This window comes from Clostridium liquoris, assembly GCF_002995785.1.
Classification (GTDB): domain Bacteria; phylum Bacillota; class Clostridia; order Clostridiales; family Clostridiaceae; genus Clostridium_AO; species Clostridium_AO liquoris.
In genome coordinates, this window is record NZ_PVXO01000036.1 from 1 (window position 1) to 57,671 (window position 57,671).

65 protein-coding genes (1 of these 65 running past the window's edge) are annotated in these 57,671 nt (G+C 31.0%); 59 read left to right on the forward strand and 6 right to left on the reverse strand.

The window, feature by feature from the left end; translation table 11 throughout:
• Positions 1 to 190: 190 nt before the first annotated feature.
• From flhA to CLLI_RS06525, 9 genes are read left to right on the forward strand one after another with little or no spacing between them, the layout of a single operon-like run.
• Positions 191 to 2,218: a flagellar biosynthesis protein FlhA gene (gene flhA / locus CLLI_RS06485; RefSeq protein ID WP_423236796.1), complete on the forward strand. Its 2,028-nt coding sequence runs from the start codon at positions 191 to 193 to the stop codon at positions 2,216 to 2,218.
• 1 nt (position 2,219) lies between these two features.
• A complete protein-coding gene (gene flhF, locus CLLI_RS06490) occupies positions 2,220 to 3,380 on the forward strand; it encodes a flagellar biosynthesis GTPase FlhF (RefSeq protein WP_106063409.1) in 1,161 nt (386 codons plus the stop codon).
• Positions 3,374 to 4,255, forward strand: a complete 882-nt coding sequence (locus CLLI_RS06495; protein WP_106063410.1) for a MinD/ParA family protein — start codon at positions 3,374 to 3,376, stop codon at positions 4,253 to 4,255. The genes flhF and CLLI_RS06495 overlap by 7 nt, the downstream gene beginning before the upstream one ends.
• A gap of 12 nt (positions 4,256 to 4,267) precedes the next feature.
• Entirely contained in the window at positions 4,268 to 4,924 is a 657-nt protein-coding gene (locus CLLI_RS06500; RefSeq protein WP_106063411.1) for a flagellar brake protein, read from the forward strand.
• 14 nt (positions 4,925 to 4,938) lie between these two features.
• Positions 4,939 to 5,661 carry a FliA/WhiG family RNA polymerase sigma factor gene (locus tag CLLI_RS06505; RefSeq protein ID WP_106063534.1) on the forward strand — a complete coding sequence of 241 codons (723 nt, stop codon included), beginning with the start codon at positions 4,939 to 4,941 and terminating at the stop codon, positions 5,659 to 5,661.
• Positions 5,662 to 5,697: 36 nt separating this feature from the next.
• Complete coding sequence (locus CLLI_RS06510; protein WP_106063412.1) at positions 5,698 to 6,219, forward strand: DUF6115 domain-containing protein; 522 nt, start codon at positions 5,698 to 5,700, stop codon at positions 6,217 to 6,219.
• Between the two features lie 44 nt (positions 6,220 to 6,263).
• Entirely contained in the window at positions 6,264 to 6,419 is a 156-nt protein-coding gene (locus tag CLLI_RS06515; protein WP_242975543.1) for a hypothetical protein, read from the forward strand.
• Positions 6,416 to 7,210 (forward strand): flagellar hook-basal body complex protein, encoded by a 795-nt coding sequence (locus tag CLLI_RS06520; RefSeq protein WP_106063414.1) that lies wholly within the window; start codon positions 6,416 to 6,418, stop codon positions 7,208 to 7,210. Before CLLI_RS06515 ends, CLLI_RS06520 begins: the two co-directional genes overlap by 4 nt.
• Positions 7,211 to 7,233: 23 nt before the next feature.
• On the forward strand, positions 7,234 to 8,013 hold the full coding sequence (locus CLLI_RS06525; protein WP_106063415.1) for a flagellar hook-basal body complex protein: 780 nt from the start codon (positions 7,234 to 7,236) through the stop codon (positions 8,011 to 8,013).
• A gap of 56 nt (positions 8,014 to 8,069) precedes the next feature.
• Here the strand turns inward: CLLI_RS06525 and CLLI_RS06530 are convergent, their stop codons facing one another.
• The 3 genes from CLLI_RS06530 to CLLI_RS06540 all read right to left on the reverse strand — a co-directional run bounded on the left by CLLI_RS06530 (position 8,070) and on the right by CLLI_RS06540 (position 10,912).
• The gene (locus CLLI_RS06530; protein ID WP_106063416.1) at positions 8,070 to 8,837 is read right to left on the reverse strand and encodes a hypothetical protein; all 768 of its coding nucleotides are present in this window, start codon (positions 8,835 to 8,837) and stop codon (positions 8,070 to 8,072) included.
• A 55-nt stretch (positions 8,838 to 8,892) separates the two neighbouring features.
• Positions 8,893 to 9,135 carry a hypothetical protein gene (locus CLLI_RS06535; RefSeq protein WP_106063417.1) on the reverse strand — a complete coding sequence of 81 codons (243 nt, stop codon included), beginning with the start codon at positions 9,133 to 9,135 and terminating at the stop codon, positions 8,893 to 8,895.
• 133 nt (positions 9,136 to 9,268) lie between these two features.
• The gene (locus CLLI_RS06540) at positions 9,269 to 10,912 is read right to left on the reverse strand and encodes a putative manganese-dependent inorganic diphosphatase (RefSeq protein WP_106063418.1); all 1,644 of its coding nucleotides are present in this window, start codon (positions 10,910 to 10,912) and stop codon (positions 9,269 to 9,271) included.
• Between the two features lie 286 nt (positions 10,913 to 11,198).
• On the opposite strand from CLLI_RS06540, the gene CLLI_RS06545 reads away from it, so the two are divergent.
• Positions 11,199 to 13,751, forward strand: coding sequence for a calcium-translocating P-type ATPase, PMCA-type (locus CLLI_RS06545; RefSeq protein ID WP_106063419.1), 2,553 nt, complete (start codon positions 11,199 to 11,201; stop codon positions 13,749 to 13,751).
• 318 nt (positions 13,752 to 14,069) lie between these two features.
• Here the strand turns inward: CLLI_RS06545 and CLLI_RS06550 are convergent, their stop codons facing one another.
• Positions 14,070 to 14,477 carry a hypothetical protein gene (locus tag CLLI_RS06550; protein ID WP_106063420.1) on the reverse strand — a complete coding sequence of 136 codons (408 nt, stop codon included), beginning with the start codon at positions 14,475 to 14,477 and terminating at the stop codon, positions 14,070 to 14,072.
• A 270-nt stretch (positions 14,478 to 14,747) separates the two neighbouring features.
• Between CLLI_RS06550 and CLLI_RS06555 the strand changes: the two genes are divergently transcribed.
• From CLLI_RS06555 to CLLI_RS06645, 19 genes are all read left to right on the forward strand, one after another.
• Entirely contained in the window at positions 14,748 to 14,966 is a 219-nt protein-coding gene (locus CLLI_RS06555; RefSeq protein WP_106063421.1) for a HypC/HybG/HupF family hydrogenase formation chaperone, read from the forward strand.
• 50 nt (positions 14,967 to 15,016) lie between these two features.
• Positions 15,017 to 16,084: a hydrogenase formation protein HypD gene (gene hypD, locus CLLI_RS06560; RefSeq protein ID WP_278335571.1), complete on the forward strand. Its 1,068-nt coding sequence runs from the start codon at positions 15,017 to 15,019 to the stop codon at positions 16,082 to 16,084.
• Between the two features lie 19 nt (positions 16,085 to 16,103).
• Complete coding sequence (gene hypE, locus CLLI_RS06565) at positions 16,104 to 17,102, forward strand: hydrogenase expression/formation protein HypE (RefSeq protein WP_106063423.1); 999 nt, start codon at positions 16,104 to 16,106, stop codon at positions 17,100 to 17,102.
• Positions 17,103 to 17,116: 14 nt separating this feature from the next.
• Complete coding sequence (locus tag CLLI_RS06570) at positions 17,117 to 17,518, forward strand: NADH-quinone oxidoreductase subunit C (RefSeq protein ID WP_170063655.1); 402 nt, start codon at positions 17,117 to 17,119, stop codon at positions 17,516 to 17,518.
• A 20-nt stretch (positions 17,519 to 17,538) separates the two neighbouring features.
• On the forward strand, positions 17,539 to 18,621 hold the full coding sequence (locus CLLI_RS06575; RefSeq protein ID WP_106063425.1) for a hydrogenase large subunit: 1,083 nt from the start codon (positions 17,539 to 17,541) through the stop codon (positions 18,619 to 18,621).
• A 1-nt stretch (position 18,622) separates the two neighbouring features.
• Positions 18,623 to 18,964 carry a hydrogenase maturation nickel metallochaperone HypA gene (gene hypA / locus CLLI_RS06580; protein ID WP_106063426.1) on the forward strand — a complete coding sequence of 114 codons (342 nt, stop codon included), beginning with the start codon at positions 18,623 to 18,625 and terminating at the stop codon, positions 18,962 to 18,964.
• 3 nt (positions 18,965 to 18,967) lie between these two features.
• Positions 18,968 to 19,639 (forward strand): hydrogenase nickel incorporation protein HypB, encoded by a 672-nt coding sequence (hypB, locus tag CLLI_RS06585; protein WP_106063427.1) that lies wholly within the window; start codon positions 18,968 to 18,970, stop codon positions 19,637 to 19,639.
• 1 nt (position 19,640) lies between these two features.
• Positions 19,641 to 20,162 (forward strand): Na+/H+ antiporter subunit E, encoded by a 522-nt coding sequence (locus tag CLLI_RS06590; protein WP_106063428.1) that lies wholly within the window; start codon positions 19,641 to 19,643, stop codon positions 20,160 to 20,162.
• Positions 20,159 to 20,425, forward strand: coding sequence for an MrpF/PhaF family protein (locus tag CLLI_RS06595; RefSeq protein WP_242975545.1), 267 nt, complete (start codon positions 20,159 to 20,161; stop codon positions 20,423 to 20,425). Before CLLI_RS06590 ends, CLLI_RS06595 begins: the two co-directional genes overlap by 4 nt.
• The gene (gene mnhG / locus CLLI_RS06600; protein WP_106063429.1) at positions 20,422 to 20,757 is read left to right on the forward strand and encodes a monovalent cation/H(+) antiporter subunit G; all 336 of its coding nucleotides are present in this window, start codon (positions 20,422 to 20,424) and stop codon (positions 20,755 to 20,757) included. The genes CLLI_RS06595 and mnhG overlap by 4 nt, the downstream gene beginning before the upstream one ends.
• On the forward strand, positions 20,757 to 21,020 hold the full coding sequence (locus CLLI_RS06605) for a hydrogenase subunit MbhD domain-containing protein (protein WP_106063430.1): 264 nt from the start codon (positions 20,757 to 20,759) through the stop codon (positions 21,018 to 21,020). Before mnhG ends, CLLI_RS06605 begins: the two co-directional genes overlap by 1 nt.
• Positions 21,020 to 21,817 (forward strand): hydrogen gas-evolving membrane-bound hydrogenase subunit E, encoded by a 798-nt coding sequence (mbhE, locus tag CLLI_RS06610; protein ID WP_106063431.1) that lies wholly within the window; start codon positions 21,020 to 21,022, stop codon positions 21,815 to 21,817. The genes CLLI_RS06605 and mbhE overlap by 1 nt, the downstream gene beginning before the upstream one ends.
• Positions 21,818 to 21,827: 10 nt before the next feature.
• A complete protein-coding gene (locus tag CLLI_RS06615; RefSeq protein WP_106063432.1) occupies positions 21,828 to 22,172 on the forward strand; it encodes a sodium:proton antiporter in 345 nt (114 codons plus the stop codon).
• Complete coding sequence (locus CLLI_RS06620; protein WP_106063433.1) at positions 22,169 to 24,100, forward strand: proton-conducting transporter transmembrane domain-containing protein; 1,932 nt, start codon at positions 22,169 to 22,171, stop codon at positions 24,098 to 24,100. The genes CLLI_RS06615 and CLLI_RS06620 overlap by 4 nt, the downstream gene beginning before the upstream one ends.
• Before the next feature lie 16 nt (positions 24,101 to 24,116).
• The gene (locus tag CLLI_RS06625) at positions 24,117 to 25,073 is read left to right on the forward strand and encodes a respiratory chain complex I subunit 1 family protein (protein WP_106063434.1); all 957 of its coding nucleotides are present in this window, start codon (positions 24,117 to 24,119) and stop codon (positions 25,071 to 25,073) included.
• Positions 25,074 to 25,201: 128 nt separating this feature from the next.
• Positions 25,202 to 25,648, forward strand: a complete 447-nt coding sequence (locus CLLI_RS06630; protein WP_106063435.1) for an NADH-quinone oxidoreductase subunit B family protein — start codon at positions 25,202 to 25,204, stop codon at positions 25,646 to 25,648.
• Positions 25,641 to 26,063: a 4Fe-4S binding protein gene (locus CLLI_RS06635; protein WP_106063436.1), complete on the forward strand. Its 423-nt coding sequence runs from the start codon at positions 25,641 to 25,643 to the stop codon at positions 26,061 to 26,063. The genes CLLI_RS06630 and CLLI_RS06635 overlap by 8 nt, the downstream gene beginning before the upstream one ends.
• A 115-nt stretch (positions 26,064 to 26,178) precedes the next feature.
• Positions 26,179 to 26,847: a deoxyribose-phosphate aldolase gene (gene deoC, locus CLLI_RS06640; RefSeq protein ID WP_106063437.1), complete on the forward strand. Its 669-nt coding sequence runs from the start codon at positions 26,179 to 26,181 to the stop codon at positions 26,845 to 26,847.
• Positions 26,848 to 27,012: 165 nt separating this feature from the next.
• Positions 27,013 to 29,313, forward strand: coding sequence for an AAA family ATPase (locus tag CLLI_RS06645; RefSeq protein WP_106063438.1), 2,301 nt, complete (start codon positions 27,013 to 27,015; stop codon positions 29,311 to 29,313).
• Between the two features lie 42 nt (positions 29,314 to 29,355).
• Here CLLI_RS06645 and CLLI_RS14335 read toward each other — a convergent pair whose 3' ends face one another.
• Both CLLI_RS14335 and CLLI_RS06650 read right to left on the reverse strand, forming a co-directional pair.
• A complete protein-coding gene (locus CLLI_RS14335; protein ID WP_146127078.1) occupies positions 29,356 to 29,622 on the reverse strand; it encodes a hypothetical protein in 267 nt (88 codons plus the stop codon).
• Positions 29,623 to 29,631: 9 nt separating this feature from the next.
• Positions 29,632 to 31,500, reverse strand: a complete 1,869-nt coding sequence (locus CLLI_RS06650; protein ID WP_106063439.1) for an LTA synthase family protein — start codon at positions 31,498 to 31,500, stop codon at positions 29,632 to 29,634.
• A gap of 162 nt (positions 31,501 to 31,662) precedes the next feature.
• Between CLLI_RS06650 and ychF the strand changes: the two genes are divergently transcribed.
• The 30 genes from ychF to uraA form a co-directional block, all read left to right on the forward strand.
• Positions 31,663 to 32,760, forward strand: a complete 1,098-nt coding sequence (gene ychF, locus CLLI_RS06655; protein WP_106063440.1) for a redox-regulated ATPase YchF — start codon at positions 31,663 to 31,665, stop codon at positions 32,758 to 32,760.
• Between the two features lie 85 nt (positions 32,761 to 32,845).
• Positions 32,846 to 32,980 carry a hypothetical protein gene (locus CLLI_RS14995; RefSeq protein ID WP_278335570.1) on the forward strand — a complete coding sequence of 45 codons (135 nt, stop codon included), beginning with the start codon at positions 32,846 to 32,848 and terminating at the stop codon, positions 32,978 to 32,980.
• Between the two features lie 196 nt (positions 32,981 to 33,176).
• Positions 33,177 to 34,388 carry a MerR family transcriptional regulator gene (locus CLLI_RS06660; protein ID WP_106063441.1) on the forward strand — a complete coding sequence of 404 codons (1,212 nt, stop codon included), beginning with the start codon at positions 33,177 to 33,179 and terminating at the stop codon, positions 34,386 to 34,388.
• A 58-nt stretch (positions 34,389 to 34,446) separates the two neighbouring features.
• Positions 34,447 to 35,628 (forward strand): DegT/DnrJ/EryC1/StrS family aminotransferase, encoded by a 1,182-nt coding sequence (locus CLLI_RS06665; RefSeq protein ID WP_106063442.1) that lies wholly within the window; start codon positions 34,447 to 34,449, stop codon positions 35,626 to 35,628.
• 141 nt (positions 35,629 to 35,769) lie between these two features.
• On the forward strand, positions 35,770 to 36,891 hold the full coding sequence (locus CLLI_RS06670) for a DegT/DnrJ/EryC1/StrS family aminotransferase (RefSeq protein WP_106063443.1): 1,122 nt from the start codon (positions 35,770 to 35,772) through the stop codon (positions 36,889 to 36,891).
• Between the two features lie 213 nt (positions 36,892 to 37,104).
• Positions 37,105 to 37,533, forward strand: a complete 429-nt coding sequence (mraZ, locus tag CLLI_RS06675; RefSeq protein ID WP_106063444.1) for a division/cell wall cluster transcriptional repressor MraZ — start codon at positions 37,105 to 37,107, stop codon at positions 37,531 to 37,533.
• Positions 37,534 to 37,556: 23 nt separating this feature from the next.
• Positions 37,557 to 38,489 (forward strand): 16S rRNA (cytosine(1402)-N(4))-methyltransferase RsmH, encoded by a 933-nt coding sequence (gene rsmH, locus CLLI_RS06680; RefSeq protein ID WP_106063445.1) that lies wholly within the window; start codon positions 37,557 to 37,559, stop codon positions 38,487 to 38,489.
• 34 nt (positions 38,490 to 38,523) lie between these two features.
• Positions 38,524 to 39,012 carry a septum formation initiator family protein gene (locus tag CLLI_RS06685; protein ID WP_170063657.1) on the forward strand — a complete coding sequence of 163 codons (489 nt, stop codon included), beginning with the start codon at positions 38,524 to 38,526 and terminating at the stop codon, positions 39,010 to 39,012.
• A 14-nt stretch (positions 39,013 to 39,026) separates the two neighbouring features.
• Positions 39,027 to 41,213, forward strand: a complete 2,187-nt coding sequence (locus tag CLLI_RS06690; protein WP_106063447.1) for a stage V sporulation protein D — start codon at positions 39,027 to 39,029, stop codon at positions 41,211 to 41,213.
• Positions 41,214 to 41,311: 98 nt separating this feature from the next.
• Positions 41,312 to 42,760 (forward strand): UDP-N-acetylmuramoyl-L-alanyl-D-glutamate--2,6-diaminopimelate ligase, encoded by a 1,449-nt coding sequence (locus CLLI_RS06695; protein WP_106063448.1) that lies wholly within the window; start codon positions 41,312 to 41,314, stop codon positions 42,758 to 42,760.
• Positions 42,761 to 42,775: 15 nt separating this feature from the next.
• Positions 42,776 to 44,182, forward strand: a complete 1,407-nt coding sequence (locus tag CLLI_RS06700; protein WP_106063449.1) for a UDP-N-acetylmuramoyl-tripeptide--D-alanyl-D-alanine ligase — start codon at positions 42,776 to 42,778, stop codon at positions 44,180 to 44,182.
• A gap of 36 nt (positions 44,183 to 44,218) precedes the next feature.
• On the forward strand, positions 44,219 to 45,178 hold the full coding sequence (mraY, locus tag CLLI_RS06705) for a phospho-N-acetylmuramoyl-pentapeptide-transferase (protein WP_106063450.1): 960 nt from the start codon (positions 44,219 to 44,221) through the stop codon (positions 45,176 to 45,178).
• A 19-nt stretch (positions 45,179 to 45,197) separates the two neighbouring features.
• Positions 45,198 to 46,301: a stage V sporulation protein E gene (spoVE, locus tag CLLI_RS06710; protein ID WP_106063451.1), complete on the forward strand. Its 1,104-nt coding sequence runs from the start codon at positions 45,198 to 45,200 to the stop codon at positions 46,299 to 46,301.
• Positions 46,302 to 46,460: 159 nt separating this feature from the next.
• A complete protein-coding gene (locus CLLI_RS06715; protein WP_106063452.1) occupies positions 46,461 to 47,246 on the forward strand; it encodes a cell division protein FtsQ/DivIB in 786 nt (261 codons plus the stop codon).
• 14 nt (positions 47,247 to 47,260) lie between these two features.
• Complete coding sequence (locus CLLI_RS06720; RefSeq protein ID WP_106063453.1) at positions 47,261 to 47,977, forward strand: DUF881 domain-containing protein; 717 nt, start codon at positions 47,261 to 47,263, stop codon at positions 47,975 to 47,977.
• A gap of 22 nt (positions 47,978 to 47,999) precedes the next feature.
• Complete coding sequence (locus tag CLLI_RS06725; protein ID WP_106063454.1) at positions 48,000 to 48,341, forward strand: small basic family protein; 342 nt, start codon at positions 48,000 to 48,002, stop codon at positions 48,339 to 48,341.
• Positions 48,342 to 48,351: 10 nt separating this feature from the next.
• The gene (locus CLLI_RS06730) at positions 48,352 to 49,074 is read left to right on the forward strand and encodes a DUF881 domain-containing protein (protein WP_106063455.1); all 723 of its coding nucleotides are present in this window, start codon (positions 48,352 to 48,354) and stop codon (positions 49,072 to 49,074) included.
• Positions 49,075 to 49,148: 74 nt separating this feature from the next.
• On the forward strand, positions 49,149 to 49,814 hold the full coding sequence (locus CLLI_RS06735) for a YggS family pyridoxal phosphate-dependent enzyme (protein ID WP_106063456.1): 666 nt from the start codon (positions 49,149 to 49,151) through the stop codon (positions 49,812 to 49,814).
• Between the two features lie 11 nt (positions 49,815 to 49,825).
• Positions 49,826 to 50,284 (forward strand): cell division protein SepF, encoded by a 459-nt coding sequence (locus CLLI_RS06740; protein WP_106063457.1) that lies wholly within the window; start codon positions 49,826 to 49,828, stop codon positions 50,282 to 50,284.
• A 15-nt stretch (positions 50,285 to 50,299) separates the two neighbouring features.
• Positions 50,300 to 50,566 (forward strand): YggT family protein, encoded by a 267-nt coding sequence (locus CLLI_RS06745; RefSeq protein WP_106063458.1) that lies wholly within the window; start codon positions 50,300 to 50,302, stop codon positions 50,564 to 50,566.
• Positions 50,563 to 51,336 carry a YlmH family RNA-binding protein gene (locus CLLI_RS06750; protein WP_106063459.1) on the forward strand — a complete coding sequence of 258 codons (774 nt, stop codon included), beginning with the start codon at positions 50,563 to 50,565 and terminating at the stop codon, positions 51,334 to 51,336. Before CLLI_RS06745 ends, CLLI_RS06750 begins: the two co-directional genes overlap by 4 nt.
• A 15-nt stretch (positions 51,337 to 51,351) precedes the next feature.
• Entirely contained in the window at positions 51,352 to 51,999 is a 648-nt protein-coding gene (locus CLLI_RS06755; protein ID WP_106063460.1) for a DivIVA domain-containing protein, read from the forward strand.
• 115 nt (positions 52,000 to 52,114) lie between these two features.
• Positions 52,115 to 53,197, forward strand: coding sequence for a 3-dehydroquinate synthase (gene aroB / locus CLLI_RS06760; RefSeq protein ID WP_106063461.1), 1,083 nt, complete (start codon positions 52,115 to 52,117; stop codon positions 53,195 to 53,197).
• Between the two features lie 2 nt (positions 53,198 to 53,199).
• Positions 53,200 to 53,892: a 5'-methylthioadenosine/adenosylhomocysteine nucleosidase gene (locus CLLI_RS06765; RefSeq protein ID WP_106063462.1), complete on the forward strand. Its 693-nt coding sequence runs from the start codon at positions 53,200 to 53,202 to the stop codon at positions 53,890 to 53,892.
• Between the two features lie 10 nt (positions 53,893 to 53,902).
• Positions 53,903 to 54,700: a 3-deoxy-7-phosphoheptulonate synthase gene (gene aroF, locus CLLI_RS06770; RefSeq protein WP_106063463.1), complete on the forward strand. Its 798-nt coding sequence runs from the start codon at positions 53,903 to 53,905 to the stop codon at positions 54,698 to 54,700.
• A 105-nt stretch (positions 54,701 to 54,805) separates the two neighbouring features.
• Complete coding sequence (locus tag CLLI_RS06775) at positions 54,806 to 55,444, forward strand: TraR/DksA C4-type zinc finger protein (RefSeq protein ID WP_106063464.1); 639 nt, start codon at positions 54,806 to 54,808, stop codon at positions 55,442 to 55,444.
• A 52-nt stretch (positions 55,445 to 55,496) separates the two neighbouring features.
• Positions 55,497 to 55,952, forward strand: a complete 456-nt coding sequence (gene lspA, locus CLLI_RS06780; protein ID WP_106063465.1) for a signal peptidase II — start codon at positions 55,497 to 55,499, stop codon at positions 55,950 to 55,952.
• Positions 55,942 to 56,862: an RluA family pseudouridine synthase gene (locus CLLI_RS06785; protein WP_106063466.1), complete on the forward strand. Its 921-nt coding sequence runs from the start codon at positions 55,942 to 55,944 to the stop codon at positions 56,860 to 56,862. The genes lspA and CLLI_RS06785 overlap by 11 nt, the downstream gene beginning before the upstream one ends.
• Positions 56,863 to 57,010: 148 nt before the next feature.
• Positions 57,011 to 57,547, forward strand: a complete 537-nt coding sequence (gene pyrR, locus CLLI_RS06790; RefSeq protein ID WP_106063467.1) for a bifunctional pyr operon transcriptional regulator/uracil phosphoribosyltransferase PyrR — start codon at positions 57,011 to 57,013, stop codon at positions 57,545 to 57,547.
• Positions 57,548 to 57,591: 44 nt separating this feature from the next.
• Positions 57,592 to 57,671 carry the start of a uracil permease gene (gene uraA / locus CLLI_RS06795; protein ID WP_106063468.1) on the forward strand. 1,252 nt of this gene lie beyond the right edge of the window, so only the first 80 of its 1,332 coding nucleotides appear in the window; its start codon is at positions 57,592 to 57,594; its stop codon lies beyond the right edge, outside the window.

Below are 57,671 nucleotides of genomic sequence, written 5' to 3' on the forward strand. Positions count from 1 at the left end.
ACGAATATCTTAAATTATATAAGCTATTCGTACAATATAAAACTTGAAAAAACTCTGGGGTGAAGCTGATTTCTATAGAAAAATTAATGTAGAAACTTCAGTACCTTGGGAGTTTTCGAGAATACTAATCAAAGAATATGGGGTGTTTGTCTTGGAAGGTACGAAAAAAAAGATAAGTATAAAAAATAATATGGATGTAATAGTAGCCTTTGGAGTTATTGCTATTGTAATGATGATGATAATTCCTGTTCCTCCAGGACTTTTAGATGTACTTTTGGCACTTAATATTACTCTGTCTGTGGTAATACTACTTTTAACTATGTTTACAACCAGTGTATTACAATTTTCATCCTTTCCAACCCTTTTATTGATAACCACATTATTTGGATTGGCATTAAATATTTCATCTACAAGACTTATTTTAACACAAGCAAATGCAGGAAAAATAATAGAAGCTTTTGGTTCCTTTGTAGTAGGGGGAAACTATGTAGTAGGAATTATAATATTTTTAATTATAGTGATAATTCAATTTGTAGTTATAACTAGTGGTGCCACAAGAGTTGCAGAAGTTTCAGCAAGATTTGCCTTAGATGCTATGCCTGGTAAGCAGATGAGTATAGATGCGGATTTAAACTCTGGTCTTATTGATGAAAATGGTGCTAGAGACAAGAGGAAAAAACTTCAGGAGGAAGTCGATTTTTATGGTGCTATGGATGGTGCTTCTAAGTTCGTAAAGGGGAATGCAGTAGCAGGACTTATTATAACAGGAATAAATATTTTAGGTGGAATAATAGTTGGTACTTTAATGCTTAATATGGATATTAAAGAAGCTGCTCAAGTATATACAAGACTTACCATAGGAGATGGATTAGTTGGACAAATCCCAGGTCTTTTAATATCCACAGCTTCTGGTATATTAGTTACTCGTTCAGGGTCAGATGATAACTTTGGTGATGTGGTAGGAAAACAATTAACTGGATTTCCAAAGGTAATAGCTATGGCTTCAGTAGTATTGTTCTTCCTATTTTTAGTACCAGGACTTCCAAAGCCGCCTTTTCTTATACTTTCAGTGACATCAGGTATAGGAGCATACTTCTTATATAAGGATGAAAAAGAAAGAACTGTAGATCAAATTTATCAGGAGCAGCAGCAAGTAACGGAAATAGAAAGTAAAGAACCTGAAAATGTAATGAGCCTTATTAATGTAGAGCCTATGGAAGTAGAAATAGGATATGGGCTTATACCTTTAGCTGATGAAGGTTCTGGCGGTGATTTACTACAGAGAATAACTTCTGTGAGAAGACAGTGTGCTATAGAAATGGGCATAGTAGTTCAGCCCATAAGGATAAGGGATAATTTACAGTTAAAGACAAATGAATATGTTATTAAAATAAGAGGTACCGTAATAGCTAAGGGAGAACTTATGCCTAATATGTTATTATGTATGGATCCTACCAATGGGGAATATGAAATACAGGGTATCAAAACCACAGAGCCTGCCTTTGGTTTACCAGCTAAATGGATAAACAAGGATGAAAGAGAAGATGCAGAAATTAAAGGACTTACAGTAGTAGATCCAACAACTGTAATGGTAACTCATTTAACTGAGACTATAAAGAGTCATTCCTATGAGTTACTTGGCAGACAAGAAGTTAAACTTATAATTGATTCTGTAAAGGAAAAATATAGTGCTGTAGTAGAGGAACTTATACCAGATTTAATGACTATTGGGGAGGTACAAAAGGTATTACAAAATCTATTAAGGGAAAGGGTCCCAATAAAGGATATGGTTACAATTTTAGAATCTCTTGCAGATAACTCAAGAAGTACTAAGGATATAGAACTGCTTACAGAATATGTTAGGTTTGCTTTAGGAAGAAGTATTTGTAATCCATTGGTGGATGAAAACAATGCTATGACCGTAATAACACTATCCCAAGAAATTGAGGATGTTATAGGAAATAACATTCAAAAATCCATGCAGGGTTCTTTTCCAGCTATAGATCCAGATACCACGGAAAAAATATTGAATTCTCTTAGAAATACTCTGGAAACCACTTTCTTTTATGAAAGTCAGCCTGTATTATTAGTTTCTCCAAAAATAAGGCCAGCTTTTAAAAAACTTACAGAAATGGTTTTCCCAAATTTATGTGTATTGTCTATAAATGAGATTCCTAATGATATTGAAATAAAAACTGAAGGAGTTGTGACAATATAAAATGGTTATTAAGAGATATATGGTAAAAAATATGAATGAAGCTATGACTAGGATTAGAGGCGAGTTAGGAAAGGATGCAGTAATAATTAGCCAGAGAAAAGTTAGAAAGCCAGGTTTCTCCGGGCTTTTCCAAAAAAAGATCATAGAAGTCACAGCTGCTATAGATAACTCAAAAAAGGAAAAGGAAAGTTCTATAGATAGCAATGAGGAACTTATAAAAAAGCTTATAGAAAATAGAGAAATAAAAAAGGATGAAGTAAAAAGGGATAATGAGAGATTATCAGATAGCAATTTAAGTAATATAGAGACAAAAGAGGATAAAAATAAAGAATCTATTTTAAAAGAAATACAGGAAATGAAAGTAATGATGAATGAAATCATAAGTACCTCAACAAGCTCTGGTAAAGAGAAGAGTAAACTAGAAATTCTTCTTGAAAACAATGATATCAATGAAAAAACTCTTAACAATATTTTAAATAAGGTCAACAGCATGGATAATGAACTTGATAATATGGAAAAAGGTAAAATAGCTATAGAGGAAATGATACCCGTATCAAAGGTTCCACTAGATGGAGTAATAGCATTTGTAGGACCTACTGGAGTGGGAAAGACCACTACTATTGCAAAGCTTGCGGGAAATTTGGCATTAGTAAAAAAAAGAAAAGTTGGACTTATAACTATTGATACTTATAGGATAGGAGCAGTAGAACAATTAAAAACCTATGCAGATATTATGAATCTTAATTTCAAGGTGGTTCTCTCTGCAAAAGATATGGAAGAAGCAATAAATTCCATGAGTGATTGTGATACAATATTGGTAGATACTACCGGAAGAAGTTCCAAAAATCCTATGCAAATTTCGGAGCTTAGGGCCTTTATAGATAAGATACATACGGAAAATATCCATTTGGTAATTAGTTCTACTACTAAAGACAGGGATATAGACACTATAGTTGAGGGATATAAAATTTTAGGATATAACAATGTAATAATAACAAAGCTAGATGAAACTACAACCTATGGTTCTGTGCTTAATATACTTCAAAGTGCAGGAAAACCAATAAGTTTTGTAACCACAGGACAGAATGTGCCTGATGATATTAAAACAATTACAGGAGAAGAGGTTGCTAATCTAATATTGGGAGAGGATAGCATATGTTAGATCAGGCAGAAGCATTAAGACAGTTGGCTAAAGATGCAGATGAAAAAGATAGAGCTGCGGGGGAAAAGAAAAAAGGCCCTAAAATAATTACTGTTACCTCTGGTAAGGGAGGAGTGGGGAAAAGCAATTTTGTGGTTAACTTAGCCATAGCCCTTCAAATAAAGGGACAAAAGGTAATGATATTTGATGCAGATGTTGGTATGGGTAATGATGATGTACTTATGGGCTTTTTACCTAAATACAATGTATATGACATTATATTTAATAATATGAAGATAAAAGATGTAGTAATAGAGGGCCCTTATGGAGTAAAACTTTTGCCTGGAGGCTCTGGACTTACTAGAATAGAAGAAATAGATGAGGATAAAAGAGAAAATTTTATAAAAAAGATACAGGATTTAGAGGATTTGGATTATATACTTATGGATACAGGAGCTGGTATAAGCAAGAGTGTTTTAGGATTTATAGCCTGTTCAGAAGAATTAATCGTAATAACTACTCCAGAACCTACATCACTTACAGATGCCTATAGCCTTTTAAAGGCAGTAAATTATTTTAAAATAAAGTCATCTGCAAAAATGATAATAAATAGAACTTTAAGCAGTAAAGAGGGTATAGAAACTTATAACAAATTCAACAATACAGTGAATAATTTTTTAAAAATGAAACTAGAGCACTTGGGAAGTATTTCTGAAGATAGAAAGCTTGTGGAAGCGGTAAGAAAACAAGAACCTTTTATAATTAGTTTTCCTAATTCCAATATATCTAAAGAGATAATAGACATAGGAAATAAAATATTAGGATTGAAAGAAGAAACTGCTGGAATGGGTGCCCAGGGATTATTTAGAAAAATATTTAGTATTTTTTCAGTATAGGAGTTGATTGCCATGGCGGAAACAATAAAGTTTTTACTTAATCATAGGGTAGAGATAATGATGGATGACACCACATATTTAAGCAATATCCAGGATGTGGAGGAAGAGTATGCGGGTATTAGCATACCAGTAAGAGATGGAACATATCTGCCATTAAAAAAAGGTGAAAAAGTTGAAGGAATATATTATGCCAAAAGAGGCTTATATAAATTTAATACAGTAGTGGTGGGAAGAAAGATAGACAGAATAATGATGATTTTATTAGCTCATCCAAAAAAGTTTATAAAATTTCAAAGGAGAAATTATGTAAGGGTTCCAGTATCCGCAAATACATGCTGTGCATTAGTAGATAAAAAATCTTCCTTGAAAAACATAACAGACAATCAATTTGAATTTTTCAATGCTGTTTCTTTAGATATTAGTGCAGGTGGAATGAGAATCTCAACGGATAAAGATGTAAATGTAGGAGATGTAATAGTAGCAACATTGCCTATTAAAGATGAAGTAATTAATGTGAAGGGTAAAATAATTAGGGTTGAGAGAGTAGAAAATAGAAATATATGTGGAATAAATTTTATTGATATGGATAAGAAGACTGTTGAAAAAATTATAAGTTTATTATTTCGAATTATGAGGGATCAAAGGAAAAACACACCAAGGGAGGGTTAGCTGTGGCAGTGGTTATGGATTTTGATGTGAGGGAACAAGTTATAAAAAAATATATACCCCTTGTAAAATATATTGCTTCGAGGGTGATAATGGGTAAAACAAAATATATTGAGTATGAGGATTTAGTTAGCTATGGTATGCTTGGACTTATGGACGCAATAAACAAATTTGATGAGGAAAGGGGAATGAAATTTTCTACTTATGCATCTATAAGAATCAAGGGATCTATGATAGACGAATTAAGAAAGATAAGTCCAATTTCAAAGGGTGCTATGGACAAGCTCAATAGATACAATGATGCCATAGAAAAATTTCAAAAGGAAAACTTTAGAGAACCAGATATCATAGAAATATCAAAAGAGCTTAATATTTCTTTAGAAGAGGTATCTCGAATTGAGAATTATATTAACTATATTTCAGTAATATCCCTAGAAGACTTAATATTTTCAGAAGAGGACGATATACCTTTAATTGGAACAGTGGTAGATGAAAAAAGTCCAAGCCCTGAAAAGTCTTTGGAGGAAAAGGAGCTGCTAGAATTTCTAGCAAAGGCTTTAGATAACTTAAAAGAGAAGGATAAAACAGTTTTGTCACTTTACTATTATGAAAGATTGACTTTAAAGGAAATAGGGAAAATTTTAAATGTTTCTGAATCTAGAGTATGCCAGCTTCACAGCAGAGCATTGATCCACTTAAGACAGGAATTAAAAAAATTAAAGTACGAAATAGATAATTAAAATAAATTTTTATAAAAAATTAAGGAGCTAATTATTATGACAGTATTATTATTAACCATTGGAGTAATTCTAATTGCATTAAATATTGTAGCAATAAAAAAAGAAAAGGGCTCATTTAAATACACCTTAGACAATACTGAAAATGATATGCAGGATTTTCAAGTTGAAATTGGAAAATTAAGAAAAGAAATTGGAGAAACTGTACTAGATTTGCAAAAGGAAATAGAAGATATTAAAAATTCATTACAAATAATTCAGAATAGTGATTCACATGAAGAGGGAAAGAAAGAAAAAGAAGTAGTTGAAGATACAATAAAAAATCATAGCGATGAAAACTATAAAGAAAATATTCAATATAACGAAGAAGAAAATAACAAAGAAAATAAAAAAGAGGAAGATAACGAAGAAGAAAATAAAGCTGTTGCAAAAGGAAATAGCGTAAAAATAGAACAAGTAGGCAATATGATAGATTCAGGTATGACAATAGAGGAGATATCGAAAAAATTAAATATTGGTAAGGGGGAAGTACTATTAATAAAAGAGTTATATCTAAAATAAAGCACCTTATTTATTTTTTAAGTGATAAAAAACTTTTATTAGGAGTGGGAATAGGAATAGTTATTTCTACCCTTATAATGACAAAGGTAAAGATAAATTATGAAATTAGTGATTATCAGGTGGAAAAACGAGCAAGGGCAATGGGAATGAAATATCCAGAAGAAGTTAAATTTATAATTGATAAAGGAGTAAGCAAATGATAAGAAGTCTTTATACTGCAGTTTCTGGCATGATAACTCAGGAAGCAAAACAGGATGTAATAACTAATAATTTAGCCAATGTAAATACTGTAGGATTTAAAGGTGACAATCTTGCAGCTAAGCAGTTTGATGAAGTCCTTTTATATAATTATGACAAAAAGGTACATGGGAAAAATGTTAGGCAGAATATTGGAAATATAAGTTTAGGCAGTAGAATAGATGATGTGGCTACAAATTTTACTCAAGGCACCATAGAAAGAACAGACAAGCCTTTTGATTTTGCCATAGAAGGAAGAGGATTTTTTGTAGTTAATAGAAATGATGGTGTTACAGGAAATAACTTTTATACTAGAGATGGTCATTTTCATATAAATAGTAGAGGTTTCTTAGTAAATGACAGCGGAGATAATGTTATGGGAAGAAATCTAAGAAGTGGTGCTGTAGAACCAATAAGATTAGAAGATGATAAGGCAACAGTAGATGTTAATGGCAATATAATGGTTAATAACACACTTACATATAAGCTTCAATTAGTTGATTTTAGAGGTAATAATTATAATTATAAGAACTTAAAAAAAATTGGAGACAATCTATATATGGGTAATAATGCTAGAGAATATAATGATATAACTGTTAAACAATCATGCCTTGAAAGATCAAATGTAAATGTAGCTAGGGAAACCATGGAGCTCATGACAGTAATGAGAACCTTTGAAACTAACAGCAAAGTTATACAGGCAATAGATGAAACCTTAGGAAAGGCTGTAAACGAGGTTGGAAGCGTGAGATAGTATAAGAGAAAAGGGGTATTAAAGTGCTTAGAATTATGTGGAATGGAAGAAGTGCAATGATGGCTCAACAGGAAAAGCTGGATTGCATATCTAATAATTTAGCTAATGTAAATACTGAAGGCTATAAAAGTGAAGATGTAACATTTCAAGACTTAATGTATGAAAGCCTCCAAAGACGAGGATATCCCGTAAATGAAGGTAAAGATAAGAATTTGATAACAGGTTCAGGTGTTAAAGCAGGAAATTGGATAAGGGACAATAAACAAGGAAATTTAACCAATACGGGAATAAACACAGATTTAGCTATAGATGGTCCAGGGTATTTTAGAGTTGTAAATTCTAATGGTGATTTTAGGTATATAAGATCTGGAAGCTTCAATGTAGATAATAAAGGAAATTTGGTTGATAAAAATGGTAACAAATTGTATATGGAGTACAAAGGAAGAAAACCTGAGTTTACCCAGGATAATTTCATCATAAAGGAAGATGGTACCGTATCAATAAAGGAAAACAATAATGGTGTAACTACAATTAGGGAAGTAGGAAAAATAAATATATACAATGCAATAGGACAGGATGCTTTCATATCCGTAGGTGATAATCTATATATGCCTAAAAATGGGGTAAACCCTACAGCAACAGATTCAAGTATTATGCAGGGATACATTGAAGGTTCCAATGTGGATATTGCTAAGGAAATGACAGATATGATAATGGCTCAAAGAGCCTTTGAATTTGGATCCAAAGCAGTAAAGGCAGCAGATGATATGTGGGGAATGGTTAATAATTTAAGAGGAAGATAAAAATTCAAATAAAAAATAATAAAGAATAAATAAGAAAAGCTTACCCTTTGGGTAAGCTAAAATTTTATGATAATAAAGAAGATTATAAAACTAATCATGCATATGCCATAGGCTATACTTAAATAGTCTTTAATACATATATCATTTATTTTGTTTTTGTAATCTCCGTAGCTTTTTATATAATCTGTATGGTCACTATTAAAATAATGATAAAAGTTCACTGATTCTACATAGGCTGCGAGTATATCAACATTTAGCAAAGGTTTAGTATAGGAATTTGTAATATAATCACCTTTAAAGTCCACAGTGAATTTTTTATTTCTTGTAATATATACAGCATATAAAAAAAGCTGTGATAGAATAGCAGGAATTATAGTCATTACATTAAAAGAAAGTTTAAATAATTTAATTTGATTTTGAAGATGTATATTATAAACAAAAGAGTAAATTAAAGCTGCTATATTTCCGAAAATCAAAATATAAAGAATTGGAGCTACAAAACCACAAACTATGGAGCGAGTTATTATGGAAATAGAATCATAAAAATGTATCTTTTCTCTTCGTTTTAAGTTTTTCCTTTCAGTATTACTTATATCAATTACTAAAAAAGTAGTTATTCCATTTGCTAGCTCTGCATTGTTAATACTATGCAGTAACAAACAAATTAATATGATTACACCTATATAGACTGCTGAAAGCAAAGCATTATGTTTTATTATCTTTTTCAAATTATAATTCAATTTATAATATATTTCTTGTCTATCAATTTTCCACAATATTATACTAAGTAAACAACCAATTAAATAACCTACCCCATTTTTCATCCCTCCATATTAACATTTATTACTTAATTAATATGCAGGTTTTTTTATTTTAATTCTAATCTTCTATTTCTTCTATACTTACTTTTCTCATTTTTACATTGTAAGGCAGTTCAAAAGATGAATTGTCCTCACTGCAAGTTTTTTTATCAAAAAATTTTGGGTATTTATCCTGTTGAACCATGGATGAAGTGTTTCTCCAATACATCTTCATCATTGGGCAAAAGTATGGATACATCATACAATAAGATCTATGCATTGAAGTGAAGGGCTTATAGCAAGTACTATAATTATTATACATAAAAATTCCTCCTAAAACTTTTTCAGTAATATTATATGAAGTAAAGAGGAAGAAGTTTACACAATAATAGTAAATAAAAAATAATAGCAAATAAAAAGTGAACAGTAAATTGTATACTGTCCACTAATTTAAATTATTTTGTTTCAGCAGCTGCATTAGTTAAAGGAGGGATAACTTGCTTCTTTCTTGACATTAAGCCAGGCATATATACGCAATTTTCCTTTAACTGAACATTAAAGGCTTTGTTTATTAGATATTTTTCATCTCCAGCTACCAATAGTTCGGATCCATCCTTTAATAAATCTGTTACCATAAGTATTAATAGATTGAAGTTTTCATCATTAGCTCTATGTTCCATGTACTTAATCATATCTTTTTTCATAGATGCAAAGCCTTCAGTATCCATAGTAGTTACTTGACCTACACCTACTTTTAATGAACCTATATTAAATATTTTAAAATCCTGATTAAATATTTCATCTAAAGTCTTACCCTGAAGAGAAGTGCCAGCTTTAAACATATCCTGGGCAAATTTTTCTGGATCTATATTTGCTATTTCTGCAAGTCTTCTTAGCATCAATTTATCTGTAGCAGTAGATGTGGGAGATTTAAATAATAGGGTATCTGAAATTATAGCTGAACATAGTAGGCCAGCTATTTTTTTTGATGGTCTAATACCATTTTCGAAAAATATGGAAGCTATAATTGTTGCAGTACAACCTACAGGTTCATTTCTAAAGTAAATAGGAGAACCTGTCTGAATATCTCCAATTCTATGATGATCTATTACTTCTAGTAATTCTGAATCTTCAAGCCCAGGTATGGATTGAGTTCTCTCATTATGATCAACCAATATAACCTTTTTCTTAGTTTTTGATATTAAATGGTATCTTGAAATACTTCCTAGTATTTTATTATTATTATCTACTACTGGATAGCTTCTAAATCTAGTCTTCAGCATTATTTCTCTTGCCTCGTCTACTAAATCCTCATTATTGAATAGTACAAGGTTATCTTTAGTCATTACATAACTTACAGGAACACTTTGAGGAATAAGTCTAGCTGCAGTGAAAGTGTCATAAGGAGTCATAATAATAGAACATGCTATAGATTTAGCTTTTTCTATTATTTTTTCAGTTACCTCATGTTTACCTGTTATTATCATAAGGGACGCCTTACAGTCTAGAATTATTTCCTGAGCATCTTCCCTATCTCCACAAATGACAATATCTCCTTCATCAATAATTTCACGAGTGCTTTCAGGCTGCATAGCAGTAACTACTATTTTCCCGGTTAAGTTATTTATTTTTTCACTTACATATATGCATTTTGCTGAAAGAGTTTCAACTATATTTTCTAGTGTAGTACCACTTTTTGAAAGTATATTATTATCCCAAATATCCATATAGGATGAAGTTATATTTGAAAGAGAAGCAAGACCTATAAGTTTGTCATTTTCATCAACTACTGGCAAGGTCTTCACATTGTTTTTTTTCATTATGGACCAAGCCATTTTTAAAGAAATATCAGGGCATATTGGAGCTACACTATCAAATTTTAAATCCTGTATTTGAGCCCTTACTGTCTCTATTAATTCTGGTGGTTTAACATCAAAATAATCAAGTACAAATTGAGTTTCTCTATTTAATTCTCCTAATCTAACAGGAACAGCAGTTATGCTGCCAGTTTTATTTTTAAATTCTGCATATGCTAAAGCAGAACATATGGAATCTGTATCCGGATTCTTATGCCCGCTTATGTATATAATGTCCTTCATAAAAAAACCTCCTTGGTATATACATATTTATATTAAGGTGAAATATTATTTTTACACCTATTTAATCACCTATTAATAATATCAAAAAAACAGAAAAGTTTAAAGTAATATTTGGATTTAAAGGGGAAAATGTAAGATTTGGTCTACTTCAAAAATTAAAAATATTTTATTAAGTTGTAACATATATTTATTATAATTAAGAATTAAAGATCAAAATTACAATTAATTATTGTAATTTATCACATTGGTTTTTAGTTCTTAGAAAAATACCATGGGGGTGTTAATTGTGATTAACGAAAAAGAGCTTTTCTCCGGACTAGATTCAAAGGAAGCAGAGAGAAGGCTTAAAAAATATGGGCCAAACATTTTGGAACAAAAGGAGAAAATATCCGCAGTTAAAATTTTTCTACAGCAATTTAATGATTTTATAGTATGGGTGCTTATTGTGGCTACTGTAATCTCAGGATTTATGGGAGAGAAGGCAGATGCAATTACTATATTAGTAATAATTATTATGAACGGAATTTTAGGTTTTATACAGGAGTTTAAAACGGAAAAATCCTTAGAAGCATTAAATAGCCTTGCTGCACCTACTGCAAAAGTAATAAGAGATGGAAATCTAAAAATAATAAATGCTGAAAACTTAGTTATTGGAGATTTAGTAATTGTAGAAAGTGGGGACAGGATACCTGCGGACTGTATAATTGTAGAAGACACTTCTTTAATGTTAGATGAATCATTACTTACAGGAGAATCTGTAGGGGTAAATAAAAGCTGCAGTGATAAAAATAATACCATTTATATGGGTACTGTAGCACTAACGGGTAAAGCTAAAGCTAAGGTTATATCCACAGGAATGAAAACTGAAATGGGAAAGATTGCTGGAATGCTTCAAAGTATAGAAAAGGACAAGTCACCACTAAAAGAAAAATTAAATTCATTAGGAAAGATATTGGTTGTATTATGTATAATTATTTGCATCATAGTAACTATAACAGGAATAAGTAGAGGAAATGATAAGTATGAAATGTTTCTTTTAGGTGTTAGCCTTGCTGTAGCAGCAATTCCTGAAGGATTGCCTGCCATAGTAACAGTGGCATTAGCCTTAGGAGTATCCAGAATGTTGAAAAAGAATGCACTTATAAGAAGGCTGCCAGCAGTGGAAACCCTAGGGTGTACTTCTGTAATTTGCAGTGACAAAACAGGTACTTTAACAGAAAATAAAATGACGGTAAAGGCATTATTTTTTAATAATTATTTATATAATATGGATAAAGACACTATGCCGCAAAATTATGTTTTTAAAAAGGCAGTTACATATTGCAGCGATTGTAATATTGACTACAGTGAGAAAAATACAGAAAAAGCTCTCTTTGGAGATCCAACTGAAACTGCTTTAATAAAGGCTTTTTTTAAGAATACTGGTGAATTAAAGGATTTTTTAAGTAAAGGTAAAAAAGTATATGAAAAGCCTTTTACTTCAGAAAGAAAAATGATGTCAGTAGTAGTTAGAGAGGGATTTAAAACCACTGTCTATGTAAAAGGAGCTCCGGAAAGGATAGTGGATAGATGTAAGTATGTATTGGTAGATGGTGAAGTAAAGGCCTTTACTTCTTTATACAAAAATAAGGTGCTAAAAGCTGTAGAAACCATGTCCTTTAAAGCTTTAAGATGTATAGCAGCAGCTTATAAGGAAACTTCCAATTATGGGGACAGTTCCTTAGAAAATGACCTAATACTTATAGGAGTAGCAGGGATTATTGATCCACCAAGAAAGGAAGTTAAGGAAGCAGTATTTAAATGTAGAATGGCAGGAATAAAACCTATAATGATTACAGGGGATCATAAGAATACTGCCTATGCCATAGGAAAAGAATTGGACATAGTTAAAGATGAAACTCAAGTAATAACAGGAGAAGAATTGGATAAATTAGATGATAAAGCATTTTTGAAAAACATTGATAACTTAAGAATTTTTGCTAGAGTAAGTCCTAATCATAAATTAAGAATAGTAAAAGCCTTTAAGAATGCAGATAATATTGTAGCTATGACAGGAGATGGAGTTAATGATGCCCCTGCAGTTAAGGAAGCAGATATAGGAATATCCATGGGTGTTTCTGGGACAGATGTAACAAAGGAGGCCTCCTCAATGATACTTTTAGATGACAATTTTGCAACCATTGTGGCGGCTATAGAAGAAGGAAGGGTGATATATGATAATATAAGAAAGTTTATAAGATATTTGCTATCCTGCAATTTAGGGGAAGTTTTAACTATGTTTATAGCCTCAATTTTAAATTTGCCTATACCACTTTTACCAATACAAATTCTATTTGTGAATTTAGCTACAGATGGACTTCCAGCTATAGCCTTAGGAGTAGATCCAGCAGATATAGATATAATGCAGCAAAGACCAAGACCTAAAAATGAAAGTATATTTGCCAGGGGACTTAAAGAAAAGATATTGATCAGAGGTTCCTTGATAGGAATTTGTACTGTGGCAGCTTTTTTAATGGGATATATGTATAAAATGGATTTAAGAACCTGTAGAACCTTAGCTTTATGTACTTTAGTTATGTCACAGCTTATACATGTATTCGAATGTAGATCTGAAAGACACTCAATATTTGAAATAAAGTTATTTACTAATATGGCTTTAGTGGGAGCAGTTGCATTTTCAATAATAATGATTATGACTATACTTTATATACCATTTTTACAAAAAGTATTTCATACTGTAGCACTGAGTTTATCACAATGGGCTATTGTAATATTTTTCTCTGGAATAATAGCATTTATAAATAGCACATATTTATTCTTTTTTCATAGGAACAGGTGATTTAGAGTACAGAGAACAGAGGACAGAGTACAGAGTACAGTTGACAGTTATGGAGGCTTTTCTTCTGCTGACGCTACAGAAAAGCTTAAATTTATAGATAATAAAGAATAAATAATAAATATGGATAATTTTTCTCCATTGACATTAGGTCAAATTTAAAATTTAATTTAGCTTACTATTTGGGTAAGGTTTCCTTATTTATTCTTTATTATTTTCTATTTATTATTTGGAGAAGCTTTCCTAAACTGTCTTCTGTCCATTAAAAAAGTATCCTAAATAAAGAATAAGCAAGACAACAAAAATTGTCTTGCTTATTCTTTATTTAAATCTGGTTTTTACCTTTTGAACTTTAGGTTCCTTGCCTTCTATAGGAACTAAGTCTTTTCGAGTGGTCATATTTCTTATATTCAAAATTTCTATTCGTTCTCTGTTTTCTTTTCCTTTTTTACCTTTAAGTCCTTGTACTAAAACATAATTTCCTTGAGATATGGAAATAAAATCAATTTTCTTAAACCATCTACGCTTTTTATAAATACATTTAGCAATATTTTTACTTCTATCTGGTCTTACTAATAATGTAACAGTTAATTTATGAAAAATCCATAGTATGGTTTTTTCTTCAACTTTAACGGAGACTACATTACCCTGAACCTGACACAGCCTATCCCCATATTTTTTTATATAAGTTTGTGCATAATACTTATTTACCTTGTCTGTAAAACCCATATGTATGACTCCTTTGCATTATATTTTATTGTTTAATTAATAATAAATTATAATTCCTAAAATTCCCATTACAGTAATTATGGTAATACTCAAATATATTATATCATAGTCTTTTGGAATTTAAAACTAGTAGACTTTTTTATATTTATAGTTTATCCATAGGAAACATATATTATTAAGAGAGGATATCTTTCATATAATTATAGTATATAAGCTGGTTTTGTGGAAAAAATATAATCTATTAGTAAGTTTAATATGTGGAGGTAGAATATGTGCGTTGGTATTCCCCTGAAGGTGTTAGAAATTCAAGATAAAGAAGCTATAGGAGAAATCAGTGGTGTAAAAAGAAAAATAAGAATAGATTTTTTACCCAATCTTAACATAGGCGATTATGTAATGACTCATGCAGGATTTGCTTTAGATTTGATAAAGCAGGAAGATGCTAATGAAATTATAGAAGCAATAAAATTAGTAAACAGCAAAATTTAATCAAGATTAAATATAAGTTAATCTATATCAATTATAAGGATGGTGATTTTATTTTTAATAGAAGAAAACAATATTTAAAAGTCTTATTAGATGAAATAAATTCCTTTGAAGAAAGAGTAAATATTATGGAAGTATGTGGCACTCACACTGAAGCTATAGGTAGATTTGGACTTAGAAGCATATTAAATGATAATTTTAATCTCATATCTGGGCCAGGTTGTCCTGTATGTGTAACTCACAGCAGCTATATTGATTATGTATATAATTTGGCATTAAATGAAAATATTATAATTGCCACTTATGGAGATATGATAAGAGTCCCTGGTTCAACACCAAGTATAAGCTTAGAAAAAGCTAAGGCATTAGGGGGTGATATTAGAATTGTCTATTCCAGTATAGATGCTGTTTCTTTAGCAATAGATAATCCCCAGAGTAAGGTGCTTTTCTTAGGTATAGGTTTTGAAACCACTGCTCCTCATACTGCAGTGGCTATAAAGGAGGCAAAATATAATAATATTAAAAATTTTTATGTCTTATCTATGCATAAAAGTGTAGAACCAGTGATGAAATCTCTATTAAGGGACAAAGAACTAAATATACAAGGCTTTTTATGTCCAGGTCATGTGGCAGCTATTATAGGAGAGAAGGGATTTTACTTTTTAAGGGATTTTAACTGCCCAGGCGTTATTACTGGATTTAAAATTGAAGATATAGTTGTTGGTCTATGGAAGCTCTTGAAAATGATAAAAGAAAGGGATATAGGGGTAGAAAATGCATATAAATCTATAGTAAGTAAAGATGGAAATATTGTGGCGTTAAAAGTTATTGAAGAAGTGTTTTATAAAAAAAAGGATTATTGGAGGGGCATTGGTGCTATAGATAGCAGTGGCTTTAAGATTAGAGATGAGTATGGAAAATACAATATAGAAAATATATATCCTTTGGAGATTAACAAATTTGAAGAAAACAGTATGTGCCAATGCGGTAAAGTTTTAAAAGGAATAATAAAACCTGAGCAATGCAATCTATTTAAAGAGGTATGCACTCCAGAAAACCCTATAGGACCATGTATGGTATCTGTAGAAGGAAGCTGCGCTGCTTATTATAAGTATTATTAGATAACTAGGAGATGATTTTATGGAGAATGTTATATCTATGTCCTATGGAAATGGCGGGAAAAAAACCTCCATGATTATAGAGGAAATGATTATACCTGCCTTAGGAAATGATAAATTAAATTTACTGGGAGATGGAGCATTGCTGAGAACTTCAGGAGAAATAGCCTTTTCTAGTGATAGCTTTGTAATATATCCATATTTTTTCCCTGGGGGTGATATTGGTAAGCTAAGTGTGTGTGGCACAGTAAATGATCTGCTTATGTGTGGAAGTATTCCAAAGTATTTAAGCTTATCCTTTATATTAGAAGAAGGTTTTAAAATTGAAGATTTAAAAAAAATAATCTCTTCCATAAAAAATACAGCAGAGGAAGCTGGAATACAAATTGTAACTGGAGATACTAAGGTAGTAGATAGGGGACACGGTCATGGGATATACATCAATACTGCAGGTATTGGTGAAAAGGTTAAAGGAATAAATCTAGGGAAAAAAAGAATAAAAATAAAGGATAAGGTAATATTAACTGGGAGTATAGGAAATCATGGTATATCTATACTTTGTGCTAGGGAAAATTTATTGGAAAGCAAAATAAAATCTGATTGTGCTCCTTTAAATAAAATAGCATACACTATTTTTAAATATGGAGAGGAAGTAAAGATTTTGAGGGATCCTACCAGGGGTGGGGCAGCTACTACACTAAAAGAATTTGTAGAAGGAGAGAATTTCTCAATAGAGATAGAGGAGGAAAAAATACCTGTAGATAGAGAAGTGATTGGGGCATGTGAATTATTAGGTTTAGATCCTTTATATATAGCTAATGAGGGGAAAATCATAGCAATTGTTTCTCCAGAGGTTAGTGATGATATAATAAAGGATTTAAGAAACATAGGATGTAATGAAGCCTCAATAATTGGAGAAGTGGTGGATTATACTTCTTCAAAAGTATTGCTTAAAACTTTATTTGGAGGCAGAAGAATTTTGGATAAAATCACCTATGACCTTTTACCTAGAATATGTTAAAGGGGAGAAAAGTTATGCATAAAATGGATATAACCTATATAAATAAAGATGAAATTGTTAGTATGGCAGAAAAAATGTTAAGTGAAAAAAGAAGACTTGTAATTATGAATGGATATGTAGATAAAGAAGGAAATAATGTGATTGCCTATAATTTTGATATAGATGGAAATTTAAAAACATATATATGCAAAGGCGAAAAAACATTTCCAACTATCACTCACATATATAAAGGTTCTGCTCAATGGTGTGAAGAGGATATATGTGAGGTAATGGAAGTGGATTTTGAAGGATTAAAAAAGGGAGATAGGTTGTTTTTACCAGATGATTTCGATGGATCAGGTCAAATACTTGTAACTCCTATAGAAGAGTTAAGAAATAAATATAAAGAAAAAGTTGATGAAGAGGAAAATAAATAGCAGAAAGAAGAGGATTGTGTATGAGTTATGTAATTCCTATAGGACCATATCATCCAGCCTTAGAGGAACCAGTACATGTAAAATTATATACTGATGGAGAATTTGTAGATGATGCAAAGGTTTATATTGGATACAACAATAGAGGCATTGAAAAGTTGGCTCAGGAAAAGAATTTTATACAGACTATAACCTTGGTAGAAAGAGTTTGCGGTATTTGTTCTCATTCTCACAGTTTAGCTTATTGTTTAGCCATTGAAAATATTGCAGAATTAGAGGTGCCAAAAAGAGGATCTTATATAAGGGTCATAATATGCGAATTGGAAAGACTTCATTCACATTTTCTGCTTTTGGGATTAGCAGCCCACATAATAGGATTTGACAGTGCTTTTATGTATACTTTTTCTGCTAGAGAAAAGGTTATGGAGGCATTAGAAACACTAACAGGCAATAGAGTTAACTATGCTATGAACATAATTGGAGGAGCTAGAAGAGATATAGATAAGGAAGGACTTAAAAATCTTTTAATGATTATAGAAGAGTTAAAAGAACCCTATGAAAGAATAATAGATATATTTGGAAGAGATAAAACTGTAGCATTAAGAACCAAAGGAGTAGGTAAACTAACCTATGATGAAGCGTGGATATATGGACTTTCAGGCCCTCATGGAAGAGCTTCAGGACTTAAATGTGATACTAGAAAAATAGATCCTTACTGCTCTTATGAAGATTTTAATTTTAATATGGTTGTACAAAAGGATGGAGATGTATTTTCAAGAGTATTGGTAAGGCTTCTAGAAATAGGTGAAAGTATAAGAATAATTACTCAGGCAGCGGAAAATATGCCAGACACCCCAATAAATTTAGGAGTTAAAATTCCAAGGGTTCCAGCAGGGGAATATTGCACAAGAATTGAAGCTCCAAGAGGAGAGCTAACTTATTACGTAGTTACAGATGGCAGTCAGGGCAACAGAAGAGTAAATATACATGTTCCCACCTTTAGAAATGCAGCTTCAGTTCCAGCTATGCTTAAAGGCAATACCGTAGCAGATGCAGGGCTTATAGTTGCAAGTATAGATCCTTGCTTCTCTTGTTTGGATAGATAATATGCATGAATTGTCCATAACTGAAAGTATAATTAAGATTTGCAGTGAAGAAGCACTAAAAAATAATTTGAAAAAAGTAGAGGAAATAAGATTAAAGGTGGGGGAGTTATCAGGGGTAGTATCTGAGAGTATACAGTACTATTTTGACATAATAAGTAAAGATACCATACTAAAGGGAGCAAAGATAAACATAGAGAAAATTTCAATGGAGATTCAATGCAAAGATTGTAATCATATATGCAGTACTAATAGGATAAATTTTTGCTGCCCTAACTGTGGCAGCTTTAATATTAAAGTTATAAGCGGGAATGAATTTTATATAGATTCTATAAAAGGGGAGTAGATTATGGAAATAAAAATTGTGAGACAGATTATGGAATGGAATGAAAAATGTGATGATGAGATACAAAAGCTGTTAAATGAAAAAGGCATATTTATGATAAATGTCATGGGCTCACCAGGTGGTGGGAAAACATCTTTTATAATTAAATTAATAGAAAAATTAAGGGATAAATATAGAGTAGGTGTAATAGAGGCAGATATAGCGGGAAAGTTAGATGCAGTGACAATTGGTCTTATGGGGATTCCTGTAGTGCAATTGAACACCGAAGGGGCCTGTCATATAGAGGCAATGTCCATAAAGAAAATACTGCCAGAATTTAATTTGGATACATTGGATATATTAATAATTGAAAATATAGGTAATTTAGTATGCCCAGCTGAATTTGAAATTGGGGAACATTTAAAGATAGCCCTTTTAAGTATTCCAGAGGGAGATGATAAAGTAGAAAAATATCCTCTTATGTTTACTAAGGCAGATGCTTTAATACTTAGTAAATATGATTTAAAAGAATATTTTAATTTTGATGAAAGAAGGGTGGAAGCAAGAGGAAAAGAAGTTAATCCTAATCTGCAAATATTTAATGCAAATTCTATTACCGGGGAAGGCATAGATAACTTTGTGCATTGGTTAGAAAGGGAGATGGATAGGAGAAAAGTTAAAGCAAAGGAGGAATAATATGAGGGTTAAATCTGTAGTTTCAACAGCTATACTCTCCTTTCTTTTATGGCTTATTTATATTGGAAGCTATTCAGCTCCCAATATAGGAGAAGAACTTGCAGGGGGAATTATAGTATCCTTATTCATAGGGGTATTTTCATCATCTTTTTTAATAAAGGAAGATGCATTTTGGATGTTTAAGAAAAATAGAATATTATGGCTAATACTATTCATTCCCTATTATGCAGTGGAACTCATTGAGGCCAATTGGGATGTGGCTAAAAGAGCTCTTTCTCCAAATCTAAACATTAATCCAGGTATTGTTAAGATAGAAACCAAGTTAAAATCTGACTATGGTCTAGCAATGCTGGCAAATTGTATAACCTTAACTCCAGGGACTATTGCCATGGATATAGTGGAGGAAAAAGGAAGTGTATATATGTATATACACTGGATTGATGTAAAAACCAAAGAAGAAGAGGAAGCGTCAAACATAATTAAAGGTGCCTTTGAACCCTGGGTAAGGAGGATATTTATATGATAGATATGTCCTTTGAATTTATTTTTATTTCAATTTTAATAGTATTGCTTAGTTTTTTACTATTGTATAGGGTATTTAAAGGCCCCAATATAATTGATAGAGTAGTAGCGGCGGATTCCATAGATGTTATGATTGGACTAGTAATGGTTTTATTCGGCTGCTATGAAGGAAGATCTCTTTATATAGATTTGGGACTCATAATAACCTTACTGGGGTTTATTGGCACTGTCCTCATTTCAAGATATTTGGAGGGGAAAATATGATAGCACGAATAATTATAGATATTTTTTTAATAATAGGTTTGTTCTTCATATTTGCAGGGGTAGTTGGAATGTTGAGAATGCCAGATACCTTTTGCAGGCTTCAATCCTCTACTAATATAGTAACTATGGGTGGATTGCCCATACTAATAGCAGCGGCTATTTATGGATTTTATATAGGAAATATAGCCATAGGAATAAAGTCAATAATAATAGGAGTGTTTATAATTTTAACAAATCCAGCAGCTTCCCATGCTATGACGAAAGCAGCATATAAAATAGGGACTCCAATGTTTAATAAAAGCTCTTACCCAAAGAATAGGGAGGGAAATTGATGAGTGCTTTGTTTAATACAAATTTCCTGAATACTTTGATAATTATAGGGATTGTAGTATCAGCCATATTTACTGTAATCATTGACGATATTTTACCCTGTGTCATTGCTTCTTCTGTAGTAGGAACCTTTATTGCTTTAGAATTTTTGCTTTTAAGAGCACCAGATGTTGCTATAGCTGAAGGAGCTGTAGGAGCAATACTTACCCCATTTATATTTGTAATCACTTTAAAGAAGGTCAATGAAAAGGAGGGTAAAGGGTAATGAAAAAATTTTTGGTATGGTTTTCATTAAGTATACTGTTGGTTTTTTCAGTATATGTTAGTTTTGTAATGGCAGCATTACCCTCTACCTATAATGGAATAAGTAACATAATTGTAAAAAATACTATAGAGAGGACTGGTGCAATAAATGCTGTAACTGCAATTGTTTTTGACTTTAGGGGATATGATACATTGGGAGAGTCCTTTGTTCTTTTTACGGCAGTGTCAGGATCAGCTGTAATATTAAGAAATTATAAAAAGAATTCTGTTACTCCCTTAGAGAAAGATTTAAAGAATAGTCAAAAGAACAAAAGTAATTTAGAAATAATAAAAGAAATAGATAAAAAAAGAGACAGTATAATAGAAAGGGATTCAATAATAGTATCCACAGCAAATCTAGTTTTACCAATTAGTCTAAGTTTAGGAGCTTATGTTATACTTCATGGACATCTAAGCCCTGGGGGAGGCTTCCAGGGAGGAGTTTTAATAGCTGGGGCTGTAGCCATAGTATTCTTAGCCTATGGCATGGATAGGGTATCAAAGGTATTTAATGCAGAAAGAATTAAAGTATATGAAAGTGTTGGAGCTTTAAGTTTTTTACTATTGGGAACTTTAGGTGTGGTATATGGCTATAATTTTTTTAAAAATGTAATTTATAATCAGGGAAAGCCAGGTATGCTTTATAGTTCTGGAACCATATTTTGGATGAACTTTGCAGTTGGCTATAAGGTATTGGCAGGTATTGGATTTTTGCTTATTACTATGATAGGTACCTTAAATGCAGAGGAAAATGAATAGAGGTGTAATTATGCTTATAAATTATATTGGAGCATTTATAGTTATGATATTAGGTTTATATATTATGATGAGTAAAAAAAATTTGATAAAGATAGTTATAGGAATGTCCCTTGTGGATTCAGGACTAAATTTATTATTGGTATCTGTAGGATTTAGACCCGGTGGTACTGCACCTATATTTATTACAGATTTAAAACCAGGGGCCTTTTTTGTGGATCCTGTACCTCAAGCATTGACACTTACATCTATTGTAATAGGGGCATGTGTGTCCGCTTTAGCACTATCTTTAATCATAAAAATACAGGAGAAGTATGGCACTATAGATGCGGATAAGGTAAGGAGGCTGAGAGGATGAATTATGTAAGCAGTTTACCTATAATTGCTATAATAACCCCATTTATTGGCGCTTTTCTCATTGGGGCTATAAGCAGTAACAAGAAGTTATTGCCAGCAATGAAAGGTATAGCCATAGTAAGTTCTCTAGTATCTTTGGTAAGTCTTCTATTTTTAACAAAGCCTATATTGCTGGAAGGTAAGGTGGCTACTTACTGGTTAGGTAATTGGATGCCTCAGGAACAAATGGCTATAGGAATAGGATTGGAAGTTGATTCCTTTGGTCTTTTTACTGGACTTATAATAACATTTTCATCTTTTTTGTCCAGCATATATTCCGTAACATATATGAAAGAGGACAATGCCATAGATAAATATTATACATTATTTCTCTTATTGCTGGGAAGTATGATTGGCTTTGTCCTTACTGGTGATTTATTTAATATGTATGTTATGTTAGAAATTATGACATTTGCGGCTATTTCACTTACAGCTTTTAGAAATAATGTTTATAAATCTTTGGAAGCGGGTTTTAAATACATAGTAATTGGTTCACTAGGCTCTACCTTGATTTTATTAGGTACTGTGCTTATATATGCTCAAACAGCCACATTAAACATGGCTCAAATATCTGCTTTAATTCATAATAATTATACTCCTGTAACTATATTAGCTTTAGCTTTTATGATGGCAGGTTATGGGGTAAAAGCTTTTTTAGTACCTTGTCATACTTGGCCGCCAGATGCACATATGTCCGCACCATCTTCTGTATCCATGCTGCTTTCAGGAGTTATGAGTAAAACGGGAATATATGGCTTTGTAAGGTTATTATATATGATATTTTTTAGTGTGGGAATGGCCAAAATGGAGTTACTTATTATAATATGGGGTACATTAACCATGATAGTGGGAGCTTCAATGGCTATAATACAGACAGATTTTAAAAGACTATTAGCTTTTTCTTCAGTTTCACAAATAGGGTACATAATAGTTGCTTTTGGAGTGGGGCTTTCTTCTAAAAGCAGTATAGGAGTATTAGGAACATTAGGCGGACTTTATCACATGATAAATCATGCCTCCTTTAAATGCTTACTTTTTATGTGTGCAGGAGCGGTACTTCATGCTACCGGAACCACAGATATTACTAAATTAGGAGGATTGTCAAAAAAAATGCCCTATACTACCATACTATTTTTAATAGCAGCTTTTTCTATAAGCGGGCTTCCTCCTTTTAATGGTTTTGTATCTAAATGGATGATATATCAAGCTACCTATGAGGCAGGTTATGCTCCTGTGACCATTATTGCTTTGATTGTGTCTGTTTTCACCTTAGCTTATATGATGAAGTTAGCTCAATCGGTTTTCTTTGGAGAATTGCCCAAAAAATTAGAGGAAGTAAAGGGAGTTCCCTTGACTATGAGTATTACCATGGGTGTATTTGCATTGGCTTGTTTAGTTGAAGGATTATTTCCTAAAATTATATCCAAGTATCTTTTAGAGCCTGCAGCCTATTCTATATATAACTTACATAATTATATAGATGTTATGTTTACCAAGGGTTTTGCAGAAAAAATGTTCAAAAATAAGATTCCAATCCCTAATATGACTTATGAAATGGCAGGATATTGGAGACCTGAGGCTTGGTTTGTATTGTTTATAGTAATACTTATAGGATTTATTATAGGAGTGGGAATAAGTCTAAACTTTGTTAAGAAAAATAATATAGACACAACCTGCAATTTTGGAGACAAATATGGAGTGTTTACCGGCGGAGAAAAGGAAGAATTTGCTCCTATAGCTGGAGGAGATCTTTTTTGGGGACTTAGACATAATTTAAAGGGATACTTTGGATTTTTAGAAAAGGCTCATAGTGGAGTAGTAAATGATTATGTAACCTGGGTTATTTCCTGTACTGCAGTATTAAGTATATATCTTTTTGCAGTACTATAGAGGAAGGGTGGTTTGTATGGAAACACTAAAGAGTTTATTTTATATTTTAATTTTTCCTGGATTGCTATTTAGCATATGCTTTGGATTAATTCTTTCTGGTATAGATAGAAAGATGGTAGCTAGAATGCAGAGAAGAATTGGTCCTCCTATAATGCAGCCTTTTTATGATATTCTAAAATTGGCAGGTAAGGAGAACCTGATACCAAGGGTAGCAGCTAAAAAAACCTTTATATTAGCACCTTTAATTGGGCTTATAAGTGTTATTACTATTTCTTTATTCATACCTTTTTATGGCATATATTTTTTCTCAGGGCAATTTGGTGACATAATTGTAATATTATATTTATTAACTATTCCAGCAGTAGCTCTTATAATAGGTGGTGCTGCTTCAGGATCACCTTATGCTAGCATTGGAATATCAAGAGAAATGGTAACCATGCTTTCCTACGAAGTACCTTTAGTGATAATAGTATTAGCTGTAGGAGCTAAAGCTGGCATTGCTATTTCCGGCAATGTAACTTTTTCTCTAAAGGTTATTGAGGATTATCAGAAACTATATGGGGTTAATTTAGCAAATTTAGCTACATTACCAGCAGCTTTAGCATTTTTATTTGTAATTCCAGCGGAAGTAGGCACAGTGCCCTTTGATGTAGCTGAAGCGGAAACAGAAATTTGTGAAGGCCCTTTAGTAGAGTATAGTGGATTTTATCTTGGAATATATAAGTTAACTCAAGCAGTAAAAATGTTTATCATGGGAAACTTATTTGTGAGTTTATTCCTAGGTGGAATTAATTTTGGAAATACAATATTAAATGTATTATTTAATATATTACTTATAATACTAGTAATAGTGGTATCAGTATCATTTGTGAGATCAGTAGTAGGAAGGATAAGGATAGAACAAACTTTAAAATTTTTTTGGACTATACCTACTGTATTGGCAGTTATAAGTTTAATACTTGCCTATATCTAAAAAATTGTAACCAATTTTTTAGTTGACAGTTGACAGAGGACAATTGACAGTTAAAGATGCTTTTTTGTAGATAAGTAAGAGGTAAGAGACCAAGAAGTAATAGTTGTGCTGAAAAGAGGTTTGAATATATGGAAAAGTTATTAAGGTGGAGTAGATCTAAATCTCCTTGGATATATCATTTAAATACTGGATCCTGCAATGGATGCGATATTGAACTTATGGCTTTATTGGGCCCTAAATACGATTTAGAAAGATTCGGAATAAAGCTTACTGGCACTCCAAAGCATGCAGATATAGTAGTAGTTACTGGACCTGTAACTACTAAATCCAAGGATAGAATGTTGAGAATACTATCTCAGATTCCCGAACCCAAGGTGGTAGTATCCTTAGGGTCTTGTCCTATGTCCTGTAATGTTTTTAAAGGAAGTTATTGTGTAGAGGGACCTTTAGATAGATGGACCCATGTGGATGTTTCAATAGGCGGATGTCCTCCAAAACCAGAAGCTATGATGGAAGGAATACTCCAAGCAGTAAAGATACTGAAAGAAAAAGGCGGTGAGGATAAACGTGGCTAAAATACCCTTTTTAAAGTATGCAATAAAACATATATTCATGCCTGCAGAAACAGAAAAGAGACACCACAAGTTAGTAGAGGCTCCAGAATCCTATAGGGGGAAAATAAAGTTCGATGAAAATTCATGTATAGGATGCGGAATGTGTATTAGAGTATGTGCTCCGGAAGCCATAACAAAAAAGGTAGAAAAATTAGATGGTGAAGAAAAGGTAACTATGAATTTTGATTTAGGTTCTTGTACTTTTTGCAAAATGTGTGAGGACTTCTGCCCTAAAAAAAGTATAAAGCTTACAAAGGATTATTCTTTAATAACTAGGGATAAAAGCAATCTTTATGAAAGAGGAAGCTTTATCAAAAAGTTACCTGTAAAAGTGGAGAAAAAAGCTCCTGAAAAGGTCATAGAGGAAAAAAAGTAATAAAACATAAATTATATGTAAATAATTTATGTTTAAGAAATTTAGTAATGTTGTAAATTACCTTTCCTTATTATAGAATATATATGAAACTTAATGAAAAATTGGAGGAGGAATTATGAATAAGAATGAACTAGCAGGAATGATAGATCATACATTGTTAAAACCTGAAGCACAAAAAAATGCTTTAGAAAAGTTATGTAAGGAAGCTATTCAATATAATTTTGCTTCAGTATGTATAAATCCTTGTAATGTAGCATTTGCAGCAGAAATGTTAAAGAAAAGTAAGGTAAAGGTATGTACTGTTATAGGCTTTCCTTTAGGAGCTGCTTCTACAGCTGTGAAAGCATTTGAAACAGAAGATGCTATAAAAAATGGTGCACAGGAAGTGGATATGGTAATTAATATAGGAAGGCTAAAGGATAGGGATTATGAATATGTGAAGAATGATATAAAAGCTGTAGTTGATGCAGCAAAAGGTAAGGCTCTAACTAAGGTGATTATTGAGACTTGTCTCTTAACTGATGAAGAAAAGGTAACTGCTTGCAAACTTTCTAAAGAAGCAGGGGCAAATTTTGTTAAGACTTCTACAGGATTTTCAACAGGTGGGGCTACAGTATCAGATGTTAAACTTATGAGAGAAACCGTAGGAAAGGATATGGGAGTAAAAGCTTCTGGTGGAGTAAGAACCTATGAAGATTCTATAGCTATGGTTGAAGCAGGGGCTTCGAGAATAGGTGCTTCTGCCTCCATTAAAATATGTGAAGAAATTAATAATGGAAAATAAGGATTGTATTAAGATATAAATATATACTTTTACAGTAGGATAAGATCTTGTGTTTTTGCAAGGTTTTATCTTTTTTTTATTTATTTTAGGTTTTTTTAAATTTTGTTCCTAAAAATATAGGAGGAGAATACTATTATATTAATGGGATAAAAAGGGGGGATTGTAATGAGGGAACTTAAATCTGATGAGGTAAAGTATTGTATAGAATTTACCAATCTAGATGAAAGAGAGGAAAATGATTATATACCAGAATATAAACAGGTGTATAAGGAAATAAAAAAGGCTTTAGAAATTGATAAAGAAGGATATAATGTTTATTTAATAGATGATTTTTCAAAGAAAAAGTTAGAAAATATAATGAATTTTATTAATGATAATATGAAGGATGTACCACCTAAAGATATTTGTTATGTGGTTAATGTGGATAGTAAAAATCCTAAAACCATATTTGTATCCAATGGTAAAGGAAAAGTTTTTGATAAATATGTGGAGGATATACAGGGAATCTATTTACAAAAAACCTATGATTTTTATAATACTTCTGAAAATAAGGAAAAGGAAAAGCTGCTTGAAATAGTACAAAAGAGTAGAAGTGAATTGGTAAGCAAAATGGTAAAGATAGCAGAGGATAACGGTTTTAATATAAAATTCACTACATCTGGCTTTACATTTATCCCCATAAGAGGCGATGGAAATGCCATGAGCGAAAATGAATATGATTCATTAGAGAATCAGGAAAAAGATGATATAATCACTAAGGTTGCTACCCTAAAGGTAGAAGCTCAGGATATTTTAGACCAAATAAAGGATAGAGAAGAAGAAGGAATTGAAAGCATTAAAGAACTTATGAAGAAATACTATGCTGATGTTATGAAAGAAATTAAAGATTCTTATAAAAAGGAATTTTGCCAGGAAGAACTAGTAATGAATTTTTTAGATAATATGTGTAGTGAAATAGAAAAAAGCTTGTTAGATAATTATTCAATGAGCTATGAAGATGATGAAGAAGGCGTACATGAAATTATATATAAATATGATGTTAATGTTATAGTGGACAATAGAAACAATAAAAAACCTGTTTGCATATATGAAGATGATCCAAGCCTAAGCAATCTATTAGGAAATATAGAGTATGAAAATAAAAATGGTGTTTACATTACAGACGTAAATCTTATAAAAGCAGGATCTATATTACAAGCAAATGAAGGTTGTATTATAATAAGGGTTAATAACCTTCTAGCCAATCCTTCAGCTTATTATTATTTAAAGAAAACTTTAATAAATGGAAAAGTAGATATAGATTATAATAGAGGGTATTTGGAGCTTTTATCTCTCAATGGGTTACATCCCGAACACATAGACATAAATGAAAAGATAATTCTCATTGGTGATTATGAAACCTATAACCTTTTATATTCTTATGATGATGACTTCAAAAATATATTTAAGATAAAAGCAGAGTTTAATCCAGTGGTTAAAATTAATGAAAAAACAAAAGCCTCTCTTATGAAAAATATAAATAACATATGTAAAAACAATAATTTAAAGTCTATTAAAGAGGATGGAATTAAAGAAATAGCTAAATTTCTTTCAAGAAAGGCTGAAAACAGGAATAAAATGTATTTTAATATAGATGAACTAGATAGGATATTAACCTTAGCTAATAGTAAATCAAAAAGTGAAAGCAAAGATTTTATAGACAAAAAGGATATAATATCTGTAGCTTATAATGAAGAAGAAATAGAAAATGAAATACTAGAGGCATTTGAAGAAAACAAAATATTTATTAATTTAAAGGGAAAATCAGTGGGAGAGATTAATGGACTTACTGTTTTAGATACAGGCTATTATTGTTTTGGTAAACCCGTTAGAATAACCTGTAATTGTTATAATGGAGAAGGGAATATAATAGATGTACAAAAGGATAGCCAATTAAGCGGCCAGATACACATCAAAGCAATAAATATTTTAAAAGGATATATAAATAATCTTATTGGAGGATATAGTAAAATTCCAGTGGATTTTAATTTAAGTTTTGAGCAGGTATATGGGAAAATAGATGGAGATAGTGCTTCAGTGGCAGAAGCAATAGTTATGCTTTCTTCATTGAGTAGAATTGAAATAAAAAATAATATAGCAGTAACAGGTTCTATAAATCAGCTAGGTGAAGTACAGCCTATAGGTGGAATAAATGAAAAAATAGAAGGATTTTTTAAAGTATGCAAAAAGTTAGATAATACTAAGGATAAGGCAGTGCTAATCCCATATTCCAATAGGGATAACTTGGTTTTAAGCGAAGAGGTGGAGAGGGAAGTAGAAAATGGAAACTTCCATATATATACTATGGAAAATATCAAGGATGCAGTTAATATACTAATGGGCAATGGTAGTGACACTTATAAAGATGTTTTAGATGCTATAGGAAAAGAGCTTAAAAAATATAATGATAAGAAGAACGCTAAATAAATAGTAAAAACCAGGTTGTGTTATTATAACCTGGTTTTTAATTTAGAGTACATTATTCATAAAGAAAGTAGTACCTTTTAAAACTAGGAAGTTAAAGAAGACTCCTAAAAGTACAGCTAGTGTGCAGTAGGTACTGCATTTAGTTAATTTTAACTTTGTACAAATATAATCATTCCTAGAGATTTTTATACATTTGGAAGAAGATACAATAAATATAATCCAAGGGAATATACTTTCTATAGAAAGTATAGGAACTAATAAATTTATTATTATAAAAATAAAACACCATTTAGGAATTGTAAAATACATAGCTTCCTCCTATTTGAAATAATCGGCTCTTATTATTTTATCACTTAAATCAATACCTTTAAGGAAAAAATCATTTTCCTTAGAATCCTGTCCTATATATTGTCTAGTAGAGGTTATTGCAAAACTTCTCTTTGTATTTAAAAGATTTCTACCTATGGAACTTGAAGTGTACTGTGAAGAATCAGCACCCATTAAGTAACTAATTGTAGGAAGGAAATCAACTTGTCCACCAGTTGTGGAAATAGTCTCACCTTTTAAACCCTTAGAGTATATTATCAGTGGAACTCTTAAATCATTATTATCCCACCAGGATTCTTTATTTTTCATAGAATCCACTTCATCTTTGAAGAATTTATGTACTCCTTCATGATCACCATATATTACAACTACAGAATTATCTAGCAGATCACTTTTGTTCAAGTTATCTAGGAATACTCCTATTTGTGTATCTGTATATTTTACGCATTGAAAATAACCACCCATTCTAGTTCCTTCTAAAGAATTATCTAAATGTAATTGTTTATACTGTTTTGAAAGGCTAAAAGGAGAATGACTGGTTAAAGTTATAGAAAAACTATAAAATGGTTTCTTTTGTCTTTCTATAAGTGGAGCTAGCTGTTTTAAAAAACTTCTATCACTTAAACCTAATCCTATTACTTCATCAATATTAAAATAACTAGAATCATAACAGTTTTCAAACCCAATTGATTTTAATGCCGGAAGCCAGTTCCAATAGGAACCCTTATCTGGATGTACTGCCAGGGTATTATAACCCAATGATTTCATTATATTTGGCAGGGAATTTTTATAAGTGTTATCTGGATATCTAAAAAATGTACTTCCACTCCTTATAGGATAAAGTGAGGTGTTGGAAAGCAATTCCGCATCGGAGGTTGTACCATTATAAGTCTGCTCTATATAGTTGTTAAAATACAAACTGTTTCTTAATAGTTTATTTAAATTTGGAGTGATCTCCTCACCATTTATTTTGTTATTTATTACAAAGTTTTCTAAAGATTCCGCCTGCAGCACTATTAAATTTTTCCCTTTAAATAATGCTTTATATTTATTGTCTGGAAGAACTTCCTGCTTTTGTTTAAACCAATTTTTAATTTCATTTTCTTCAGATTTACTTAAATTATAGGGTTGACATTCTTCGTAATACCTATATAGATCAAAAATATGGTAACCAATAGGAGTTAAAGAAGCCATGGTTTGATTTTGAGACCAACTGGTTTTAAAAATAAATTCATTTTCGAAGCCTTTTTTTAGTATATCTACTTTGTAGTGAACATAGGTGAGATACAAAACAGGTAACAAAAAAAGAATCAGGAAAGATAAAAGGTTTCTTTTGGTATTTTTATAAATTTTACTATATTTAATAGATAGAATTATTAAAACCAAAATATCTAGAATAAATAGTATATCAATCCTTCTGCCCATGGCTAGTACACTATCACTTAAATTGTTTAAATTAGATGTAGCCTTTAGCATATGATAACTTAAAAATGCATGATTGCTCCTATAATACCATAGATCAGCAATATATATAGTAGTTATTAATATATCTAATACTGTAAAAAACCATAAATGACATAATCCCTTAAATAAAAAGGCAAAGGATAGAGATAATGAAATAAAGCTAATATAGACTAATATTGGCAGGACACTATGAAATGTTATATTGGTACCTATACTTACAGCTTTATCACTGGATATTAATAAAATAAATAATATAGTTTTAATAAATAATAATATAAAGCTATATTTAAATATTTTATTTTCTTTAATATTGCTATAGGACAAATAAACTTTATTTATAAAGTCATCAAATAGAGATTTTTTTATTTTAATGTTAGAATTTTTTGAAGTTTCCATGAGACCTCCCTTTAAATCTTAGTAATTGAATATTATAATCCAAAAATATTTCTTATATTATACTATAAAAAGGGAAATATGAATAGTTTGTTGAAATAAATTTTGGAGTAGAGTATAATTTAGGAAGAATTAACTAAGGAGAGGAAAGGACTGTGTACATATATGAAGCTTGGAATTGTTGGTTTACCCAATGTAGGCAAAAGTACTTTGTTTAATGCTATAACTAGCGCAGGAGCAGAAGCTGCTAACTATCCATTTTGTACTATAGAACCAAATGTAGGAGTAGTTGCTGTACCTGATAAGAGATTAGATGTATTAGAAAAAATGTATAATCCTAAAAAGAAGATTTATGCAACTATAGAGTTTTATGATATAGCAGGACTTGTAAAAGGAGCTAGTAAAGGAGAGGGATTAGGCAATAAATTTCTTTCACATATAAGGGAAGTTGAAGCTATAGTACATGTTGTAAGATGCTTTGATGATGAAAATGTAGTTCATGTAGAAGGGTCTATAGATCCAATAAGGGATATAGAAACTATCAATCTTGAACTTATACTATCCGATATAGAAGTTTTAGATAGAAGAATAGAAAAAGCCATTAAAGCTGCTAAGGGTGGAGATAAAAAAGCGAAAGAAGAACTTGCTTTAATGGAAAAAGCAAAGGCTCACCTTGAAGAAGAAAAACCTATAAGAACCCTTGAAGTAACAGATGAGGAAAAGGAAATAATAAAAGGATTCTTCCTAATTACTTCAAAGCCAGTACTGTATGTTGCTAATGTATCTGAAGAAGATTTACTTTCAGGTAATATGGAAAATGATTATGTAAAAGCAGTTAGGGAATATGCTAGTAAGGAGAACTCTGAGGTAGCAGTAATAAGTGCTAAAATAGAAGAAGAATTGTCCACCTTAGAAGAAGAAGAAAAGGCAGAGATGTTAAAGGAATATGGCATAGAAGAGCCAGGCCTTAATAAATTAATTCATTCCAGCTATAAACTTTTAGGATTACTTAGTTTCTTAACAGCTGGTTCTGATGAAGTTAGAGCATGGACTGTAAAACAGGGAACTAAAGCACCTCAAGCAGCTGGAAAAATCCACACAGATATGGAAAGAGGTTTCATTAGAGCTGAGGTAATATCTTATGATAAATTAATTGAATGTGGTTCTGAAGTAGCTGCAAAAGAAAAAGGATTTTATAGACTTGAGGGAAAAGATTATATAATGCAGGATGGAGACATAGTAATGTTTAGATTCAATGTATAATAAATATTATTGTATTAACTAATTTATAAATAGGCATAATATTAAAGATAGTATTTTTAATTACTAAAGAAAGGAAGATTATATTATGCCAAAGGATAGCCAACCAGATAACAAAAAAGCTAGAATGGAAAAATGTAATTGGGATACACCTATAACCAGGGAATCTGCAAAGAATAGTAATAGAACTACTAAAAAACAATCTGCTAAAAGAGGGCAGTAAAAAATGGGGCTGTTGTGCTAAGAATAAATACTACAGTATATAGTATGTAAATTTCTTAATGCAACAGCTCCATTTTTTAGTTGACAGAGGACAGTTGACAATTGTCAACTAAAAAAAATTGGTTACAATTTTTTAAAAAATCTATTGACCATTACCTTACGTCATGGGTTACAATAAGATTGTAGGGGTGATAATTTTGGAAGGTGATCCAAAGGAATTCTATAGTGTAGGGGAATTTGCTAAAAAAGCGGGGGTAACAATTAGAACACTAAGATATTACGATAAAATAGGATTGTTGAAGCCATGCGGATATAACTCATTAGGTTATAGGCTTTATAGCAAACAAGATTTTGGAATACTTCAAAAGATATTAACACTAAAATTTATTGGTTTATCCCTTGATGAAATAGGGGATATTATGAAATATGATATAAACGATAACGATTTTAAAAAATCCCTTGAAATACAAAAAGAAATTATTGGAGAAAAAATACAGCATATGTTTACTGTTATAAAAGCTATTGATGAAACCCTTCAAATGGTAGAAAAAAAAGATGCACTTAATTGGGATAAGTTTATAAATGTAATTAACCTAATAAATTTGGATAAAAAATGGTTAGAACAATATAAAAATGCGTCAAATTTAAGAGCTAGAATAAACCTACATGAAAGATTTAGCACAAATAAAGAGGGATGGATGCACTGGTTTTTTAAACAGTTAAACCTGCCAGGCAAAATTAACATATTAGAATTAGGCTGTGGGGATGGAAGCCTATGGGTAAAAAACTTGGATAGAATACCTAAGGGTTGGAATATTACCCTTACAGATTTCTCAGGAGGTATGTTAAAGGATGCTAAAAAAAACTTGGCAAATTATAAGGATAGATTTAACTTTAATATAGTAGATGCGGAAAATATACCCTATGAAAAAGAAGGTTTTGATGTGGTAATTGCTAATCATATGCTATATCATCTAAATGATATAGATAAGGCTTTAAAAGAAATAAATAGAGTGCTTAAAAAGGATGGATACTTTTTTGCTTCTACTGTTGGGAAGAACCATATGAAGGAAATGAGAGATAAAATCAGGTTAGTTGATGAAAGTATGTTGGAATTAGAAGGCTTTACTTTAACAAAAAAGTTTCAATTAGAAAATGGTATGGAAATATTAAATCCATGGTTTAATAATATTTCTATGAAGAGATATAAGGATAGCTTAAAATTGACAGAAGTAACCCCATTAATAGATTATATTTTTTCTATGCCGGGAAATATAGAGGAAAGATTTAATAAATATAAACTTAAAAAATTAGAGAATATATTGGGAGATATTATAAAAGATAAAGGTTATATCCATATAACAAAGGACACAGGATTTTTTATAGGTAGAAAAAAGCAGCTATTATAATGCTATCAATTAAAATTTAATATAAATATTTTATAAAAATTAAAAGGAGTGTGTTTAAATGGGAAAGAAAATACCTTTTTCACCACCAGATATTACTAAAGAAGAAATTAATGAGGTAGTAAAAGTTTTGGAATCCGGTTGGATTACTTCAGGACCAAGGGTAGCACAATTTGAAGAAGATATAAAAAAATATTGCAATTCAAATTATGCAGTAGCTTTGGGCAATGCCACTGCTGGTATGGAACTTATATTAAAGGTTTTTGATATAAAAGAAGGAGATGAGGTAATAACTACTCCTTATACTTATGCTGCTACAGCTAATATAATTGTACACAGAGGGATAAAGCCTACTTTTGTAGATGTAGAAAAAGAAAGTTTTTTAATAGATATTGATAACATAGAAAAGGCAATAACTCCTAGAACAAAGGCTATAATAACGGTAGATATTGCAGGGGTGCCAGTAGATTATGACAAGGTTAGAGCTATGCTTAAAAAGTTAGGCAGAGAAGATATAATACTTATAGCAGATTCAGCTCACTCTTATGGTGCTTCATATAGGGGTAAAAAGGTAGGATCTCAATGTGATTTTCATGTATTTTCCTTCCATGCAGTAAAAAATTTAACTACTGCAGAGGGCGGGGCAATTACTTACAATGATAATAATTTCCATGGCAAGGAGGATTTATTACATGAATTTAAGATAACCTCATTACAAGGTCAATCTAAAGATGCTTTTAGTAAAATGAAGGCAGGAGCTTGGAAGTATGATATTTTAACTGATGGATTTAAATGCAATATGACAGACCTACAGGCAGCTATTGGAGTAGCTCAAATGAGGCGTTATGAAGATATGCTGGAACATAGAAGAAAAATATTTGAAATTTATACTAATGCCTTAAAGGAAAAAGAGTGGGCCATAATTCCTGTGGCAAAAAATGAAATAATGGAGACTTCATATCATCTATACACATTGAGAATAAAAGGCTTTGAAGAAGAAAATAGAAATGCTGTGATACAGTCCTTAGCAGACATGGATATAGCTACAAATGTACATTTTATCCCACTGCCAATGTTTACTTTATACAAGAATTTAGGATATAAAGTGGAAGATTATCCAAATGCATATAATCAGTATAAAAATGAAATAACACTTCCTGTTTATTCAACACTTTCATTGGAAGATGCTGATTATTTAGTAAAAGAACTTATAAAAGCAGTGGAAAAAATAAATAATAAATAATAGATAATAGATAAAAAATAAGGGAAGAATTTTTACTGTGTAAAAATTCCAAGATTATAGAAATTCCGTAGAGGAATTTCTACCATATTTATTATTTATTCTTTATAATTTATAATTTGAACTTTAGAGGGAGGTATATTCATGGAAGTGAGTTTTTACACTTCAAAAAGAGAATACTTGGAAAAGAAAAGTGAATTTCAACAGGCAATCGATAAGGTTTTGGAAAATGGGATACAAACTTTGGGAAAAGAAGTTAAGGATTTAGAGATGTCTGTGGAAGAATTTAGCGGAGCAAAACATGCCATTGGGGTTGCCTCAGGTACAGATGCTTTAGTTATAGCTTCAGATATTTTAGGCTTTAAAAATGGAAAGGAAGTAATAACATCACCTTTTACATTTCTTGCGTCTACTTCCTGTATTGCTAAACATGGTGGCAAACCTGTTTTTGTTGATATTGATGAAGAAACCTTTAATATAGATACAACAAAAATTGAAGAAAGAATAACTAAAAACACAGTAGGAATTCTTCCTATTCATCTATTCTGCCAAATGGCTAATATGGATGATATAATGAAATATGCCAAAGAACATAATCTATATGTGCTTGAGGATGCAGCTGAAGCCTTTGGAATGAAGTGGAAAGGAAATGGAGAAAGCTATAGGACTGCAGGTACTATAGGGGATATGGGTATATATTCCTTCTTTCCAACTAAAACTTTGGGCGGCTATGGTGATGGAGGAATGGTTACCACTAATAGTGATGAATTAGCAGAGCTTACAAAAATATTTAGAGTGCATGGAGCAAAAGAAAAATATCACTATGACTATATAGGATATAACTCAAGATTGGATACCATGCAGGCAGCAATACTTCTTGTAAAAATGAAATATATAAATAAAGCCATAGAAAAAAGAGAAACTATAAGCAATTGGTATAGAGATAGATTAAAGGATATTGAATATATTAAGCTTCCAAAAGTAAAGGGAGATCAAAAGCCTGTTTATTATGTATTTAATTTGCTTTGTGAAAAGAGAGATGAACTAAATAAATATTTAAAGGGAAATGGAATAGGAACAAATATTTATTACCCAATGCCTCTTCATCTTCAAAAATGTTTTAGCTATTTGGGATATAAAGAAGGAGATTTTCCAATAGCTGAAAGAACTTGTAAGGAAATATTAGCATTGCCAATATATCCTGAAATAACTGAAGAAGAAGTGGATTATGTGTGTAAAAAGATTAAAGATTTTTATAAGAAATAATTAGTTAAATGAAAAAGCATAGTATAGGAAATTTAATTCTATACTATGCTTTTTTACTATTTGCAACTTTTATCTCATAAAAAATTTTAATGCTCTTAAACTTTTTATTAAAAAGCACTTTAAAAGAAGGAATTTTTGGGTTATTATAGAATAGTAAAGTTAGTGGTTTAAAGTGGCTTAAAGTGGAGTGAAATAGAAATTAGGGGTGGGAAAATGTTTATAGGTGAATACGCCCATGGAATAGATCCAAAAAATAGAATCATTATACCATCGAAGTTCAGGGAAGAACTAGGGGAAAAGTTTATTTTGACTAAAGGCTTAGATGGCTGCCTATACATTTACCCTTTAGATGAATGGAATATTCTAGAGGAAAAGCTTAAGAAGCTTCCACTAACTAGCAAGGATGCTAGGGCTTTTGTAAGATTCTTTTTCTCTGGTGCCAACGAAATTGTCATTGATAAACAGGGAAGAGCCCTAATACCACAAAACCTTTTAGAATATGCAAATATAAAAAAGGAAATAGTAAGCATAGGAGTTTCTAATAGAATAGAAATTTGGAGTAAAGAAAAATGGAAAGAATATAATGAATCCAATATAGACTTTGAACAAATTTCAGAAAAAATGTGTGAACTAGGGATTTAAAATAATGAAATGGAGAAATACATATGGAATTTAAACACATATCGGTTTTATTAAATGAAGTTATAGAAAAATTAAATATTAAAAAAGATGGAATATATGTAGATTGTACATTAGGTGGGGCGGGACATTCTTCAGAGATTTTAAAACTACTATCACCAAAGGGAAAGCTTATAGGAATTGACCAGGATGAAGAAGCTTTGAAAGCTGCTAAGGAAAGGTTAAAGGATTACAATAATGTAATATATGTCCATGATAATTTTTATAATATAGAAGAAATATTGAAGAGCTTGAATATAGAAAAGGTAGATGGAATATTAGCAGATTTGGGAGTATCCTCCTATCAGCTAGATAAAGGTGAAAGAGGATTTAGTTATATGAAGGATGCACCTTTAGATATGAGAATGGATAGAAGAAATAGTTTGTCTGCCTATGAAGTAATAAATACATATAGTGAGGAAAATTTAGCAAAGATTATAAGGGATTATGGAGAAGATAAATTTGCTAAAAGAATTGCTAAATTTATAGTACAAAGTAGAAATAAACAGGAAATAAAAACCACAGGGGAATTGTCAGAAATAATTAAATCTGCTATTCCGGCAAAGTTTAGAAGAGAAGGACCTCATCCAGCTAAGAGGACTTTTCAAGCCATAAGAATTGAGGTGAATAAGGAACTAGAAATATTAGGGAAATCCGTAGAAGACGGGGTTAAGCATTTAAATACTGAAGGAAGAATGGCTATAATAACTTTCCATTCCCTGGAGGATAGAATTATAAAAAATAAGTATAGGGAATTGGAAAACCCATGCACATGTCCAAGGGATTTTCCTATATGTGTATGTGGAAAAAAGCCACAAATAAGGGTGATTTCAAGAAAACCTATAGAACCTACAAAGGAAGAGGTAGAGGCTAATCCTAGAAGTAGAAGTGCAAAACTTAGAGTTGCAGAAAAGCTTTAATTTACTGTTCTAATTATGAAAGGTAGTGAATAAAGTGATAATAACAGATAAGGGAAATTATATAAAAGGGAATACTGCTCTTGCCCCGGAAATTCAGCATAATGAAGAAAATAATAAGAAAAGTAAAGCTGAAAAACAGAAAGTAATAAAGAAAAGAAACCTGCGAATTAAAAATAAGTTAAAAGTATTAAGAAATATTTCTCTTATTTTTATAATTGGTGTTACTTTGATAGGCAGGTATGGGAAAATATATAGTTTACAAAAACAATTAAATACTGTAAATCAAAATGTAAATTCCATAAGCAGGGAAAACGAAAACCTTAAGGTAGAGCTAGTAAGGTTCAGTAATATTCAATACATTGAGGATGTAGCTACAAAAAAATTAAAAATGGTTAGACCAACAAAACAAAGCATGATTTACTGCGATATGAATAAAGAAATATTTAAATATGACAATAATAACAAAGATGAAAACAAAGTAAGCCATAATACTTTAAAAGAATTTTTTAGCAAGCTATTTTAACGGGGGTATAAAGTTTGAATAAAAAAATATATAGGGACAAAGTTCTAATTAAGAAAAGAATGTTTATGGTTCTTATAGGACTTGTATTTTGCTTTATTTGCCTTATAGGGAGACTCGCTTATTTAATGATTAAAAAAGGTCCAGAATATGAAAAGGCTGCGGTAGATCAATGGACAAGTGAGGTTAAAATTTCTGCCAAAAGAGGTAGAATATTGGATAGGAATGGAAATGAATTAGCTGTAAGTGCAAATGTATATAGAGTAGATTTAGACTTAAATACTCTAAGGCATACTATGGAAGATGAAAACCTGTCCGTGGAAACTGTATCATCTGAGTTAGGAAAAGCTCTGGAAATGAACACTGAGGATGTTGCAAAAATTATCAATAAAAAATTTCCTAATGGATTACCATACGGTTCAGCTACTTTAAAAAGAAGAATAGAAAAACCTATGGCTGATAAAGTGAAAGATTTAAAACTAAAAGGAGTAATGGTATCCCCAGACACCAAGAGATACTACCCTAATAACAATTTTTTAGCACATGTATTAGGACATACTAATTCAGATGGAAAAGGACTGACTGGAGTAGAATTGCAGTATGATAAAATATTATCAGGAAAGCCTGGTAAGAAAATAGCAGAGGTGGATAGTACTGGTTCTAGGGAACTTCCTTATGTTATTTCAGAATTTACTAAACCAGAGGATGGTAAAGATGTGGTGCTTACCATTGATGAAATGCTACAGCATTTCTGCGAGAAAGCAGCAGATCAAGCCTTAAAAGATAATAAGGCAAAGGCTGTTACCATAATAGCCATGGATCCCAATAATGGTGAAATATTAGCTTTGGTGAATAAACCTGATTATAATCCTAATAATCCATGGATTGAAGGCAAAACTGGAGATGAGCTTCAAGCTGCTTGGAGGAATAGAGCAGTAAGTGATACTTTTGAACCGGGGTCAATCTTCAAAGTTATAACATCAGCCGCAGCTATACAGGAAAATGCTGTATCAGAAAATGATCAATTTGTATGTAATGGATCCATAACCATCGGAAAGAATACCATACATTGTTGGAAAACATCAGGACATGGAACACAAAACTTTGTAGATATAATTAAGAATTCATGTAATGTTGGTTTTGCCGAGGTTGGAAAAAAAATTGGTAAGGAAAGGCTTTATTCTTATATACAAAAATTTGGATTTGGTCAGCCAACAGGCATAGATCTGCCTGGAGAAGCAAAGGGAATAATTAAAAAGCCTGAATCAATGACAGATTTAGATTTAGCAACTATATCATTTGGGCAAACCAATACTGTATCATCAATACAATATATTACAGCTTTAAATGCAGTAGCGAATGGAGGCAAACTGATAAAACCTCATGTTTTAAAGGAAGTAGCTCATTATGATGAAAGGACTAATAAAGAAGAAACAGATAAAAAATATAATAATACTGAAGGAAAACAAATACTTGATGAGAATACTTGTACTGTATTAAGAAGCTATCTTGAAAAAGTAGTATCTGAAGGAGGCGGAAAAAAAGCCTTTATAGAGGGTTATCATATAGGAGGAAAGACTGGTACTGCTCAAAAGGTTATAGGAGGAAGATATGGGGAAGGAAAATATATATCTTCTTTTGGAGGCATGGCTCCAGCAGATAATCCTAAAATAACTTTATTTGTTTCTATAGATGAACCTGACCCATCAAATTATTATGCAGGACAAATAACAGCGCCAGTAGCTCAACAGGTTTTTAATGATATTTTTAATTATTTACCTTTTAATTCTGATGCATCTTCAGAGAAAATAGCAGAAAGCCTTAAAAAGGATGTTATAATACCTGAAGTAAGAGGCATGAAGAAAAATGAAGCTTTAAAATTATTAAAAGAAAAGGGTTTAGATTATAAAATTGATTCCAATGGTGACTATATAGTGGATATGAATCCAAAACCTGGTTATACTGTAAAAGAAGGCAACAAAATAGTCCTTTACACAGGAAGTACATCAAATTATAATAAAGTAGTGGTTGTTCCTAGTGTGAAAGGATACAGTTTAGAAAGAGCTTCTGAACTTTTAAATAGTCTTGGTCTTAATATGGACTATAGTGGAAACGGCTTAATATTTGATCAGAGCATACAAGAAGGGGAAGAAGTGAAAAAAGGAACTACAATTCATGTTAAACTGGAACAAGTAGGAGATTAAGATTACAGTGAACGGCTCAGCCGTTCACTGTTGTACTGTTAAAGTGACAATTAATCAATGACTGCCTGTAAATTAATCTAATTAAAGAGGTGTAATTTATGAAGTTAAAGGAAATGTTGAAAGATTTAAATTATGAAATTGTAAAAGGAACAGATGAAGTAAACATAAATAATATTCAATATGATTCTAGAAGCATAGAAAAGGGAGATCTGTTTTTTGCTATACAAGGATATAATACTGATGGGCATAAATATATACCAACAGCTTATGAAAAAGGAGCAATAGCAATAATTTATGACAAAGACATGGACAATTTACCTGAATGTACTATGGTAAAGGTAAAAAATAGTAGAAAGGCCATGGCTAAAGTATCTTCAAACTTTTATGGAAATCCCAAAGATAAATTAAAGATAATTGGGGTTACCGGTACAAATGGTAAGACTACATCAACTTTCATGATTAAATCTATATTAGAAGAAGCAGGTTTTAAAGTGGGGCTTTTAGGAACCATTGCTAATTACATTGGAGATGAAAAAATTCATTCAGATAGAACAACTCCAGAATCCTTAGAAATACATAAACTTTTTAAACACATGGTGGATGAAGCCGTAGACTACTGTGTTATGGAAGTTTCCTCTCATTCTCTTTATCTTGATAGGGTTTATGGAATCAATTTTTCTCAGAGCATATTTACAAACTTAACTCAAGATCATTTGGATTTTCATAAAACCTTTGAAAATTATTATCAAGCAAAGTTATTATTGTTTAAAAATAGTAAAAACTCAATAATAAATATAGATGATGAATATGGAAAGAGGGTATATGATGATATAGAAGGAAATAAGCTAACATATTCTATTGAAGAAAAATCAAATCTTAAAGCTGAAAATATAAAAATGCACTCTACAGGTGTGGAATTTAGTATAAACTATGAAGGAAAAGAAGCAGAGATAAATATGCACATACCAGGAAGATATAATATTCAAAATGCTCTGGGTAGTGCACTTGCTTGCTTAAATGAGGGAATAAGCTTGGAAGTTGTAAAAAGAGGCTTTGAAAATATGAGCGGGGTTCCAGGAAGATGTGAAATAGTAACTAAAAAATATAATTTAGGCTATGAAATTATAGTTGACTATGCTCATACTCCTGATGGTTTGGAAAACATATTAAAAACTGCTAGGGAATTTACCAAAGGCAGATTAATCAGTGTATTTGGATGTGGAGGAGATAGAGATAGAACTAAAAGACCTATTATGGGTAAAATAGGAACAGAACTTAGTGATATAGCTGTCATTACATCGGATAATCCAAGAAGCGAAGAACCTTTGGATATAATTGAGGATATAAAGAGTGGTATAAAAAATAATAATTATATAGTCGTTGAAAATAGAAGAGAAGCCATAAAAAAGGCCATGGAAATAGCAAGACAATATGATGTTATTGTGGTGGCTGGAAAAGGGCATGAAGACTACCAAATATTAAAGGATAAGACTATACACTTTGATGAAAGAGAAATAATTAAAGAATTAATTGAAGAATTATATTAGGAAGGGGTTTTCTAATTGGAATATTTAAGTTTTGAAGAAATAGTTAAAGCTGTAAATGGAGAAGTGTTGAGAAAAGGCAATAGGTTTGATTATGATAATATTTCTACAGACACTCGCAAAATCCATGATAAAAGTATTTTTATTGCTTTAAAAGGTGAAAATTTTAATGGAAACAGCTATGTAAAACAGGCCAGTGAAAAGGGAGCATTGATTTGTATAATAGATGAAGTGATTTATAAAAGTGAAGATATTAAAGATTATACTTCAATAATTAAGGTTCAGGATACAAAAAAGGCACTTTTAGATTTAGCAAAGTATTATAGGAGTAAGTTGGATATAAAAGTTGTAGCTATTACTGGTTCTACAGGGAAAACTTCTACTAAGGATTTAACCGCTGCGGTTTTAGGAGCAAAATATAAGGTGTTTAAAACAGAGGGCAATTTTAACAATGAGATAGGGCTTCCTCTTATGATATTTAAATTGGATAATAGCTACCAAGTGGCAGTACTGGAAATGGGTATGAGTAATTTAGGTGAAATACATAGTATGGCAGATGTAGCTAGGCCAGATATAGCCATAATAACAAATGTGGGAATATCTCATATAGAAAATCTAAAAACTAGAGAAAATATTTTAAAAGCAAAACTTGAAATTACAGATTTCTTTAAAGAGAAAAATACTTTAATAGTCAATGGAGATAATGATTTATTAAGCTTATTAGAAGAGAAAAATTTTTCATTAATAAAAACAGGTTTTGAAAATAAATGGGATTTTTATGCATATGATATAGTAGTAAATGAAAATAGTATAGATTTTAAAGTTAAAGAAAAAATGCAGGTGGAAGAGTCAATACACATAGACCTTCCAGGTAAACATAATGTATGGAATGCCTTACTTGCTATAGCTTGTGGAACAGTGTTAAAAATGAGTTTAAAAGAAATAAAAGAAGGATTAAGAAATCTTCAAACCAGTGATATGAGATTGGATATAATAAGAGGAAATAAATTTACCATAGTGAATGACTGTTATAATGCTAGTCCTGATTCTATGAAAGCAGCTATAGACGTTTTGATGAACATTATAGGTAAAAGAAAAATAGCAGTTTTAGGTACCATGAAAGAATTAGGGGAAGAATCCTATTTGGCTCATAAAGAAGTTGGGAAATATGCCAAGGGAAAGGGAATAGATTTACTTATAGCCTTAGGAGAATTTGGAAAGGCCTATAGGGAAGGTTTCCAAGAAAGAGAAAGTCATGAGAAGATTAAAGAATCTGATGAAAGCTTCTTACAATTTGAAGATTATGATTCAGTAGTAGAGTTTTTAATATCCTATTTAAAAAAAGAAGATGTAGTATTATTTAAGGCATCTAGAGCTATGAAATTTGAGAAAATTATTGAAAAACTAAAGATTAATAATGATTAAGGAGGTGAATTTGCTCTAATTTAAGAGCATATAATAATGAACAGTAAAATAATATATTCAGTACTTGTAGCATTCTTTTTATCAATACTTGGAGGCCCGTTATTAATACCAATTTTGCATAAATTGAAATTTGGTCAAAATATAAGGGAAGAAGGGCCTAGAAGCCATCAGAAAAAAGCAGGAACCCCAACTATGGGTGGAATAATATTTATATTAGCTTCATTAATTTCTATGATGATATTAGTGAAAAAGCCCAGTGATGAAGCTATGTTTGCCCTCTATGCTTTTATTGCTTTTGGGTTTATAGGATTCATAGATGATTTCTTAAAGATAGTACATAAGAAAAATCTAGGATTAAGAGCATATCAAAAAATGATTTTATTAATTATTGTATCTTTTGCTTTTGCATATTATGCGGCAAATAATCCTGATATAGGAACTTCAATAATAATACCTTTTACAGGAAAATCTTTTGATTTAGGGAAACTTTATATACCTTTTATAATAATATATTTTTCGGCAACCACTAATGCTGTAAATTTAACTGATGGGTTAGATGGCCTTGCTACTTCTATTACAATACTTGTTATGACCTTTTTTGCAATAGTAAGCTATATTATGGGTCACTATACTTTATCAGTGTTTTGCGCAGTACTTTCGGGTTCACTATTAGGATTTTTAAGATATAATGCTTTCCCAGCTCAAGTATTTATGGGAGACACCGGTTCTTTGGCTTTAGGGGGAGCAGTAGCTGCTGTAGCTATGATATTAAAGTTACCGCTTTTGGTTATAATTGTAGGTGGTATATATGTAATAGAAACACTTTCTGTAATATTGCAAGTAGCTTCCTTTAAATTAACTGGGAAAAGAATATTTAAAATGGCTCCGCTGCATCATCATTTTGAATTGAGCGGCTGGCATGAAACCAAGGTAGTGTCTGTGTTTTCAATAATTACAGTTATATTATGCATGATTGCATTCTTATCCTTTAAATAATTATTTTTAGGAGGTAACCATGAAAAAACTCCAGAATAAAATGAGCAGTATAGATTTTTTACTATTTTCTGTAATAATGCTTTTAGTAGCCTTAGGTGTAGTTATGGTTTATAGTGCTAGCTCATATTTTGCATTTTATAAATATAAAGATAGTATGTATTTTTTAAAAAGGCAGGCTTTATGGGCAGCAATAGGTATTTTTGCTATGTTTGTTACAATAAACATAGATTATCATAAATATAAAAAATATACTAAATTAATTATGATAATCACAACAATATTATTGTGCGTTGTATTCTTATTTCCTGAAAGAAATGGAGCTAGAAGGTGGATACCCTTAGGACCAGCCTCGCTCCAGCCTTCGGAAATAGCAAAATATGCTGTAGTATTGTATCTTGCTAAAAGCATAGATGCAAAAGGAGAAAAAATAAAGTCATTTTTCTATGGCGTAATTCCATACCTTTTAGTGGCTGGCTTTTATGCTGGCTTGGTTTATCTTGAGAAGAATTTAAGTATAGCCACAGTAATTATGGCAGTAACTTTTTTTATACTTTTTGTAGCAGGAGCTAAGCTGAAGCATCTTGCCACGGTGGTACTTCCTGTAATATTAGCAGGAATGGCAGCAATACTTTTAGTACCTTTTAGAAGAGATAGATTTTTTTCCTATAGAAATCCATGGGTAGATCCGCAAAAAACCGGTTATCAACTCATCCAATCCTTTTTAGCATTAGGCTCTGGAGGAATATGGGGAGTGGGATTAGGACAATCAAGACAGAAATGCTATTACATACCAGAACCCCATAATGACTTTATCTTTGCGGTAATAGGCGAGGAATTAGGCCTTATTGGATGTACATTTGTAATAATTCTTTTTGTTATATTTATTTGGAGAGGTGTGGTTACAGCAGTTAAAGCCAAGGATACCTTTGGAACTTTACTAGCCACAGGCATAACTTCAGTTATAGCAGTGCAGGCATTAATAAATATAGCTGTAGTTACAGGATCAATACCTGTAACAGGAGTACCCCTTCCTTTTATAAGTTATGGAGGCTCTTCACTTCTTGTTAATATGACAGCCATGGGAGTATTATTAAATATTTCCAGACAGAAAAGTAATATTTAGTAAAATAGCATTGCGTAAAAGCAATGCTATAATTATGTGAAAAACTATTAGATAAAATTAATTAAAAATTTAATAATAAATTTAATAATAAATTTAATGAAATTAATTATATATCGTGTTATTATATATATAGCCTATAATTTAAGAGGTGGAGATGTTATGGGAGAAGCTATTGACTTTAATAGAAAAGATAAAAATGAACTTATAATTAAAAGAAGAAAAAAAAAATTCATAAAAAAATGTAGTTTATTATTAATATTACTCTTCTCTACTTTAATTATTCTTTGTTTAAAACATCCATATTTTGATATTAAAAATATTGAAGTTATAAACAATAAAAATATATCTAAAGACGAAATAATAAAGCTTTCAGGGATTAACAAAGGTGATAATATATTTTATACCAATATGGATAATATTAAAAATGGTATAATTACCAATCCATATATAATGAAAGTTGAGATAAAAAGAGAGCTCCCTGATACTATATTGATAAATGTAAAGGAAAGAGAAGCTGTTTTCTATGGAGAAAAAGATGGAAAATTTGCTATTGTAGATAAAAATGGCATTGTATTAGAAATTAGAAAAGATATTAAAAATATGAATTTAGTTAAACTTCAGGGATTTGATGTAGAAAAAAGTCAGATTGGTAAACCTATTGCCACTGATGATGATAGAAAATTACAGCTAGTATACAATATTAGTTCTTTAATTGGAAATAGAAAGGATAATTATAAAATTGCTTTGGTAGATATACAGGATATGAATAATATACAGTTCTATTATGGAAATGTATTAATTAAAGTAGGAAATGGCGATGATTTAGATAAAAAGCTAAATAAGGCTTTTAATATTTTATCACAAAAAGAAGAAATAAAAAATGCTAAAAAGGCATATATAGATGTTAGCTTCGATGGAAATCCTGTAGTATTTATAGAAAAATAGGAGGAAATAGCTATATGCGTAAGTGGGGTTCTCAAATTAGTGTAGCTTTAGTTTGTGCTATATTAGGTTTTATGCTGACTTATCAGTTTAAATTGCTTCACAAACAAGAAACAATAAATGTAAATCCATATAACAGTGCGGATATTACGGCAGAAATTGAACAGTATAAAAAAGAAAAGGATAATTTAAATAACAAGGTAAATGAACTTGAAGGAAAGGTTAAAAATTATGAAGAAGCAGCTGCAGGAAGAGATGACGCTACAAAAAACTTATTAAAGGAATTAGAAGATACTAGAATATTAACAGGAACCACTGATGTGCAAGGGGAAGGTGTTATTATTTATTTAACTCCTAATAGTACTATATTCGGTGGTGGTAATGAAGCCAAAATAACTGATAAGCATTTGATATATTTAATAAATGAATTGAAATATGCTGGAGCAGAAGCTATTTCTATAAATGACATAAGGGTTACAGGAAGAACTGGAATAAGAATTTCAGGAAATAGTATATCAATAAATGGAGAAGACAGAGTTTCCCCTTCGAAAAGAATTGTAATAAAGGCTATAGGATACAAAAAGAATTTGGAGGCTACTTTAAGTTTCCCTGAAACTTTAGCTGACTTTAAAGGTATTTGTGATGTAAAATATGAGACATCTGATAATATAAAGATAGATAGATATAACAAACCTTATAAATTTGAATATGCAAAACCAGTAAAAAGTCAATAATTTATATAGGGGTGAGTTGTGAATGATTGCATTTTTAGGTTTAGTAATTGGAATAATAGTAGGGGCTATATGGAATATTAATATTCCAGAAAAATTTTCACCCTATATGTCTGTTGCCATACTGGCTTGTTTAGATTCTGTTTTTGGAGCCATAAGGGCAAGCCTTTCAAAAAACTTTCAGGCAGATATATTTATATCAGGTTTTTTTGGCAATTCAGTGCTAGCAGCTGGATTAGCTTACCTGGGTGACAAGTTAGGTGTACCTATATATATAGCAGCAGTTATTGTATTTGGAGGAAGAATATTTGATAACTTTGCTATAGTTAGAAGGCTTTTAATAGAAAAGGCTAAGTCACGTCAATGAGGTGAAATCAATGAGAAATAATGAAGCTAATGTGTTTGTATTTATAGCTTCTATAATAATTGGTATATTGATTGCTATGAATATAAGTTTTACAAGGGAAAACAAAACAATGTTTTTAAGCAGTAAGCAATATCAAGATGCCTATTCATATAGAAATGAACTTCTTAACGATATAAGTAATTTAAGTGATGAATATACAAAGTATTCAAATAAGCTTCATAAGTATGAGAATAATGCTAAGAATAAGAAAAAAATAATAGAAGAAATAAATTCAGAAATTATGGATAATAAAAAAATTATTGGATACACAGATTTACAGGGCCCAGGAATAAAAATCACTCTGCAGGATGCCAGTATGGAATTTGTCCAGGATCCTTTTGAATATGAATTAAGATTAATACATAACACTGATATGATTCAGGTAATAAATGATCTTTTGAATGCTGGTGCAGAGGCTATTTCAATAAATGGACTTAGAGTAGTGAGTTCTACAGGAGTATATTGTAATGGAGCTTTTTTAAGAATAAATGGCATTCAGGTATGTGCGCCCTTTTATGTTAATGCTATTGGAAATAAAGATACCTTGAAAAACTATATGCTAGCAGATGAAAATCATTTAAAATCTTTAATGTTGAGAAATATTATTGTGGATGTAGAAGAAGATGATAACATTAAGATTCCGGCTTTTAGTGGAGATATAGAAAATAAATATATTAAATCTGAAAATAAATAGCATATAATGAAGGAATTTTAAATTTTATGAAGAATAATAAAATTAAGATAAATTAATCTAAGGGGACGATAATATTGTCAATGAATGAGAATATAAGGAATATAAAAGATTCCATTGGAGAAGATGTTGCTTTAATAGCAGTTTCTAAAACCAAACCTTTAGAAGATATGGAAGAAGCATATAATTTAGGACTAAGGGATTTTGGAGAAAATAAAGTACAAGAATTAGTATATAAAATGGATAACTTTCACCATGATGATGTAAAATGGCATCTAATAGGACATCTGCAAAGGAACAAGGTTAAATATATTGCAGGCAGAGTTCAATTGATACATTCTTTAGATAGCCTGCGCCTTTTAGAAGAAATAGAAAAGCAGTATAAAAGTAAAGATATAATAGCACAGGTATTAATTGAAATAAATATAGGGAAAGAAGAAAATAAATCTGGAATTTTCCTTGAGGATTTAGAAGAACTTATAGAAGCCTGTGAAAGTTGTAGTAACGTGAAAGTTAAAGGACTTATGACAGTAATTCCTAAAGGAAATGATGAAAGTTGTAGAGAGTACTTTAAAGAAATGAAAACAACATTCGATAACTTAAAAGAAAGAAAGTTTAAAAATATAGAAATGAAATATCTTTCCATGGGTATGACAGGTGATTATAAAATTGCTATAGAGCAAGGATCTAATATGGTAAGAATTGGAGAAGGAATCTTTGGAAAAAGAAATTATAATTTATAGGGGGAGAAAAAATGGCAGGTAAAGTATTAAATAAAGTTATGGGAATTTTAGGCTTGGAAGATGAAATGGATGAATTTGATGAAAATGAGGGATCAGAAGAAATGGGAAATGAAAATGGGGAAGAGTATGAACCAATCGTTCAATCTTCTAAAAAACCAGGGAAGGTTGTAAGTATACATACAGCTTCTACTGCTAAAGTGATGATAGTAAAACCAATAACTTATGATGAAGTAGTAGATATTTGTGATAATTTAAAGAGCAGAAAAATTATAGTAGTTAACTCTGTATCCTTAGAACCAAGAACTGCTCAAAGACTATTAGATTTTATAAGTGGAGCTACTTATGCATTAGGGGGAAGCCTTGAAGAAATAGAAAAAGGTATTTATATAGTTTCACCTTCAAATGTGGAAGTGGATAGTGAGCTAAAAGACGAATTGTCAAATAAGAGTATGTTTAATTGGAATAGATAAAACTTGGAGGTAACAATGGACACTGCTTTATTTCGTATTATTAATATTTGTTTTGGTGTTGCAGAGTATGCCATATTAATTGATGTGATTTTATCATATATTCCTATTGGTAGAGAAAATGGTTTTACCCAATTAGTTCATGCTATTACAGAACCTCTTTTATCACCAGGCAGAAAAATTCAAGATAAATTAATGCCGGGACTTATGATTGATTTTTCACCAATTATTGCCTACTTTATGGTATATATATTAAAACAAGTCGTTTTTTCAATAATGCTATGATAGATAAGAAAAATTTTGTAGATAGCATAAAATATGAAGATAAGAACAAGATATCTAAGTTATATGATAAAATACTGCTATGCAATAAAACCGGGAATACTGCATTTTCTGATGAATTTTACCCTCCTAATGTGTGGAGAAGTTTGGAAGAACTTCAAGAGTCTATACCAGTAAATATATTTAGTAATGGTATATTTGAAGGATCTGAAAGAAGGATAATTGCATTTTCACCTGATGAAATATGGCACTACCCCATGGAATTAATAAAAATAACGAATAAATCTTCATTTAGAACATTATGTCATAGAGATTATTTAGGCTCCATTATGGCCTTAGGAATTATAAGGGAAAAGTTTGGAGATCTAATATTAGAGGATAATAAATGTTATGTTCCTATACAGGAAGAATTAATAGAGTATGTAATTTATAATTTAAAGAATGTAGGCAATTGTCCATGTACTGTAGAAATAGTAGATATATACACAGAGGGGCTGCCCAAGTATAATTTTGAAGATTTAAATATAATTGCTTCTTCTAATAGAATAGATTGTATTTTAAGTGGAATTACTAATCTTTCTAGAAGTAAAGCTTTAGACTTAATTTCTTCGGGTAAGGTGTTGATAGATTATCTACCTGTAAAGAATAAGGATAAAATAGTTAAAGAGCAATCTATTATTACCATAAGAGGTTTTGGTAAATATAAATTTATAGAGGTATGTGGATCTACAGGAAGTGGAAGGTTAAGGATGTTATTTAAAAAATTTATTTGATTCGGGGTGTTGACAATGAAAATAACTGCAATGGATATTACAAGTAAGGAATTTAAAAAGGGCTTTAGAGGATATGATATGGATGAGGTAGATGAATTCTTAGATAAAATAGCAGAAAACTATGAGGCGCTATATAAAGAGAATTCATCTCTAAAAGAAAAAATTACTTCCGCAGAAGAAAATTTACATCACTATAGCAAGATGGAAGAAACTATACAAAATACTCTTCTATTAGCTCAAAATGCAGCAGATCAATCCAAAAAAGCCGCACAAAAAGAATCAGATCTTATTATAAAAAATGCAAATGAAACATCAAAAAAAATCTTGGATAAGGCACATGATGACGTTATAAATATAAATGATGATTTTGAAAAAACAAAAAATGAATTTGTTATGTTTAGAACCAAGTATAAAAACTTTATACAATCTCAGTTAGAAATGTTCGAAAACATGGAAAAAGATTTTGTAAAAAAATATAACATTGGAAGCCAGGTAGAAGAAACAGATTTAAAAGAAAAAGATATAGATACTACTTATACTGAAGATGATGCAAATAATACTAGTAGTGATAGTGGATTTATGTTAGAGGAAAAGAAACCTTCCTTAGAGGATTCTCAAAATGACAATTTAGAAGAAATAAAAAGCTTTTATGTTAAAGATTAAAATCTCGCTCAATAAGAGTGAGTTTTTTTTGTGTAAAGTTAATAATTATATCATGAAGAATAGATAATAGGTAATAGGTAAAAAGTAAGAGTTTATAAAAAAATGGAGGCGTTTTATGAAGGAATTGGAAGTGAGTGGCGTAAAGGGCTATAGAGTATATATAGACAGCACTATAGATAAACTTTTTCAGATGTTACTTCAACATAAAATAAAACATAATGATAATATTTTTTTAATTACTGATGATAGGGTATTTTCTCTATACAAAAATGGAATAGAAAAACTTAAAGAAAGCTTTAATGTTAAATTATATTATTTTAAGAATGGAGAGGGAAATAAAAACATAAATACAGTACAAGGGATTTACTCTTTTCTAATAGACAATGATGCTAATAGAGATAGTGTAATAATAGCATTGGGCGGGGGAGTAGTTGGAGATATAGTAGGATTTGTTTCTTCTACTTATATGAGGGGAATAAGGTATATAAATATACCTACTACACTGCTTTCCCAAGTAGACAGCTGTATAGGGGGAAAAGTTGGATATAATTACAATGGAATAAAAAATGTTGTGGGAAGTTTTTATAATCCTTATTTTGTTTATGTGTCCACCAATTTTCTAAAATCTTTAGATGAAAAATATTTTATAGATGGTTTAGGAGAGATTGTAAAATATGCATTAATTAAAGATGGTGCGTTGTTTAACTATCTAAATGAAAACTATAGAGGAATTTTAGAAAGAGAAAACGATAAAATGATTCATATTATTAGAACTTGTTTAAAGTTAAAAAAAGATATAGTAGAAGAAGACTTTCGGGACAATGGCATAAGGAACTTATTAAATTTTGGTCATACCGTAGGACATGGAATAGAAATGACTTCAGGAGGTAAACTAACTCATGGAGAATCTGTAGCCTTAGGAATATTAGTTTCCTTAAAACTTTCGGAAAGTATGCTTAATTTAAATGAAGAAGTATTTAAAGAAACAATAGAACTATATAAAAAGTTAGGATTACCTATTAAGTACAAAGTTGACAATTATAATTTATTTATGTATGCTATTAATCATGATAAAAAAAATAATGATAAGATAAGATTTGTTTTACTTCAAGATATAGGAAATGGAAAAATAAAGATTGAAGTAAATAAAGAGCAAATTTTAGAAGCTATAAAACAAAGCATTGGCAAGGGGGAGTAAAATTGGTTATTGGAATTATTGGAGCAATGATTGAAGAAGTAGAACCTCTATTAAAGGAGTTAAAACTAGAAAGAAAGCTTGTAAAAGCTAAAATGGAGTTTAATCTAGGTGAACTATGGGGGAAAAATGTTGTTGTAGTAAAGAGTGGAGTAGCTAAAGTAAATGCTGCAGTGTGCGCTCAAATATTAATAGATGATTTTAATGTGGATGCAGTTATAAATGTTGGAGTAGCTGGAGGAGTTGGGAAAGAAGTTTATCCAGGAGATGTAGTAATAGCAGAAAGCTTAGTCCAACATGATGTTGATTCCAGCGTATTTGGCGAAAAAAAAGGTCAAATTCCAAGGCTTGATACCTTTGACTTTAAATGTAATGAGATTTTAGTATTAAAAGCTAAAAGAGCTTGTGAAAAAATCACTCACTGTAAATGCTTTATAGGAAGAATAGTTACAGGTGACCAGTTTATAGCAGATCCAGAAAAAATAAGATGGTTAAGTGAAGAGTTTAATGCATTGGCATGTGAAATGGAAGGCGGCAGTATAGCACAGGTATGTTATTTAAATGAAGTACCATTCGTTGTAATAAGATCTGCTTCAGATAATGCTAATAATGGTGCTCATATAGAGTATGAAGAATTTAAGCCAGTAGCAGTGAGAAATTCAGTAGGTATTCTTAAAAACATGTTAGAAACTATGTAGGTGATATTTAATGAAAGATTTATTAGTAGATTTAAAAAGTGGAAATAAAATTAAGGTAAAGGTAAAAGATGTAACTATAGGCGGAAGGGAAAAAATATTTATATCTGGACCTTGCTCTGTGGAAAATTTAGATACTATGCTTAGTATTGCTAAAAGATTAAAAAAAGCAGGTGTGCATATGTTAAGAGGAGGGGTTTTTAAACCAAGAACCTCTCCCTATGATTTTCAAGGTCTTCAATATGATGGATTGAAAATTTTAAGAGAAGTTAGTCAAGAAGTTCATATGCCTTTTGTAACAGAGATAATGGATACAAGGGATGTGGAGAAGGCTATGGAATATGTAGACATGATACAAATAGGATCAAGAAATATGTATAACTATAGTTTATTAAAGGAAGTTGGCAAAACGAGAAAGCCTGTACTACTTAAAAGGGGAATGAGTGCTACTTTAGCGGAATGGCTATATGCGGCTGAGTATATTATGGCTGAGGGCAATATGAATGTAGTTCTTTGTGAAAGAGGTATTAGGACCTTTGAAAACTATACTAGAAATACTTTAGATTTAAACAGTGTAGCAGTAATCAAGGGAAAATACAGACTTCCTGTAATAGTAGATCCTAGCCATGGAACGGGACTAAGGGAAATTGTTCCTGCTATGAGTGTTGCTGCTATAGCCACAGGGGCAGACGGTCTTATGATTGAAAGCCATGTAAATCCTGATAATTCTATATCTGATGCAAGGGAAACCATATCTATAGATACAATGGGAAAAATAATAGAGAGAGTAAAAGCAAATAATTTATTTTAATATAAAACTTCTTCATGGAAATCCAAAGAATAATTTTACTGGATTAGCGATAAAATAATTATAGTTATTAAAATAGGATTTTACAGAGAGGAGATAGCCATAATTATGAATAAGCAAAGTATGGAGAAGTTTAAAGCTAGATTGTTAGAAGAAAGAAAAAATGTAAAAGACATTATTGTTCTTATGAAAAAAAATGAAACTATAGATTCAAATATAACGGATACGCAAGAATTATCATTATACGATAATCATCCAGCTGATTTAGCTTCAGAGTTGTATGCTAAAGAAAGCGGTGCTGCTCTAAAGGAAAATGAAATTAATATTTTAAATAAGATTGATTCAGCCTTAAAAATGATAGATGAAGGAACCTATGGTACATGTAAAAATTGCGGTAAGGAAATAAATTTAGGAAGATTAGAGTTTATTCCTTATGCAGAGTATTGTGTAGATTGTCAAAAAAAAATAAATGCTTCTGCTAACTATGATTTAGATGCTAGAAGCTTTGCTCCTAAAAATAGAGCCATAGAAGAAGAAGTACTAGGGCCTTCAGGAGGTTTTGTAAATAATGATTTTGATTATGAAGATCAGATAGGATTTGATGGTGAAGACAGTTATCAAAGTGTAGGAATGTTTAATCAGCGTAAAAAAATTTACTATGATGATTTTGGTGAAGAAGAAGATGCAGGTTATGTTGAGCCAATAGAAAAGATAAGTAATCAACAGTATAAAAATACAATGTCATAAAAGTAAAAGCTTTTATATTTTATTTTTCATTTAAAAGGGTGGGGGTGTTCCTATGGAAGTAGCTATAATAATATTGGGCGTAGTTTTAGACAGAGTAACCAAGCTTTGGGCTGTAAAAACTTTATCTTCAGGCAACGATATAGTAATAATCAAGAACTTTTTTCAGTTTTCCTATTTAGAAAATAGCGGGGCAGCTTTTGGAATCTTTAGAGATAAAATATTATTTCTCACTGCTACTACATTAATTGTTGTATCTGCAACTTTGTTTTATCTATTTAAATTTAAACCTGCTTCAAAACTTATAAGGATAAGTTTATCGCTTATAATAAGTGGAGCAATTGGTAATCTCATAGATAGAATACAATGCAAATATGTGGTAGATTTTATTTTATTTCACTACAAAGATATATATTATTTTCCTACATTTAATGTTGCAGATATTTTAGTAAGTGTAGGAACTATTTTATTAGCAATTTTTGTAATAAAGGAAGATGTGCATGGAGAGTAAAGAATTTCTTATAAGTAAAGATTATGAAGGAATGAGATTAGATGTATTCCTCAGTTCTAGATTTGAGGAGAAGTCAAGATCCTATATACAAGGATTAATAAAAAGAGAAGATGTAAAGGTAAATGGAAAATTAAAAAAGAGTAATTACAGGCTAAGACATGGCGATATTGTGATTTTTAATATTCCAGAAGCTGTACCCTTAGATATAGCTGGAGAGGATATACCTATAGAAATATTATATGAGGATAAAGATGTAATAGTAGTAAACAAGCCTCAGGGAATGGTAGTACACCCTGCCCCGGGAAACTATAATGGCACATTAGTTAATGCACTTTTGAATCATTGCAAAGACTTATCTGGAATAAATGGAGTAACCCGTCCAGGGATAGTGCATAGAATTGATAAGGATACCTCAGGGATTTTGGTTGTGGCGAAAAATGACTTGGCTCATAATAAGCTTGCTGAGCAGCTAAAGAATCACTCTATGACTAGAATTTATATAGCACTACTGGAAGGTGTATTAAAGGATGAAGAGGGCACAATAGATGCTCCATTGGGAAGACATCCAGTGGAGAGAATAAAGATGGCTGTAGTTCCCAATGGAAGAAATGCTGTTACTCATTATAGAGTTTTAAAAAGATACCCTTCAAATACTCTAGTGGAATGTAGATTAGAAACAGGAAGAACTCATCAAATAAGAGTACATATGGCTCATATTGGTCACCCATTAGTAGGAGATCCTGTTTATGGATATAAAAAACAGAAATTTAGGCTGAAAGGTCAAATGCTTCATGCTAAAAAACTAGGCTTTATACATCCATCTACTGGAGAGTACATGGAGTTTGATACTGATTTACCAGAATACTTTAAAAAAATACTAGAAAATTTGGAGAAACAGTTGAAACAGTAATATGAATATGATATCATTAATTAAGTTAATCCTTTAAGTGATCCAGAGAGATCATAAGGCGTAAAATATTATTTTAATGAGTGCATTGCGCCTTACCTCTGTGTAAAGGTGCTTTTTTATTTAATAATTTAAGAATGGTGGTGAAATGGTGAATTTAAAGGCTTCAGTATTAGATGATAAGGGTATTAAAAGGGCTTTAGTTAGAATATCTCATGAGATAGTAGAAAAGAATAAGGGTGTAGAAAATGTTGTACTTGTAGGTGTTAGGAGAAGAGGAGAACCCATTGCACAAAGAATAAGTAAAAATATTGAGTATTTTGAAGGCGTAAAGGTTCCTGTAGGCAGTGTGGATATAACATTATATAGAGATGATTTAACAAAAAAATATGATCAGCCGCATATGAATAGTGAAAAAATAGATGTAGATATTGAGAATAAAATAGTCATAATAGTAGATGACGTAATATATACAGGAAGAACTGTAAGGGCGGCAATAGATGCTATATTCCACCAAGGAAGACCTAATATGATTCAACTTGCAGTAGTAGTAGACAGAGGACACAGGGAATTACCATTTAGGCCAGATTATGTGGGGAAAAATATACCTACATCAAAAAGTGAGATGATTTCTGTAGAAGTATCAGAAATCGATGGAGAAGATGCTGTAAAAATATTTGACCTATAAAAACTTTTAAAATAGTCCAGTGAGACTAAAAAGGAGGAAGATTAATGAAAAATTATATAGATGTAAATGAAAAATTACCTATTTTAAAGACTATACCTTTAAGCTTGCAACATTTGTTTGCTAT

What these genes read in the sequence shown, in the direction of transcription:
- CLLI_RS06630 (WP_106063435.1), top strand. Translation starts at nt 25,202, where the DNA reads ATGGAAAAGTTATTAAGGTGGAGTAGATCTAAATCTCCTTGGATATAT.
- CLLI_RS06730 (WP_106063455.1), top strand. Translation starts at nt 48,352, where the DNA reads ATGAGAAATAATGAAGCTAATGTGTTTGTATTTATAGCTTCTATAATA.
- CLLI_RS06505 (WP_106063534.1), top strand. Translation starts at nt 4,939, where the DNA reads ATGGATTTTGATGTGAGGGAACAAGTTATAAAAAAATATATACCCCTT.
- CLLI_RS06535 (WP_106063417.1), bottom strand. Translation starts at nt 9,135, where the DNA reads ATGTATAATAATTATAGTACTTGCTATAAGCCCTTCACTTCAATGCAT.
- CLLI_RS06755 (WP_106063460.1), top strand. Translation starts at nt 51,352, where the DNA reads ATGAAAATAACTGCAATGGATATTACAAGTAAGGAATTTAAAAAGGGC.
- hypE (WP_106063423.1), top strand. Translation starts at nt 16,104, where the DNA reads ATGGAGAATGTTATATCTATGTCCTATGGAAATGGCGGGAAAAAAACC.
- CLLI_RS06570 (WP_170063655.1), top strand. Translation starts at nt 17,117, where the DNA reads ATGCATAAAATGGATATAACCTATATAAATAAAGATGAAATTGTTAGT.
- CLLI_RS06510 (WP_106063412.1), top strand. Translation starts at nt 5,698, where the DNA reads ATGACAGTATTATTATTAACCATTGGAGTAATTCTAATTGCATTAAAT.
- mnhG (WP_106063429.1), top strand. Translation starts at nt 20,422, where the DNA reads ATGATAGCACGAATAATTATAGATATTTTTTTAATAATAGGTTTGTTC.
- CLLI_RS06595 (WP_242975545.1), top strand. Translation starts at nt 20,159, where the DNA reads ATGATAGATATGTCCTTTGAATTTATTTTTATTTCAATTTTAATAGTA.
- CLLI_RS06575 (WP_106063425.1), top strand. Translation starts at nt 17,539, where the DNA reads ATGAGTTATGTAATTCCTATAGGACCATATCATCCAGCCTTAGAGGAA.
- aroF (WP_106063463.1), top strand. Translation starts at nt 53,903, where the DNA reads ATGAAAGATTTATTAGTAGATTTAAAAAGTGGAAATAAAATTAAGGTA.
- spoVE (WP_106063451.1), top strand. Translation starts at nt 45,198, where the DNA reads ATGAAAAAACTCCAGAATAAAATGAGCAGTATAGATTTTTTACTATTT.
- CLLI_RS14995 (WP_278335570.1), top strand. Translation starts at nt 32,846, where the DNA reads ATGCCAAAGGATAGCCAACCAGATAACAAAAAAGCTAGAATGGAAAAA.
- CLLI_RS06620 (WP_106063433.1), top strand. Translation starts at nt 22,169, where the DNA reads ATGAATTATGTAAGCAGTTTACCTATAATTGCTATAATAACCCCATTT.
- CLLI_RS06605 (WP_106063430.1), top strand. Translation starts at nt 20,757, where the DNA reads ATGAGTGCTTTGTTTAATACAAATTTCCTGAATACTTTGATAATTATA.
- mraZ (WP_106063444.1), top strand. Translation starts at nt 37,105, where the DNA reads ATGTTTATAGGTGAATACGCCCATGGAATAGATCCAAAAAATAGAATC.
- CLLI_RS06590 (WP_106063428.1), top strand. Translation starts at nt 19,641, where the DNA reads ATGAGGGTTAAATCTGTAGTTTCAACAGCTATACTCTCCTTTCTTTTA.
- CLLI_RS06670 (WP_106063443.1), top strand. Translation starts at nt 35,770, where the DNA reads ATGGAAGTGAGTTTTTACACTTCAAAAAGAGAATACTTGGAAAAGAAA.
- CLLI_RS06695 (WP_106063448.1), top strand. Translation starts at nt 41,312, where the DNA reads ATGAAGTTAAAGGAAATGTTGAAAGATTTAAATTATGAAATTGTAAAA.
- CLLI_RS06745 (WP_106063458.1), top strand. Translation starts at nt 50,300, where the DNA reads ATGGACACTGCTTTATTTCGTATTATTAATATTTGTTTTGGTGTTGCA.
- hypB (WP_106063427.1), top strand. Translation starts at nt 18,968, where the DNA reads ATGGAAATAAAAATTGTGAGACAGATTATGGAATGGAATGAAAAATGT.
- CLLI_RS06785 (WP_106063466.1), top strand. Translation starts at nt 55,942, where the DNA reads ATGGAGAGTAAAGAATTTCTTATAAGTAAAGATTATGAAGGAATGAGA.
- CLLI_RS06520 (WP_106063414.1), top strand. Translation starts at nt 6,416, where the DNA reads ATGATAAGAAGTCTTTATACTGCAGTTTCTGGCATGATAACTCAGGAA.
- CLLI_RS06555 (WP_106063421.1), top strand. Translation starts at nt 14,748, where the DNA reads ATGTGCGTTGGTATTCCCCTGAAGGTGTTAGAAATTCAAGATAAAGAA.
- CLLI_RS06540 (WP_106063418.1), bottom strand. Translation starts at nt 10,912, where the DNA reads ATGAAGGACATTATATACATAAGCGGGCATAAGAATCCGGATACAGAT.
- CLLI_RS06750 (WP_106063459.1), top strand. Translation starts at nt 50,563, where the DNA reads ATGATAGATAAGAAAAATTTTGTAGATAGCATAAAATATGAAGATAAG.
- CLLI_RS06720 (WP_106063453.1), top strand. Translation starts at nt 47,261, where the DNA reads ATGCGTAAGTGGGGTTCTCAAATTAGTGTAGCTTTAGTTTGTGCTATA.
- CLLI_RS06530 (WP_106063416.1), bottom strand. Translation starts at nt 8,837, where the DNA reads ATGAAAAATGGGGTAGGTTATTTAATTGGTTGTTTACTTAGTATAATA.
- CLLI_RS06625 (WP_106063434.1), top strand. Translation starts at nt 24,117, where the DNA reads ATGGAAACACTAAAGAGTTTATTTTATATTTTAATTTTTCCTGGATTG.
- CLLI_RS06775 (WP_106063464.1), top strand. Translation starts at nt 54,806, where the DNA reads ATGAATAAGCAAAGTATGGAGAAGTTTAAAGCTAGATTGTTAGAAGAA.
- CLLI_RS06645 (WP_106063438.1), top strand. Translation starts at nt 27,013, where the DNA reads ATGAGGGAACTTAAATCTGATGAGGTAAAGTATTGTATAGAATTTACC.
- CLLI_RS06665 (WP_106063442.1), top strand. Translation starts at nt 34,447, where the DNA reads ATGGGAAAGAAAATACCTTTTTCACCACCAGATATTACTAAAGAAGAA.
- CLLI_RS06740 (WP_106063457.1), top strand. Translation starts at nt 49,826, where the DNA reads ATGGCAGGTAAAGTATTAAATAAAGTTATGGGAATTTTAGGCTTGGAA.
- aroB (WP_106063461.1), top strand. Translation starts at nt 52,115, where the DNA reads ATGAAGGAATTGGAAGTGAGTGGCGTAAAGGGCTATAGAGTATATATA.
- CLLI_RS06500 (WP_106063411.1), top strand. Translation starts at nt 4,268, where the DNA reads ATGGCGGAAACAATAAAGTTTTTACTTAATCATAGGGTAGAGATAATG.
- CLLI_RS14335 (WP_146127078.1), bottom strand. Translation starts at nt 29,622, where the DNA reads ATGTATTTTACAATTCCTAAATGGTGTTTTATTTTTATAATAATAAAT.
- CLLI_RS06495 (WP_106063410.1), top strand. Translation starts at nt 3,374, where the DNA reads ATGTTAGATCAGGCAGAAGCATTAAGACAGTTGGCTAAAGATGCAGAT.
- deoC (WP_106063437.1), top strand. Translation starts at nt 26,179, where the DNA reads ATGAATAAGAATGAACTAGCAGGAATGATAGATCATACATTGTTAAAA.
- flhF (WP_106063409.1), top strand. Translation starts at nt 2,220, where the DNA reads ATGGTTATTAAGAGATATATGGTAAAAAATATGAATGAAGCTATGACT.
- hypA (WP_106063426.1), top strand. Translation starts at nt 18,623, where the DNA reads ATGCATGAATTGTCCATAACTGAAAGTATAATTAAGATTTGCAGTGAA.
- rsmH (WP_106063445.1), top strand. Translation starts at nt 37,557, where the DNA reads ATGGAATTTAAACACATATCGGTTTTATTAAATGAAGTTATAGAAAAA.
- ychF (WP_106063440.1), top strand. Translation starts at nt 31,663, where the DNA reads ATGAAGCTTGGAATTGTTGGTTTACCCAATGTAGGCAAAAGTACTTTG.
- CLLI_RS06715 (WP_106063452.1), top strand. Translation starts at nt 46,461, where the DNA reads ATGGGAGAAGCTATTGACTTTAATAGAAAAGATAAAAATGAACTTATA.
- flhA (WP_423236796.1), top strand. Translation starts at nt 191, where the DNA reads ATGGATGTAATAGTAGCCTTTGGAGTTATTGCTATTGTAATGATGATG.
- CLLI_RS06725 (WP_106063454.1), top strand. Translation starts at nt 48,000, where the DNA reads ATGATTGCATTTTTAGGTTTAGTAATTGGAATAATAGTAGGGGCTATA.
- CLLI_RS06615 (WP_106063432.1), top strand. Translation starts at nt 21,828, where the DNA reads ATGCTTATAAATTATATTGGAGCATTTATAGTTATGATATTAGGTTTA.
- mraY (WP_106063450.1), top strand. Translation starts at nt 44,219, where the DNA reads ATGAACAGTAAAATAATATATTCAGTACTTGTAGCATTCTTTTTATCA.
- CLLI_RS06650 (WP_106063439.1), bottom strand. Translation starts at nt 31,500, where the DNA reads ATGGAAACTTCAAAAAATTCTAACATTAAAATAAAAAAATCTCTATTT.
- CLLI_RS06550 (WP_106063420.1), bottom strand. Translation starts at nt 14,477, where the DNA reads ATGGGTTTTACAGACAAGGTAAATAAGTATTATGCACAAACTTATATA.
- mbhE (WP_106063431.1), top strand. Translation starts at nt 21,020, where the DNA reads ATGAAAAAATTTTTGGTATGGTTTTCATTAAGTATACTGTTGGTTTTT.
- lspA (WP_106063465.1), top strand. Translation starts at nt 55,497, where the DNA reads ATGGAAGTAGCTATAATAATATTGGGCGTAGTTTTAGACAGAGTAACC.